The 46,003-nt window shown below is 37.2% G+C and carries 29 protein-coding genes and 1 pseudogene (1 of these 30 cut by a window edge); 15 read left to right on the forward strand and 15 right to left on the reverse strand.

Features of this window, described 5'->3' with window-relative positions:
- On the forward strand, window positions 1-349 hold the 3' portion of the coding sequence (locus tag VB711_RS00215; RefSeq protein ID WP_323283658.1) for an alpha-amylase family glycosyl hydrolase. 1,670 nt of this gene lie to the left of the window's left edge; only the last 349 of its 2,019 coding nucleotides appear in the window; its start codon lies beyond the left edge, outside the window; the stop codon is at window positions 347-349.
- Here VB711_RS00215 and VB711_RS00220 read toward each other — a convergent pair whose 3' ends face one another.
- On the reverse strand, window positions 350-1,678 hold the full coding sequence (locus VB711_RS00220) for an MFS transporter (RefSeq protein ID WP_323283659.1): 1,329 nt from the start codon (window positions 1,676-1,678) through the stop codon (window positions 350-352).
- Window positions 1,679-1,809: 131 nt separating this feature from the next.
- Between VB711_RS00220 and VB711_RS00225 the strand changes: the two genes are divergently transcribed.
- A complete protein-coding gene (locus VB711_RS00225) occupies window positions 1,810-3,480 on the forward strand; it encodes an ABC transporter ATP-binding protein/permease (protein ID WP_323283660.1) in 1,671 nt (556 codons plus the stop codon).
- Between the two features lie 15 nt (window positions 3,481-3,495).
- Here VB711_RS00225 and VB711_RS00230 read toward each other — a convergent pair whose 3' ends face one another.
- Entirely contained in the window at window positions 3,496-4,245 is a 750-nt protein-coding gene (locus tag VB711_RS00230) for a glycosyltransferase family 32 protein (RefSeq protein ID WP_323283661.1), read from the reverse strand.
- A 519-nt stretch (window positions 4,246-4,764) separates the two neighbouring features.
- Between VB711_RS00230 and VB711_RS00235 the strand changes: the two genes are divergently transcribed.
- Complete coding sequence (locus tag VB711_RS00235; protein WP_323283662.1) at window positions 4,765-11,193, forward strand: non-ribosomal peptide synthetase; 6,429 nt, start codon at window positions 4,765-4,767, stop codon at window positions 11,191-11,193.
- Here the strand turns inward: VB711_RS00235 and VB711_RS00240 are convergent.
- A complete protein-coding gene (locus VB711_RS00240) occupies window positions 11,190-11,411 on the reverse strand; it encodes an MbtH family protein (protein ID WP_323283663.1) in 222 nt (73 codons plus the stop codon). The two genes, VB711_RS00235 and VB711_RS00240, sit on opposite strands and share 4 nt — an antisense overlap.
- A gap of 200 nt (window positions 11,412-11,611) precedes the next feature.
- On the opposite strand from VB711_RS00240, the gene VB711_RS00245 reads away from it, so the two are divergent.
- Both VB711_RS00245 and psb32 read left to right on the forward strand, forming a co-directional pair.
- On the forward strand, window positions 11,612-20,140 hold the full coding sequence (locus VB711_RS00245) for a non-ribosomal peptide synthetase (protein ID WP_323283664.1): 8,529 nt from the start codon (window positions 11,612-11,614) through the stop codon (window positions 20,138-20,140).
- 327 nt (window positions 20,141-20,467) lie between these two features.
- Window positions 20,468-21,199: a photosystem II repair protein Psb32 gene (gene psb32, locus VB711_RS00250; RefSeq protein WP_323283665.1), complete on the forward strand. Its 732-nt coding sequence runs from the start codon at window positions 20,468-20,470 to the stop codon at window positions 21,197-21,199.
- A 41-nt stretch (window positions 21,200-21,240) separates the two neighbouring features.
- On the opposite strand, the gene VB711_RS00255 is transcribed toward psb32, so the two are convergent.
- The 3 genes from VB711_RS00255 to VB711_RS00265 all read right to left on the reverse strand — a co-directional run bounded on the left by VB711_RS00255 (window position 21,241) and on the right by VB711_RS00265 (window position 23,006).
- Window positions 21,241-21,624 (reverse strand): DUF4346 domain-containing protein, encoded by a 384-nt coding sequence (locus tag VB711_RS00255; protein WP_323283666.1) that lies wholly within the window; start codon window positions 21,622-21,624, stop codon window positions 21,241-21,243.
- A gap of 165 nt (window positions 21,625-21,789) precedes the next feature.
- Window positions 21,790-22,209 carry a DUF4332 domain-containing protein gene (locus tag VB711_RS00260; protein ID WP_323283667.1) on the reverse strand — a complete coding sequence of 140 codons (420 nt, stop codon included), beginning with the start codon at window positions 22,207-22,209 and terminating at the stop codon, window positions 21,790-21,792.
- On the reverse strand, window positions 22,206-23,006 hold the full coding sequence (locus VB711_RS00265) for a PhzF family phenazine biosynthesis protein (protein WP_323283668.1): 801 nt from the start codon (window positions 23,004-23,006) through the stop codon (window positions 22,206-22,208). Before VB711_RS00265 ends, VB711_RS00260 begins: the two co-directional genes overlap by 4 nt.
- Window positions 23,007-23,113: 107 nt before the next feature.
- Here VB711_RS00265 and VB711_RS00270 point away from each other — a divergent pair, with 107 nt between their 5' ends.
- The 3 genes from VB711_RS00270 to VB711_RS00280 all read left to right on the forward strand — a co-directional run bounded on the left by VB711_RS00270 (window position 23,114) and on the right by VB711_RS00280 (window position 26,864).
- Entirely contained in the window at window positions 23,114-23,554 is a 441-nt protein-coding gene (locus tag VB711_RS00270; RefSeq protein ID WP_323283669.1) for a hypothetical protein, read from the forward strand.
- Window positions 23,551-26,220 (forward strand): ParA family protein, encoded by a 2,670-nt coding sequence (locus tag VB711_RS00275; RefSeq protein ID WP_323283670.1) that lies wholly within the window; start codon window positions 23,551-23,553, stop codon window positions 26,218-26,220. The genes VB711_RS00270 and VB711_RS00275 overlap by 4 nt, the downstream gene beginning before the upstream one ends.
- A 125-nt stretch (window positions 26,221-26,345) precedes the next feature.
- Complete coding sequence (locus VB711_RS00280) at window positions 26,346-26,864, forward strand: DUF29 family protein (RefSeq protein ID WP_323283671.1); 519 nt, start codon at window positions 26,346-26,348, stop codon at window positions 26,862-26,864.
- A gap of 142 nt (window positions 26,865-27,006) precedes the next feature.
- On the opposite strand, the gene VB711_RS00285 is transcribed toward VB711_RS00280, so the two are convergent.
- A complete protein-coding gene (locus tag VB711_RS00285; protein ID WP_323283672.1) occupies window positions 27,007-27,714 on the reverse strand; it encodes a sterol desaturase family protein in 708 nt (235 codons plus the stop codon).
- A 443-nt stretch (window positions 27,715-28,157) separates the two neighbouring features.
- On the opposite strand from VB711_RS00285, the gene VB711_RS00290 reads away from it, so the two are divergent.
- The 3 genes from VB711_RS00290 to VB711_RS00300 are packed head-to-tail and all read left to right on the forward strand — an operon-like array spanning window position 28,158 to window position 32,256.
- Window positions 28,158-29,525 carry an aminopeptidase P family protein gene (locus VB711_RS00290; protein ID WP_323283764.1) on the forward strand — a complete coding sequence of 456 codons (1,368 nt, stop codon included), beginning with the start codon at window positions 28,158-28,160 and terminating at the stop codon, window positions 29,523-29,525.
- Window positions 29,526-29,564: 39 nt separating this feature from the next.
- Complete coding sequence (locus tag VB711_RS00295) at window positions 29,565-31,433, forward strand: tetratricopeptide repeat protein (RefSeq protein ID WP_323283673.1); 1,869 nt, start codon at window positions 29,565-29,567, stop codon at window positions 31,431-31,433.
- Between the two features lie 52 nt (window positions 31,434-31,485).
- Window positions 31,486-32,256 (forward strand): Uma2 family endonuclease, encoded by a 771-nt coding sequence (locus tag VB711_RS00300; RefSeq protein ID WP_323283674.1) that lies wholly within the window; start codon window positions 31,486-31,488, stop codon window positions 32,254-32,256.
- Between the two features lie 37 nt (window positions 32,257-32,293).
- Here VB711_RS00300 and VB711_RS00305 read toward each other — a convergent pair whose 3' ends face one another.
- Window positions 32,294-33,184: a CoA-binding protein gene (locus tag VB711_RS00305; RefSeq protein WP_323283675.1), complete on the reverse strand. Its 891-nt coding sequence runs from the start codon at window positions 33,182-33,184 to the stop codon at window positions 32,294-32,296.
- 48 nt (window positions 33,185-33,232) lie between these two features.
- Entirely contained in the window at window positions 33,233-34,438 is a 1,206-nt protein-coding gene (locus VB711_RS00310; RefSeq protein ID WP_323283676.1) for an ATP-grasp domain-containing protein, read from the reverse strand.
- An 819-nt stretch (window positions 34,439-35,257) separates the two neighbouring features.
- Here VB711_RS00310 and VB711_RS00315 point away from each other — a divergent pair.
- Window positions 35,258-37,066, forward strand: a complete 1,809-nt coding sequence (locus VB711_RS00315; protein WP_323283677.1) for a hypothetical protein — start codon at window positions 35,258-35,260, stop codon at window positions 37,064-37,066.
- Between the two features lie 223 nt (window positions 37,067-37,289).
- On the forward strand, window positions 37,290-37,979 hold the full coding sequence (locus tag VB711_RS00320; RefSeq protein ID WP_323283678.1) for a Uma2 family endonuclease: 690 nt from the start codon (window positions 37,290-37,292) through the stop codon (window positions 37,977-37,979).
- A gap of 156 nt (window positions 37,980-38,135) precedes the next feature.
- Here VB711_RS00320 and VB711_RS00325 read toward each other — a convergent pair whose 3' ends face one another.
- Both VB711_RS00325 and VB711_RS00330 read right to left on the reverse strand, forming a co-directional pair.
- Window positions 38,136-38,741, reverse strand: coding sequence for a hypothetical protein (locus tag VB711_RS00325; protein WP_323283679.1), 606 nt, complete (start codon window positions 38,739-38,741; stop codon window positions 38,136-38,138).
- 120 nt (window positions 38,742-38,861) lie between these two features.
- Entirely contained in the window at window positions 38,862-39,737 is an 876-nt protein-coding gene (locus tag VB711_RS00330; protein ID WP_323283765.1) for a shikimate dehydrogenase, read from the reverse strand.
- Between the two features lie 48 nt (window positions 39,738-39,785).
- On the opposite strand from VB711_RS00330, the gene VB711_RS00335 reads away from it, so the two are divergent.
- The gene (locus VB711_RS00335) at window positions 39,786-40,721 is read left to right on the forward strand and encodes an alpha/beta fold hydrolase (protein ID WP_416233541.1); all 936 of its coding nucleotides are present in this window, start codon (window positions 39,786-39,788) and stop codon (window positions 40,719-40,721) included.
- Here the strand turns inward: VB711_RS00335 and purN are convergent.
- The 4 genes and pseudogenes from purN to VB711_RS00355 all read right to left on the reverse strand — a co-directional run bounded on the left by purN (window position 40,711) and on the right by VB711_RS00355 (window position 44,525).
- Window positions 40,711-41,394 (reverse strand): phosphoribosylglycinamide formyltransferase, encoded by a 684-nt coding sequence (gene purN / locus VB711_RS00340; protein ID WP_323283680.1) that lies wholly within the window; start codon window positions 41,392-41,394, stop codon window positions 40,711-40,713. The genes VB711_RS00335 and purN overlap by 11 nt on opposite strands.
- 182 nt (window positions 41,395-41,576) lie before the next feature.
- Window positions 41,577-42,677 (reverse strand): GTP-binding protein, encoded by a 1,101-nt coding sequence (locus VB711_RS00345; protein ID WP_323283681.1) that lies wholly within the window; start codon window positions 42,675-42,677, stop codon window positions 41,577-41,579.
- Between the two features lie 530 nt (window positions 42,678-43,207).
- Window positions 43,208-43,381: pseudogene (locus tag VB711_RS00350) on the reverse strand (DUF29 domain-containing protein); the annotation flags it as partial.
- Between the two features lie 199 nt (window positions 43,382-43,580).
- Window positions 43,581-44,525, reverse strand: coding sequence for a glycosyltransferase family 2 protein (locus tag VB711_RS00355; RefSeq protein ID WP_323283682.1), 945 nt, complete (start codon window positions 44,523-44,525; stop codon window positions 43,581-43,583).
- Between the two features lie 243 nt (window positions 44,526-44,768).
- Here VB711_RS00355 and VB711_RS00360 point away from each other — a divergent pair, with 243 nt between their 5' ends.
- Entirely contained in the window at window positions 44,769-45,971 is a 1,203-nt protein-coding gene (locus VB711_RS00360; RefSeq protein ID WP_323283683.1) for an argininosuccinate synthase, read from the forward strand.
- Window positions 45,972-46,003 lie beyond the last annotated feature (32 nt).

Consider the following 46,003-nt stretch of genomic DNA (forward strand, 5'->3'; position numbering starts at 1 on the left):
ACCCTATAACAAAAACCATCCAACTTTTGTACTAATTCAACAACTTGCCCAAATTCGTTGGCAATACAAATCTCTCCACAATGGCACACGCACCTTGCTATGTTCTCATGTTCATGGTATCTGGTCTATATTGATTCATGATGCGGCTGATGAACAGCCGCTTTTAGTAGCAATGAACTTGGGAGCTAAACCTGTATTTGATTATTCTTTAAAAATTCCTCACAGCTATGGCGAGTTTCACCAAGTAGAGATGCTAATTGCCACCTCTGGTGGATCAATTCAAATAGTAGGTGAGGAAATTCAAATTCAATTACCACCATTCACATTTGTTTTAGTTAAACTATCTTAGCTAAACTACGGTCATCTGCTCTGGGGAAGGTACTGGATGTTCAGGCGAATTAACTTCTAATTTGCGGATTGCAGGATGTTGAGATGCAATGATAGCAGCTATGAAAATAGAACAACCAACAATCACAAATAAAAGTCCAGTACCACGACCAGGACCAGTACCTATTAACTGGCCTATTGGTGCTTTAGACCAAGGCCCATCAAATGCCATCAATGGTTCAAATACATAGTCAGCAAGTGGACCGGCAAAAACAGCGGCTAAGGGTACTGCTGCCCCTGAAATTGCACCAGTTAAGGCAAACACTCTTCCTTGCACATTTTCGGCGACTTTTATTTGAAAAATCATTTGGACTAAGCCATTAACAACTGGAGCAGTCATGAAGAAAAATAGCGTAGCAATGCCTATTTGAATTAATGAAGGTCTAGAACCAGCAACAGCTATCCATAGTCCATTCAATGACATACCTATTAGAACTGGGCTAATTAAATTCTGCCAATTAAGTTTCCAACTGCTCATAACTATTGACCCCAATATCATACCAAGACCACTGATAAAGGCGATTTTTCCTAAGTTGTCTGGGGTAGTTACACGCAGAATTAAAGGATAAACTAAGACACTAACAAAACCAACTAAAAATTGATAAAAAGTGAAGATAATGACAAAGGTTGGTAGTCCAGTCAGTTGAGTCAGATAAGTCCAACCATAGATGATTTCTCGCCACAGCGAGGACGTTTTATTTGGTTGGTCATTTTCATCGCTAGGTTGGTTAATTTGATTGCTAAATTTCACTAAAATGAGGGTAGTCAAGGCAGTTAATAATCCGAAAAAATCAATGATCAAAATACCTTGTAGATGAATGCTATCCAATAGCGCACCTGCAATTAAAGGTGAGATTATTTGCTGAATACCGATCGCTAGTTGCACCATGCCACTAGCTCTTGATAAATCTTTTTGCGGAACCAAGGAAGTAATAGCAGCTTTATAAGCAGGTGTGTTAAATGCACCAATAATAGATGTACAAATGTTGCGTAAATAAATGTGCCAAATTGCCAGTTGGCCAATGCTGACTAGAAATAACAAAACTAGGGTAAATAATCCTGTGCAGATGTGACTAATAATCATGGTCGAGCGACGATCCCAGCGATCTACCAAAGTCCCAGCCAATGGGGAAATGATGATGGGTGGAATGGTGCAAGTAAGTATGAGTAAAGCAAATTGAGTAGCGGAGCCTGTCTGCTTAAATACTGAGATATCTAGAGCAAAACCAGTCATCCAGATGCCAATGAGATAAACCAGTTGTCCCAGCCAAATTAATGTGAAAATACGCATTGTTTGGGTTAAGTTGATAAATTTGTGTCAATCTGTATTAGATTAATACTTGGTCATGGACAAATGATATAAGTCGTAAATTTCATTAATCCAAATAACTAAACTCAGTATAACTCAGTAACTGGACAGGGATGAATAGATTTAAACCAAAAGCTGTTTCACAATTTTGGGCGATCGCCAAACTCTATTGGTTGGGAGATGAAAAACGGGGGGCGATCGCTCTCCTCTTACTTCTGGGAGTATTATTGTTTGCTAATACCCAGGTTAAGGTCTTCTTAAATGGCATCCAAGGAGACTTAATTTCTGCTCTTTCTGCTCGCGATAGTAGTAGATTTTGGCAAGGTGTACTCGTTGCCTTTGCTGGTATCATTATCTTTGGCTTTTTAAACTCTGGTTATGGCTATTTAAGAGAAACTATTGGTATATATTGGCGTAAGTGGTTAACCCATCATTTCCTCAATCAATATTTTCAAAATCGTGCTTTTTATGAATTAAGTAATTTTGATAAACAAATTGATAACCCAGATCAACGTATTTCTGAAGATGTAGCTAACTTCTGCCAACAATCTGTACAGTTTTTAGTTAATTGTTTAGAATCAATTTTTATAGTCATTGCCTTTAGTATTATCCTCTGGTCTATTTCTCCTAATTTAGTTTTTGTTTTAATTATTTATTCAATATTAGCTTATGTAATTACTATTGCTTTTTATGGAAAAAAATTAACACAACTCAACATTGAACAACTGAAAAAAGAAGCAAACTTTCGGTTTAGTTTAGTTCGCATTCGTGAAAATTCTGAATCTATCGCCTTCTATAATGGCATTTTTCAAGAGTCTAACAAAGTTAAAGCCATATTTAATCAAGTATTTAGGAATTTCCAAAAATTAATTCTCTGGTCAGAAGTATACTTAAATATTTTCAAATATCAATTTGGTTATCTTCCTTGGATTATTCCAGCATTAATTTTAGGCAACCAAGTCCTCTCAAATGATATTGAAGTAGGCAAAATTACAGAAGCCGGAGGAGCTTTTGGACAAGTTGCTTTTTCCGTCAATTTAATTATGTATCAATTTGAAAAATTTACAAAATTTGCAGCAGCAATTAATCGCCTATATGTCTTTCATAAATATCTCCAACAAGCGCAAAAATCAAATCCTGATCATAGTAATATTAAAATTATTAAAGATCACCGTTTAGCATTTGTTAACCTGACTGTTCAAACTCCTAATTATGAAAAAACCCTATTTAAAAACTTTTCTCTAGAACTACAACCAGGTCAAAGTTTACTTGTCATGGGAGATAGTGGTTGTGGAAAAAGTTCTCTTTTGCGGGCTTTAGCAGGATTATGGATCTCAGGAACAGGTGTAATTGTTCGTCCAGAATTAGCAGAAATGCTATTTTTACCTCAGCGTCCTTACATGATTTTAGGAACTCTGAGAGAACAGTTAATTTATCCCCATAGTAATGCTAGTGTTAGTGATGAAGAACTTTACGAAATGATTGAAAAAGTAAATTTATCAGATTTAGCAGCAAGATTTGGAGGTTTAGATACAGAGGCAGATTGGAGTGAAATTCTGTCTTTAGGAGAACAACAAAGATTAGCTTTTGCACGGCTGTTAGTTACTAAACCCAAATATGCCATTTTAGATGAAGCTACCAGTGCTTTAGATATAAACAATGAAGAGAAACTATATAATTTATTGATGGAAATAGATACAACCTTTATTAGTATTGGACATCGACCTACTCTCAAAAAGTTTCATCAGATTATTGTTAATCTTTCAGCAGCATCTATATCTTAGCAGATGTTTTAAAAGTTAATTTTTTGTGTCTCCTTGACCTTTTACTAAAGAGCGAAAAAACCAGTATGGTTCTAAAACCAGACCAAATAAAATTCTCGCTATCTTATCTTTCTTAGGCAACCAGGAAGTAGTCATGTGGTGTATAGTATATGTCTCTAAATTTCGTTTACTTTTAAAGATTTTACCATTAAGTTCCATCGGCGCGCCTGGTTCAAAAACGTATCCTGGACACACAAGCACTGTAGGCTGTTCATGGAATTTACCTGCAACTACGCAATCATTTAACATCATGGGTCCCGTACTGTAGCCAACATAAAAGGGCATGGTTTTATTATCTAAATTATGTTGACGATTTTTTAATTCCTCAAATACTTGAAACCATAGGGGATGTTTGGGAATACTACCCATAATTGCGTTACTGAAACCCACCAATTTTGATAACACAAGCTCAAATTCTGCTAACAAATCATCAAGTGGTTTGAGACTTTCAACATCCATATCTAGATAAAATCCGCCATAGTGATAGAGAATAAAATAACGTATTGCATCACGACGCTGAATATCATGGGGATAAGCATCAAATATCGGTAAAAACCAGGAATAATTTTCTTTCATAAATTCCCTGGCTTTGGCTTCATTCCAAAATTGGTATTCCCAATCAGGATGATTTTGTAAAACTGTTTGCTGATACTGACGATATTTTTCCGGTACTGCTGCTTCCCCTAGAAAAAAAATTTGATGGATGATTTTGGGAATTTTACTCATATTTTTAAAGCAGGAATAAATGATTGTATCCAACTCAAGTGAAAACCGCTATAATTCTCACTTTCACCATAGACAATTAGCTTCACATCAGTTTGGATTGGTATAAATTCTTGAGCCTTAACTAAATTTTAACAAAAGTTTAACTTTATCTATAATTAGCCATAACTAAAAAGACCCTATTTACCAATTTCAGATATTTTTGAAGATATTTTTTATTATGGTGTTGACATTATCATATATTTCATATAATCATCTTCTTGTCAACCATTTTTTTTAATCATTGATAAGTTTTGATTATACTTTTGGCAAAAAAACTTTGAATATCAAAACATTATCTAATTATGAAAATTAACTGGTATAAATCTAACAAGCTTCTATTTTACCCATCTTTCAGGATACACCTTTAATTAATAAAATTTATTGGATCTATATATCTAATAAATTCTTGCTTGGTCTGAAAGTTAATTATTACCAAAATTGAGACATTCTAATACAGTTAATTTATTGAAGGAATTAATCATGAATCAGATACTACCATTATCAATCAATCAAAGAGAAATTTATATTGACCAAATGATGTGGTCTGGAGGTTCTCATTTAAATATTGGTGCAACTGTTATAGTTCATGGTGCTTTTAATCAAGAGATTTTCAATTATGCCATGAATAAGATCATCAGTTGTTATCCTGGACTGCGGACACGAATTTATGAAATTGATGGTAAACCTTTACAGACAATAGCAAATCACGAAAATGTTAGAATCCCTTTGGTAGATTTTTCCAATTATGAAAATAATAGAGAACAGGCTGAAAACTATATAAATCAGGAATTTATAAAACCTTTTTTGCTTGGCGAAAATTTCTCATTGGTTGATTTTCAATTAATTCGGGTAAAAGAGGAACATCATATTATTTTCGCTAAATATCATCATGCTATAACTGATGGTTGGGGAACTGCGATTTTTTTCCGGGAAGTAATTAAAACCTATAATCAAATTATTAATGATGGTAAGGATAATCAAATAGCCAGAGATTGGGTAATTAGTGAATATATAGAGGAAGAATTAAAGTATTTAGAATCAGAGAACTTTCAACGCGATCGCTATTATTGGCAGCAACGTTTAAATGGTGTATCACCTAAGATATTCAACCAAATAAATCCACAAAATCTGCATGGACAAAGGCAGTCTATTTATATTTCCCGTGAACGATATAACAGAGTTGATCAAGTTTGTAAAAATATCCAATCAAATGCCTTTCATTTTATCTTCAGTTTAATTTCTATCTATTTAACTAAACGCTACCACAAGCAAGATGTAGTTGTGGGATTATCCTTATTAAACCGCAGCAAAAAAAGTTTTAAAGATGCCATTGGTTTGTTTGTCAGTACCATTCCTTTCCGGTTAGAAATTAATGGACAGGAAACAATACATCAACTATTAGATAAAATTCGTTCTTTACTACGTCAAGATTATCGCCATCAACGTTTTCCCCTGGGAGAAATGAAGCGCCTTTCGGGTTTACAAACCAGTACCAAAGAACATTTATTCGAGGTTTTTCTTTCCTACGAAAGACATGATTATAATGAAGATTTCGCTGATACTCAAACAACCTGTATTCCCCTTTATAGTCAGCAGCAAAAAGTACCGTTAATTATTTATGTACGAGAATACGCAGAAAATAGCGATATCAAAATAGATTTTGATTATAACCTTTCCTATTTAGATGCAGAAACAGTTAACCAGATAGTTACAAACTTCCAAAATCTATTTAATCAAGCAGCAAATAATCTAGAAAATGCCATTGCTGATGTTAGAATTTCTTTACCAGAACCTAAAAATATTACCCTTTTTCAACCAGAAATATCAATCAATTATAGCACAGAGACACTAATTTCCGCCTTTGAAAAAATCGCTACCCAATTTCCAGAAAATCCAGCAGTTCAACTTAATAAAAAGATTCTTAACTATACAGAATTAAATCATCAAGCTAATCGTTTGGCGCACTATTTACTCAGTCAAGGAATCAACCCAGGATCACGAGTAGGAATATGTTTAGAACGTTCCGAACAGATGATTATTGCTATTTTAGCAATTCTCAAAACCGGATCAGCTTATGTGCCTCTTGATCCTCATTCTCCTGCTGTACGTCGTCAATTAATTCTCCAAGATAGTGGCATTTTAGCATTAATTACAGAAGAATCATTACTCTCAGAATTAAATAACAAAGACATCACCACTTTTACACTGCAATCTATCGAAGTTGAACTTACCAAACAACCAAATACACCACCACAAATTACCATCAAACCAGATTTTCCTGCCTATATTATTTACACTAGCGGTTCTACAGGAACACCTAAAGGTTGTATTGTCACCCACAGTAACGCTATCCGGTTAATGCGTTCTACAGAACCCTGGTTTGGGTTTAATGAAAATGATATTTGGACAATATTTCATTCCTTCGCTTTTGACTTTTCTGTGTGGGAATTATGGGGGGCTTTATTATATGGTGGTAAGGTAATTATTGTTCCTTTTTGGTTAAGCCGAACACCAGAAACATTCCGAGAATTTCTCACCACAGAAAAAGTAACAGTTCTCAATCAAACTCCTTCAGCATTTTATCAATTAATTCGTGCTGATGAAGCTAGTGTGGGAGATTTAGCATTGCGCTATGTGATATTTGGTGGTGAAGCTTTAGACTTAAAAAGTTTGCAACCTTGGTTAGAAAGATATGGAGATAAAAAACCTTGTTTAGTGAATATGTACGGAATTACAGAAACTACCGTTCATGTTACTTATCGTCCTATTTTTCGTCAAGATTTAAAAGCAAAAGCGAGTGTAATTGGTAGAGAAATTCCTGATCTTTCTATATATATTCTAGATGAGAAATTATCACCTCTTGCTGATGATATTCCTGGAGAAATTTATGTAGCTGGTGCAGGGGTGACAAGTGGTTATTTAAATCGTCCTGCATTAACAGCAGAAAGGTTTTTACCTAATCCCTTTGGTAGTGGAAGAATGTACCGCAGTGGTGATTTAGCGAAAAGATTACCTAACGGAGATTTAGAATATTTAGGTAGAATTGATCAACAAGTGAAAATTCGCGGTTTCCGCATAGAATTAGGAGAAATTCAAGCAGCTTTAACATCCCATTTTCAAGTGCGGGAAGCGGTAGTTATCACTGATGAATGGGAAGAAGAAAAGCGTCTAGTTGCGTATTTTGTTCCTGGAGAATCTTCACCCACTGCAAATGAATTGCGTCAATTTTTGAAAAATAAGTTGCCAGATTATATGATTCCCGCAGCTTATGTCAGTGTGGATGCTTTTCCTTTGAATGTAAACGGGAAAATTGATGTTAATGTTTTACCTAAACCAGATTGGAATGTGTTAAGAGTAGAAGAAGATTATATCGCTCCCCGCAATGTAGATGAAGAAACTTTATGTGATATTGTGGCGGAAATTCTGGGTTTAGAAAAAGTCGGTATTGATGATAATTTCTTTGAAATTGGTGGAGATTCAATTTTAGCTTTACAGGTAATTGCGAAAGCTAAAAAAGCGGGTTTTGCAGTTTCAGCACGAGAACTTTATGAATTTGCTACTGTGCGTCATTTAGCTACGAAAAAAGCTACAGTGACAATTTCATATGATATTAAGAAACCTCCTGTAATTAATTTAATTTTAGATACAGATCAACTACTTTTACCAAAAGATGCTGAAGATGCTTATCCTCTTTCTAGTTTACAGGGAGGAATGCTTTATTACAGTGAATTACACCCTGATTCGGCAATTTTTCACCAAATTTTTACCTTTGATTTACACCTGAGTTTTTCAGAATTAGCCTGGAGAAAAGCCATTACTGATATTTGTTCAGCACATCCAGTATTAAGAACTTCCTTTCATTGGACAGGATATAGTAACCCGATCCAAATTGTCCATCAAAAAGTTGAGTTACCTTTAAATATAGTTGATTTACGGAATTTGGGAAATGCAACTCAACAAGTTAAAGAATGGATTGAGTTAGAAAAAAATCAGAATTTTGATATTACCAAATCACCGCTTTTTCGCTTCCAAATTCACAGAATATCAGAGGAACAACTCAGTTTTAGTTTTAGTTTTCATCATGTGATTCTTGATGGTTGGAGTGTGGCCACTTTACTAACCCAATTATTACAGCGTTATGTGCAGTATTTAGAAGTGGAAAATTTGCCACCTTTAGCTATACCAGAAATTACTTATAAGGATTTTATTATTCAAGAGCAAAATGCGATCGCTAACCAACAACTCCGGCAATTTTGGCTACAACATCTCAGCAATTTACAAGTAACTACTCTCCCCCGTTTAAATATAAGTAACCAAGCAACTGACTCTCAAAAACGCCAGTTAAAACGCCTAACCGTGACTATCAATGAGGAATTAGCTAATAAGCTGCGTAAAATTAGCAAAAATATCGGCGTTCCTTTAAAAACTGCCCTTTTAGCTTTACATCTGCGGGTTCTCTCTTTTATCACTGGACAAAAAGAAGTAGTAACAGGTAATGTTATTAATGCCAGACCAGAAACTACGGATAGTGAAAATTTACTCGGTTTGTTTGTAAATACATTACCCCTGCGCTTGGAGTTGACTGGCAGCAGTTGGATAGAATTAATACAAGCCGTTTTCCGTGCTGAAACAGAAATTCTTCCCTATCGTGATTTTCCCCTCGCAGAAATTCAACGCCTCCTTGACAAACGCCCCCTGTTTGATGTGGGATTTAACTATGTGCATTTTCACGTTTATGAAGGGTTGCTAAATTTACCGCAAATTCAAGTTGATAACGTTGACATTTTTGAAGAAACAGATTTTCCCTTTTTAGCAGAATTTTGTTTAATACCGGGAAGTGCAGCGTTACAGCTAAATTTAATCTATGACATTCAACAGTTTGCAGATGCACAAGTTGAGCAATATGGCAAGTATTACCAAAATGCTTTGCTAGAGATGGTTACTACTCCGCAAACAGCATATCACAAGCGATCGCTCATCTCCACAACAGAACGGCAACAATTACTACAAGCAGCAAATAGCAACCCCAAAAACTTCCTTTCTCCTGACACCTTAGTTTCTGCCTTTAATCAAGCAGTCATAGAATATACAAACAAAACAGCCCTAGTTTACCAACAAACTACCCTCAGTTTTGCAGAATTAGAAACCCGTGCCAATCGTCTTGCTAATTATCTAAAAAACCAAGGAGTTAAACCAGAAACCTTGGTAGGTGTGTGTTTAGAACGTTCTGAACAATTAGTAATTACCATCTTAGCGATTTTAAAAGCTGGTGGTGCCTATGTTCCTATTGATCCCAGTTACCCAAGCGATCGCCTAGAATTTCTTTTCCAAGATAGCGGCATCGTTCTTTTAATCACAGAAAAATCAGTAATTTCCCATCTACCTGAATTTGCCAGTGAAATTGTCATTCTCGAAGACATCACCACCCAACTAGAACAGGAAAATTCTCAACCCCCCACAGTCCAAATATTCCCAGAAAATCCAGCCTATGTAATTTACACCAGTGGTTCTACAGGTAAACCCAAAGGTTGTATCGTCACCCATGCCAATGTGATCCGCCTCCTTAACGCCACCGCATCATGGTATAATTTCAATAGCGAAGATGTCTGGACTTTATTTCACTCCTACGCCTTCGACTTCTCCGTGTGGGAACTGTGGGGAGCTTTATTATATGGTGGTCAAGTAGTATTAGTTCCTTATTGGACAAGTCGTTCACCAACAGACTTTTTCCAACTCCTGCAAACCCACAAAGTCACAGTATTAAATCAAACCCCCTCAGCCTTTAAGCAATTAATCCCCATCGCCCAACAACAGCCAGAAAAATTACCTTTACGCTACGTGATATTTGGGGGAGAAGCCTTAGAAATACCAACTTTGCAACCTTGGTTTAATTTATATGGTGATGCCCAACCAAAATTAATTAATATGTACGGTATCACCGAAACCACCATTCACGTCACCTATAGACCAATTACCCAAGCAGATATCATCAATAAACGTGGTAGTGTCATCGGTCAACCTATCCCCGATTTACAACTTTATATTTTAGATGAAAATTTAGAACCCGCACCAATAGGAGTTCCCGGAGAAATTTATATTGGTGGTGCAGGAATAACCAGAGGATATCTGCATCAGCCGCGTTTAAGTGCAGAAAGATTTATTCCCAACCCCCACAGTCAAACCCCAGGTAGTCGTTTATATCGTAGCGGTGACTTAGCTAGACATTTACCAGATGGAGAAATAGAATATCTCGGACGTGCTGACCAGCAAATTAAAATACGTGGTTTCCGTATTGAACTAGGGGAAATTACCGCAGTTATCAATACTCATCCCCAAGTCAAACAAGCATTAGTCATAGTGCAGAAAGCAGCAACCGGGGAAAATCGTATAATTGCCTATTTTACATCTGATAACGCAGCAGACCTAAAAATAAAATTACCAGAGTTTACTAAGGGCAAATTACCTGATTATATGATTCCAGCGACATTTGTGCCAATAGAAACCATCCCCCTAACAGTTAACGGTAAAATTGACTATAAAGCCCTACCCGCACCTGATTGGAGTCAGACAAGTAAACCTTATATTGCGCCAAGAAATGACCAAGAAGCAACAATTTGTTCTATGATGGCATCGTTGTTAAAACTAGAACGGGTAGGAGTGCAAGATGATTTCTTTGAAATTGGTGGAGATTCCCTATTGGTAACACAGTTAGCTATTCGTTTGCGGCAAACCTATAACACTGAATTTCCCTTACCGCAGTTATTTACCCATCGTACCCCAGAAAGTATAGCACTTTTACTAGGAGATGTGCAAAATATGACAACAAATAATCAAGATACCGAAATCCCCAAAGCCGGACGGAAACGCCGTTCTGTGAACTTAAGTGATGACGGTATCTTAACTACTTAAACTTGAGCTTCTTCCATTGCTTTTCGTAAACTTAAAGGACGCATATCAGTCCAAACTTCTTCGATATAAGCTAAACATTCGGCCTTAGTTCCTTCTTTACCCACAGTATTCCATCCCAAGGGCAATTCTTGTTTCCATTTAGGCCAAATAGAATACTGTTCTTCATGGTTGACAACCACAAGATAGATTGTCTGATCGTTTTGTTCGTTGCTATACATGGTTTTTCTATACCCCATACCAATTTTCTCTGATTATGCCCAGAATTATAAAATATTGTCAAATCCCACTTCCATTTTTCAACTAAAAATGTTTAAGTCCCCCTATGTAATAAAATGTAAAATCAAAAAATATATGAAAAATAAATCATTTACTGTTTTTTACCAGGACTGACGCAAAACATCACAAAAATAGAGGTAATATGATGAATTATTCACAAACAGACGATATCGATCTTTTAGAATTGCTGTTAGAAGAAGAAGGAATCGAATTAGGAACAGATGATGCACTAATTTCACGTCGCGGTCTTACCCAAGCACCTGCTTCTTTTCAACAGAGACGGTTATGGTTTCTTTATGAATTAGAACCCACATCCTCTGCTTATAATATTTGTTCTGTTTTCAGTGTCCAAGGATTTTTAAATGTCCCAGCTTTACAGCAAGCTTTTCAACAATTACAACGAAAACATGAAAGCTTACGCAGTACATTTGTAGATATAGATGGAGAACCTTGGCAAAAAATTCATCCCGATGCTTTAACGGAACTGGTATTAGAAGATTGGAGTGGAAATACAAATACAGTAGATACAATAGCACGTTCTGAAGGTGAGCATACCTTTAATTTACAAACTGGTCCATTAATCCGCGCTCGATTGTTTAGATTTGCAGCAGAACAACACATTCTCACCCTGACTTTACATCATATTATCGCTGATGCTTGGTCTATGGGCGTGATTTTACAAGAAATTGCGATTTTTTATAAATTAGCTATTACAGAAGAAAAAATCGTACTACCAGAATTAACATTTCAATACTCTGATTATGCCCTATGGCAACAAGAAAAATTTAGCAATTCCCATTTAGGAAATAGCCTGAATTATTGGGAGAAAAAACTAGCAGAATTACCAACTTTACAATTTCCCCTTGATTTTTCTAGACCCAAATTACAAACCTTTCGAGGAGATTTAGTTAAATTTGAACTCTCAAAAAATTTGACCACAGCCATTCGCACCTTGAGTCAAAAACAGGGTGCAACTTTGTTTATGACCTTGATGGCTGCTTTCCAAGCACTTTTAGCACGGTACACTGGACAAGAAGACATACCTGTAGGAACTTCCATTGCTAACCGTCCAGGAATGGATGCGGAACAACTGATTGGTTTTTTCGTGAATATGTTAGTAATTCGTACTAATTTAGCTGATGAACCTAGTTTTATCACACTTTTAGATAGAGTAAAAACAACAGTTCTAGATGCTTTTGAACATACAGAAGTTCCCTTTGAAACTTTAGTAGAAAAGTTGAATTTAGAACGTGATACCAGTCGTAATCCTTTATTTCAAATTGCCTTTACTTTATTAAATGCACCCAAACCAGAATTTAGTACCGGTGATTTAGAAGTTTCGATCTTAGCAACTCAGGAAGCAGCACGTTTTGATTTAGAATTGTTTATTACTGAAAGTGAAGATCATTTAAATGGGGTTTTCTCCTATAATGTCGATTTATTGAAAAGAGAAACTGTAGAAAGATTTGCCCGTCATTTTTGCCAACTGCTAGAAAATTTAATTACCCAACCAGATATACCAGTTAGCCGCGTACCTTTTTTATTAACAGAAGAATTAGCTATTTTAGCACCAAGTCAACCTGCACAAAGTTTTTCTGTACAGTTTTGTTTGCATGAAATATTTACTCAACAAGCAAAATTGCGTCCTCAACAAACAGCATTAATATTTGCACAAGAAAGACTCAGTTATTCAGAAGTAAATTATCGCGCTAACCAACTAGCACATTATTTAATTAATGCAGGGGTGAACCCAGAAACAAGAGTGGGATTATGGTTATCTCGTTCTTTAGATTTGGTAATAGCTATTTTAGGGATTTTAAAAGCCGGGGGTGTTTACGTGCCTTTTGATACTAACTATCCAAGCGATCGCATAGCTTATATGTTAGAAGATAGTCAAGTTACAGTTTTACTCACACATACCCAATTTCAAACACAAATCCCACCCCATACAGCTAAAACCATATTTATTGATCATTGCCAAACTGAAATCACCCAAGCACCAACAACAGAACCAGAAATATTAGTCCTCCCAGATAACGCCGCTTACATTATTTATACCTCCGGTTCTACAGGAAAACCCAAGGGAGTTGTAGTCACCCACCGTCATGTTACGCGATTAATGTTGGCCACTGAAAAATGGTTCAAATTTAACCCCAAAGATGTTTGGACACTCTTTCATTCCTGCGCTTTTGATTTCTCAGTTTGGGAAATTTGGGGGGCGCTTTTCTATGGCGGTCGTCTAGTCATTGTCCCTTATTTAGTCAGTCGTTCACCGGAGGAATTTTATAATTTATTATGTGAAGAAAAAATCACAGTTTTAAATCAAACACCTTCAGCTTTTCGGCAATTAATTCAAGCAGAATCAATACTTTGTCGAGAAGGAGAACTAGAATTACGCTATGTAATTTTTGGTGGTGAAGCCCTAGATTTAGCCAGCTTAGAACCTTGGTTTGAACGTCATGATGATCAGTTTCCGTTACTTGTAAATATGTATGGAATTACAGAAACTACAGTTCATGTAACTTACCGTCCCCTATCTTTAAAAGATGTCAAAAAAAGACTAGGAAGTTTAATTGGTAAACCCATTCCTGACCTTTCTTTATATATTTTAGATCGTCATTGTCAACCAGTTCCTATTGGTGTCGTAGGAGAAATGTATGTTGGTGGTGCAGGTGTGACTCGCGGTTATTTTCACCGTCCCCAACTCACAGCAGAAAGGATGATTCCCAATCCATTTAATACTTCAAAACCAGAACGCCTCTACAAAACAGGTGATTTAGCCCGCTTTCTTGATAACGGAGAGATTGAATATATAGGACGTAATGATCATCAAGTAAAAGTTCGTGGTTTCCGTATTGAATTAGGAGAAATTGAAGCAGTTATTAAACGTCATCCAGGAGTAACAGATGCTTTAGTTCTTGTTAGGGAAGAAAGCAAGGAAGATATAAGAATAGAAGCTTATATTGTACCAAAAAATCAAATTCTTGACTCGGAAATTTTAATAAAAGAACAAACCCAAGAATGGCAATATACCTTTAACGACACCTATAATCTTACTGAATCCGAAACAAATGAAGACTTTAATATTACCGGTTGGAATAGCAGTTATGATAATCAACCCATTCCTGCTGAAGAAATGCGTCAATGGTTAAATAATACCCTAAGCCGAGTTCAAGCACTCAAACCCCAAAGAGTTTTAGAAATTGGTTGCGGTACGGGGATGATTTTATTAAATATCGCTCCTCAAATAGAATCTTATTGGGGAACAGATTTTTCCCAAGCTGCAATTACTCGTTTAACAAATATTATCCAAAATCGCTCTTTAAATAATGTCAATTTATTAACTAGAGAAGCAATTGATTTTTCAGAAATTCCTGAAAATTATTTTGATACCATTGTTATTAATTCCGTTGCTCAATATTTCCCCTCTATTGAATATTTACAGCAGGTAATTACAGGTGCTTTACAAATTTTAGCACCAGGAGGCAGTCTATTCCTTGGTGATAATCGCAATTTATCGCTTTTAAATTATTTTCATGCCAGTGTTGCCTATTTTCAAGCTGATGAAAGCACGGATAAAGAAACATTTAAAAACCAAGTTCAACGCATAGCTAAAACAGAAAACGAATTAGTAATTGATCCGCAATTCTTTATTAGTCTAATAGCAAAAATACCCGATTTAACAGCAGTAGAAGTTCATCTTAAAGCCGAAAATAGCGATAATGAACTTACTAAATATCGTTATGATGCAATCTTACACAAATTAGGTCAATCAGAAAATCAGCCAATAGAAATTAACTGGCAAGATTGGGAAACCGCAAATTTACAACTAACAGACTTAAAACAGCAAATTGTCAAAACAGGTACAATTGGTTGGTGTAATATCGCCAATGCAAGGTTAATTAAAGATACCACTATTTGGCAGTGGATGTCAGAAAGTAATAGTAAAAATACTACTGAAGAATTAAGTAAAGTTATTAATAAAATAAAGTTTGAAAAAGCAATTAATCCAGCAGATTTATATGCTATTGCTCAAGAAATTGGTTGTCAAGTCACTATTAGTTATTCACCAGAAAATCCTGATTATTTTGATGTCTGTTTCTATCCCTCAACAGCAGAAAAACCTCTATCGCCATTAATGCCAATAAGTAGTAAAATACCCACTGAAAATAATAACTCTTATTGGCTTGATCCACTAAAAAGCAGATTTACAAAATCCTTAATTTCCCAATTAAAAGAACAGGTGCGGGAAAAATTACCAGAATATATGTGTCCATCTGGTTTTGTAATGTTAGAAAAGTTTCCTATGACTCCCAGTGGTAAACTAGATAGACGCGCTTTACCCATACCAGAAAGAGAGATAACGATTAGTAAACAAGCCTTTGTTCAAGCTACAACCCCCACAGAAAAGAAACTTTCTCAACTTTGGACTAATGTTTTAGGAATTGATAAAATCGGTGTGACAGACGATTTCTTTCATTTAGGAGGACATTCACTTTTAGCCACTAAATTAGTTTCTCGAATTAGAGAAGAATTTAATATAGCCTTACCTTTACGTGCAGTTTTTGAATATTCAACCATTTCAGGTTTAGGAACAGAAATTGATCGTTTAGCTGGGGTGAATAATTCTCAAAATACACAACAAGATATTATTACTGCAATTCCTAACCGCGAAAATTTACCCCTTTCTTTCTCTCAATCTCGACTATGGTTTTTAGATTTATTAGAACCAAACAATGCTGCTTATAATATATCAGTGGCTTTTCGTTTAGATGGCAATTTAAATCTAGAAGGATTACACCAAAGTCTGCAAACTATTATTCAACGTCATGAAGTATTGCGTACAACTTTTGAAAATATAGACGGTGTGCCAATTCAGGTAATTCATGAATTTTTAGAAGTACCTTTAACGGTAATAAATCTCAGTCATTTAGACTCCCAAACCCAACAAGAAACCCTGAGAACAACCGTTCAAGAAGCAATTATTACTCCATTCAATCTGCGTCAATTGCCTTTATTGCGTGTTCATCTCTATCAATTATCTGAAGAAGTTAATGTTTTGGTATTGGTCATACACCATATCATTTCTGATGGTTGGTCTTTAGGGTTAATGATTCAGGAATTATCCTTATATTATACAGCAATTTGTGAAGATAAAATTAGATCTTTACCTACTTTATCTATACAATATGCCGATTTTGCTAATTGGCAACGGACAGTTTTTGCACAAACACAACTACCAGCACAATTAGCGTACTGGAGACAAAAATTAGCAGGTGCGAATGAAATTTTACAATTACCAACAGATTATCCCCGTCCCGCAGTCGCTAGTTATCAAGGTAGTGCTATATCTTTTACAATTAATAAACAAATTGGTAGTGAATTTCAAAAATTATGTGAATCCCAAGGTGCTACCCTATTCATGGGATTATTAGGGGTATTTAGCATCTTATTAATGCGTTATTCAAGTCAAGAAGATTTCTTAATTGGTACACCGATTGCTAACCGTAATCGGAAACAAATTGAAGACTTAATTGGCTTTTTTGTCAATACCTTAGTAATTAGAAATAATTTAACTGGTAATCCTACTTTCATCACTTTACTATCTAGAATTAAAGAAGAAACATTACAAGCTTATGCTCATCAAGATGTACCTTTTGAAAGAATTGTAGAAGAAATACATCCTGAAAGAAATCTGAGTAATCATCCATTATTTCAGGTGATGTTTGTTTTACAAAATAACCCAATGGGTAAATTAGAATTACCCGATTTACAACTTACTCCCTGGGAAGTAGAACAAGCATTAGCCAAATTTGATTTAACTTTATTGATGACAGAAACTGAAAAAGGAATTGAGGGAATATGGGAATATAGAACCGATTTATTTACAGTAGAAACAATTAAGAGGATGATCGGGCATTTCCAAACCTTACTAGATAATATTATTGCCCAACCTCAACAACCAATTCACGAATTATCTATACTAACGGCATCTGAACAAGATCAATTATTAGTACAATGGAATCATACTCAAATTAAGTATTCCCAAAATAAACAAAATAAATCTATTCATCAATTATTTGAATTACAAGTTGAAAAAACACCTGATGCAGTTGCAGTAGTATTTCAAAATGAAAATTTGACTTATCAAGAGTTGAATCAACGGGCAAATCAATTAGCTCATTACTTGCAATCTTTAGGGGTAAAACCGGATGTATTAGTAGGAATTTGTATTGAACGTTCTTTAGAAATGGTAGTTGGTTTATTGGGTATTCTCAAAGCTGGTGGTGCCTATGTTCCCCTGGATCCCAATTATCCACAAGAACGTCTAACTTTTATGTTAGAAGATGCCCAAATTTCAATATTATTAACACAGAAGCAACTGCGAGAAAGTTTAGATATTCCATCTGTAAGCAAAATTGTTTGTTTAGATAGCGACTGGGAAATTATTGCTCAAAAAAATACAGAAAACTCCTTTAGCAATGTAGTCGGTAACAACCTCGCTTATCTAATTTACACTTCTGGTTCAACAGGTAAACCAAAAGGAGTGATGATACCACACCATGCTATCTGTAATCATATGTTATGGATGCAAGAGACTTTTGCCCTCCAGGAAACCGACAAAGTATTACAAAAAACTTCCTTTAGTTTCGATGCTTCCGTTTGGGAATTTTACGCACCGTTATTAACAGGAGGACAGTTAATAGTTGCAGAAAAAGGCAGACATCAAGACAGTCCTTACCTCTTAAAACTAATTTCTGAACAACAAGTAACTGTTTTACAACTTGTTCCCTCTTTGCTGCAAATGTTATTAGAACAAGGGGGAATAGAAAATTGTAAATCTTTAAAACATATTTTCTGTGGAGGTGAGGCTTTATCAGTGGAACTGGAACAGAGTTTGTTAAGCAAATTAAACGTAAACTTGCACAACCTCTATGGACCTACTGAAGCTTGTATTGATACTACATTCTGGACTTGCAGAAATGAAAATAACCAACAAAGTAAACAAAAAATAGTTCCTATTGGCCATCCTATTGCTAACACCCAAACTTATATCCTTGATTCACTTTTACAACCAGTTCCTATTGGTATTCCTGGGGAATTATATATTGGGGGTATGGGACTAGCGTGGGGTTATTTACAACGTCCAGAATTAACTGCGGAAAAATTTATTCCTCATCTTTTTAGTAATCAACCTGGTGCGCGTCTCTATAAAACAGGTGACTTAGTTCGTTATCTAGCTGACGGTAATATTGAGTTTTTAGGACGTATAGACCATCAAGTAAAAATACGCGGTTTCCGCATCGAACTAGGGGAAGTTGAAGCCGCATTATATCAACATCCTCATGTACTGAATGCTGTTGTCATTACTTCTATAGATTCATCTGGTGGTAACAGCTTAATTGCCTATATTGTTACCCAGGAAAAACCATTAATTTCTTCAGGTATATTGCGTGATTTCTTAAAAGCTAAATTACCTGATTACATGATACCCAGCGCTTTTGTAATTTTGGATCATCTACCTTTAACACCTAATGGTAAAGTTGATAGAAAAGCCCTATCCGTGCTAAATATAAACAGAAATATTGATGTAGAACGACATATTTTACCCCGCACTCCTTTAGAATATCAGTTAGTAGAAATCTGGGAAGAAATACTCAAAGTAAGCCCCATAGGTGTAACTGAGAACTTCTTTGATTTAGGAGGTCACTCTCTCTTAGGTATCAGATTAATAGCTGCCATTGAACAAAAATTAAAATGTAATTTACCCGTTGTTGCTTTATTCCGAGAAGGGACAATTGAAAAAATTGCTGCCTTGCTAGACCAAGCAAAACCAAGCAGTAATTTAGATATTCTTATTCCTCTGCAACCTCAAGGTAATTTACCTCCCTTATTTCTCATTCACCAAGCAGGAGGTTATGGTTTGTCCTATTCAGTCTTAGCTGAAGAATTAGCTAAACAACTGGATAAACAGCGTCCTATTTACGCTATTCAAGCGCAAGGTTTAGATGGTAAACAACGGCCTTTAGAAACTATCGAAGCGATGGCAAATAGTTATATTAACGCCATTCAAGAAATACAGCCTTGTGGACCTTATTTATTAGGTGGACATTCTTTAGGAGGATTAATTGCTTTTGCAATGACTAACCAATTAGAAGCTATAGGAGAAAAAGTTGAACATCTATTAATTATAGATACCCATCCACCTTTAGCACTTGATGAAATTACAGCTTCTCTAGAAGATAATGCTGGGATTCTTTGCTTCATTGTTGAGCAAATAGGATTGCATTTTAATAAAACTGTATCTATTACTTATCAGGAACTAGCAAGTTTGGATCAAAAATCTCAATTTGATTATGTTTTACAAATTTTACAGCATCATGAAGTTATCCCACCGGACTCTGGACGGGATTTAATTGCTGGTTTAATTAGCGTTTATAAAGCTAATATCCAAGCTAGTTTAGTCTATCAACCACAACCTATTAAATCTCCTATTACACTCTTTAAAACAGCATCCTTGGCAGCACAATTTCCCGATGATCCTACCCTTGGCTGGGGACACCTAAGCAGTGAAAAAGTGCGGGTTTGTTGCGTAACAGGTGAACATCAAACGATGTTAAAAGAACCTCATATAAAAAGTTTAGTAATGGAAATTATAGAACAGATATAAGTATAATAAATAGGGTTTGCTGAAAAATCACAGGCTTTTGAAATTACATATTTAGTGCGGTGCGTCAGGTAGAGAAAATCCGTTAGATGCTCAATTATCGGGTCTGACGTGGTTGGTGAGCTTGCCGAACCACACCCTACAAGCAGACTTAATAGTGTTTTTCTGTTCTTCTAATTCTTCCTCCTGACTCCTGACTCCTGACTCCTACCCAAAAAACTTTTTCCTCAAGTCCTATTAATATGCTTAGACGCTTCAAGTTCCTTAATTTCTTCTCCCCTTACCTGCTATATGGTATTTTGAATTTAAGACTGTCTTAGGATTCATCCGATGCAACAGCTATTCAAGCAATTATTCAGTATTAAAAAATACTTTAATCGCCTAATTTTACCATTGATGGTAATGATTTTGGCGACTTCTCTGTTTACTACACCCGCTTTTGCTACAGGTGTTTATCAAATACCCGATTTGACAGCAGACACCTGGATTGTAGACGAAGGTGATGTAATTAGCCGTTTTAATGAAGGTCAAATTAGTGGTGCATTTAAGGACTTAGCGGAAAAAACTGGTAATGAAGTCAGAATTGTGACTATTCACCGACTTGATTATGGAGAAACACCGGAAAGTTTTGCTAAAGCATTATTTACAAAATGGTTTCCCACAGCAGCAGATCAAGCCAATCAAACTTTGTTGGTAATGGATACAGTTACCAATGGGACAGCGATCGCCACTGGGGATCAGGTAAAATCTTTATTAACCGACAATATCGCCAATAGTGTAGCTGGGGAAACAGTGGGTGTACCACTACGGAATGGCAACAAATATAACCAAGCATTTTTAGATGCGAGCGATCGCTTAACGGCTGTTCTCTCCGGTCAACCAGATCCCGGACCACCGGAAGTTGTAGAAACCATCAAAGTGGAAGGAACATTCAAAAAAATCGAAGGGGCGGAGAAAGACAACGCTACAGCTTGGATTGTAGGTTTGTTAATTGCTGCCACTGTCATCCCCATGGCAACTTACTATATTTACCTAGCAGTTCAACCATCGAATGAAGGATAGGAGGGATAGGGTAGGGTGTGAAATTACCCTTACCCCCTGCCTTAATCTTGTATGTACTCTTGCCCTGTAACTAAAGCCACTTGAGCGCGGGCAAATTCCCTACCTAAATAGGCTGCATGATCTAAAGTAGTCACCGGAGAAGGTTGGGTTTGTTCAAAAATTTTCACACACAACTCCTTGGCTGTCCTGGCACTAAATACAGTTGTGTGTGTTCTTTCTACCTTTTCCGTCGCTGGAATTACCATACCCGTTTCTGGGTCAACCGCTAAACCGCGATCGTTAATTACATTTGTAAAATGCTTGGCATAAATTAATCTTGCATTCCGATCCAGGTAAATAATAAAATATCCACCGGGGTCAAGGTCAATATGACGCTGAGAAAGTTTATCATCAATCGCCGTCAAATAATCAACTAGCAAATCCATAAGCACTCTTAAAAGATAAATTCTTTGATCAAGATTTTTAAATTACGTTTCTAAACTTAATTCTAACGGGGTTTGTGACACTGCGTGAGACAAAAAAGATATCCCTCAAAACCTCATTTCTCTGTGAACTCTGTGCCTCTGTGGTTCGTTACTTATGGATAAATCCTACAAATTAGCGATCGCTCGCGCTTGCTGACTCCATTGTTGGACTAACTCTATAGGTGGACACAAATCTCGACGCTGCATTGTTGCTACTTGCAAACGCATAACTTGTTGATGTAATCTATGAGTAGGAATTTGCGCCAACTGTGCCACAGAAATTATACCTGAATGAAGTAATAACCCACAATATTGAGAGCCAACACTGGGAACGCGGGCTAAATCTGCCAAAGCTACCCATTTATTGATAGATTGAACATTAATCTGCAACTTATTTGCTAATATTAACCTTGCTTGTGGAGTTTTCCCTTGTTTAACAAGTTTGCTGATCGTGGTAATACCAGATTCTTGCAGTTGAGATTGTTCTGCATCACTTAACCCTGGTAATTGTTCAATTGGCAAATCACTGATATTTTTAATGTTCATGGTGTGATTAACTTCCCCTGCATCACTGTTACCGCTTGTCCACCGAGAAAAACGCGATCGCTCCCTGAATAATACACCTTAACCACACCACCACGACTAGAAGCTTGATAAGCTAAGAACTGCTCTTTACCTAATTTACCGTGCCAAAATGGTGCTAAACAACAATGAGCCGCACCTGTCACCGGGTCTTCATCAATGCCTAAACCCGGTGCAAAAAAGCGAGAGATAAAATCGTACTCCGAGCCAGAATTAGCCATACTCGTAACAATTACATCAGGAATCTGTAAGGTTTTCATCTGCTGGAAATTAGGCTGAATTTCCCGTACTAATTCCTCAGACTCCAACTCCACCAAATAACCTAGAGAATTTTGGTAAACAGACTTATACGTTATCCCCAAAACTGCACTTAACTCTGGTGGTGCGACTATTGGTTGGGAATGATTCACAGGAAAATCTAACTCAATCCAATCACCCTCTAATTTAGCAGTCAACAACCCACTTTTAGTATAAAACCGCGCTATTTCAGATAATAACAAATATCCCTCAGACCATAGTACATGAGCGCTCGCCAACGTTGCGTGTCCACAAAGCGGCACTTCTACCAAAGGTGTAAACCAACGCAAATTAAAACCATCATCCTGCTTAATCAAAAAAGCCGTTTCTGATAAATTCATCTCCTGGGCTACATTTTGCATCCATTCATCAGTTTGGGGAGTATTTAAAACACACACAGCCGCAGGATTCCCCTTAAATGGTGTATTTGTGAAAGCATCGACTTGAGTAATAATTTGTGTCATGCAATTCAAGTGTGATAAATTAATATAACTCTATTCACCCAAGTTGCTAGTTAACTAGACAGGTAACAGGAGTCGTTTATCATTTTATATACCAAACACGCTCTTTGATGGATACTTATAATAAAAGTTGTCAACTAGCTGCTTCTCGCCGCCATCTTAAAGATGCTGAAGTTCTCTATGACCAAAAACGCTGGCTTGGGTCTGTTTATCTCGGTGGATATGCGATTGAATGCTCACTCAAAGCTTTTATTTGCTATGAACAACACCAAGAGAATTTTAAAAAGACCACTGTATATAGAAAAGGACAGAGAGGTTCAGAATTACATAGTCTGACAAAGTTATTAAATAGTTCGTCTCTAAAAAGAATAATACAATTAGATAAGACCCACAGTTATCAAAAAGCATGGGATAAAGTTTCTACTTTATGGCGTAATGCTGATTTACGTTATTCAGAGGCATCAGGGAATGAAGAAGACAGCAGAAGATTTATTGATGCAGCAAAAAAATTACACAACTTTTTTTTACAACAACAAGGCGTGAAACCGTGAATGATATAAATTTACTCTCACAAACAATTAAAACCTGCTTACTTGAGCAACTACAAATCGAAGATCCAGAGGCAGAAGTAATAGTAAAGCAAACATCAATAGGATGGCTGGAACTCAGAATTATTACAAATTACTTTGAAAATAAGTCTTTAACTGAACGTGAAGAAGATATTGACAATTTTTTAGCAGTTATAGATTTCCATCTTGGACAAAATCCTATAATTGATTATGAATTACTAACTCCCATAGAAGCAAAAGAGCAACCTGCCCAATATATTGAATTTCCTCTTTGGTCAGATATTTTAATGGCTCCAGAGCCAGATGAACCTGCTAAAATAGATGAAGATATTCCAGCTAAAAAGCCTTTAATTGTCACTTTTTATTCTTTTAAAGGAGGTGTCGGTCGTTCCACCGCTTTAGGATTAGTATCAGGTATATTAGCAACCCGTAATCGTCGCGTTGTTATGGTAGATTTTGACTTAGAAGCTCCTGGAATTTCAATAATGTTTGAGGAGGATATTGAAAATATCAATCCAGCACAAATGGGAGTATTAGATTATCTATATCAAAGAACTTTAACACCTGAAGAAAATATTCCTAATATTGTTGATTGTATCCAAAGAATACACTTGCAAACTCGTGGTGAAATCTTTTTAGTTCCCGCAGGAGAGTATAATGAATATTATATTCATCGTTTAGCAAACTTAGATGTGCATTATTTTTATCGGTCTGATCATAATGCAGTTAAACAATTAATAGCTGATATTCAAGAACAACTAGATCCAGATATTATATTAATTGATGCGCGTCCTGGATTTAACGATATGGGAGCGATCGCACTTTTTGATTTAGCGGATACTGCTATCATCTGTTTTTCACCTACTCGTCAAAATTTTAAAGGACTGGAATGGGTTGTAACAGCTGCTCGTAAACAACAAGAATATCAAGGTAAGCCAGATGTACGATTTCTATTAACACCTGTACCAGTGGTTGCTAAAGAACAGCATAACACTTGGATTAATGAAGTTGAAAATTGGATTGAAGACAATTGGGGTTTACCAAATGAAACCACTATTGGACAAATATATTCTCAAATTTTATATGATCCAGCTATTACAACCTTAAAAAGTTTAGTTAATAGTGTAGATAAAAGTTTATTGGATAAATATTTAAATCTTGCTGATACTCTTGATGCTAGTTTACCAGATATTCAGCCTAATTCTATTATAAAAAGTGTTGATAATCGCCGAACAATTCTACATGAATTAGAATTTCAAGCGTCAACAGCACAGGAATTAGAACCAAATGATATTCCCAATATATTTCAAAAAACAGAAGATTTTCATCAATTTCTCAGTAACAGAACTTGGTTAATTCTTGGAGCGAAAGGAACTGGCAAAAGTCTTTTATTCCGACTTTTCGTAGAACAACCGGAAGCAGCTAAAGGATTAGCTCAATCAGATATTAATGTGAATAATGTTAATTTTATTCCTGGTCATGGTCAACCTAGAGTTTCACAAACTATTCTTGAAAGTTCTGATTTAGAAAGTTATGAGCAGCAAGTAGGAAAAGATGCTTGGCAATTATTTTGGAAAAATTATGGACTTTTACAACTGTGTCGTTGTCAGTCAGAACTAAGATTGATTTCTGGATTAGAACAAGAATTAATTAGATTGAGCAGTCAAGATAACCCTTCTCATTTGGAAATAGTTTCTTGGTTAGTACAACGAGCAAAGTCTCCAGATAAAAGACTACAAGCTACGGATGAATTAAGAATAATTGATCGATGGTTACAGGATAATAATAAAGTTATTTGGCTACTTTATGATGAACTAGATGCTGGTTTTGGTTCTACACCAACAGATTATCAACGCCGCCAAAAATCACTAGAAGCTTTACTAGGATGGTGGTTAGAAATTGGAACAAATTTAAAACATATTGTCCCTAAAATATTTTTACGTGAAGATATATGGAAACAACTCAATTTTACAAATACAGGTCATTACATGGGACGTTCACTTGAGTTACGCTGGGATGAAGCCGATCTATGGCGGTTGGTACTTCGACAAGCACTCAAAAACTCTCGGTCTTTAAGCTCATCCTTAGAACAACAGTTCGGAGTGAATGCTGAACGCCTGAATATAATCGGTTTGGAGCAATTGCGTAAAAGTTTATACCCTTTATGGGGTGAACGAATGGGTAGAGGTAATAAAGCCTATACTTATAACTGGATTCGGACTCGTATTGCAGATGGTAAAAAGAATTGTTTTCCACGCAGTTTAATATTGCTATTACAAGAAGCAGTTAAAAAAGAAAAAGAATTTTCTACAGAATATAGTTCAGATATAACTTTACGTCCAAAGTCTTTGATTGATGCTTTTCCCTATGTATCGCAACAGCGAGTAGCTGAAATTAAAAATGAATATTCTGAACTAATAGAATATGTCGATAAACTTCCACAAGGTGAACGTTCTCCCATTACTCAAGATAGATTAGCTGAGATATGGGGCATCAAGGATAGTGAATTAACTGCTCCTATTAAATCTATGGTTGATGCGGGTATTTTCATAGAACGCACTCGCCCTAAAGATCCACCTCCTCGTGTCTATGCAGTAGCCGAATTATATTTATATGGATTAGGGATGGTTCGCAAAGGACAACGATAAAAAATGGTGAATATAAATCAGATATTCTCAAATTTTACTCTCTGCGACTCTGCGCCTCTGCGTGCAAATAATTCATAATTGATGTTATTATGTCAATAATAATTACTGTAAAAGTTAATAATACAATGACGCAGGAATTAATAGACCTCAGAAATAGTATTTTAGGACAGCGTTATGATGAGGCTTTAGCTATTGTAGATGAGTTAGAGGGGATGGGTAGACAAGCAATTTTAAGAAATATTCAATCTTTCTTAATCAGGTTGATGATTCATTTAATTAAAAATCAAGTAGAAAAACGATTAACTAATTCTTGGGCAAATTCAATTCGTAGTTCAATCAGAGAAATAAAAAAACTAAATTTACAAGATAATAAAATTTCATACTACATTAAAATAGACGAGTGGCAATCAATGTTAGAAGATGAATTTGAAGAAGCTATTCGTGAAGCCAGTGATGAAGTTATGAACAGTATTTATAGTCCATTTCAATTAACCGAAATAGTAGAGAAACTGGAGATAATCAATCAATGTCAAACCTTGTTAGAATTAACATATAATTATTCAATTAAAGAATTACCAGCAGTGATTGATGATTATTTAACTCAGTTACCTGGTGGTGAAGATTGGAAGTTAGGAAAAAGATGATTAAGATAGCAGGAGTCAGGAGTCAGAATTAAAACTCTGTTACGAAACGAGTTTGATCAATGGCTTAGGTCAATCTTTTACTCATACATATCCGTAGGGTGGGCAATGCCCACCTAATTAAAACCTATGCTTTTTACAAAGATTAGAATACCGGGTTCTTAATTTTCATAAATAGGGTTTTGATCATAACATCAGTCTTCATCAACTTGTCCCAAAACCGAAAATAAAGACCATAATTGCAATTTAATTTGTGATGATGAAGTGTGTGGTGCGTTGGTGTGATCCAATGTTCATTCCAAAAACCAAGCATCCATGAACGCGGATAAACTTCATAACCTGTGTGATTCACAACTCCAAAGATCGTCATTAATGTTAGTAAGACTCCGACTAGACTAATGTGAATCGGAATAATAAACACCAAAATAGGAATGATAATTGCCTCAATAATACTCTCCACTGGATGAAATGAAAAGGAAGTCCAAGGTGTAGGATTGAGCGATTCGTGATGCACTTTATGAAAGCGACGATATACACTGGGGATATGTAACCAACGATGAGTCCAATAAAAGTAAGTATCGTGTAGAAACAAATATATAAGCAGACTGAGAACCAAATACATCCAGCCATATTCCAAGGGGTCTAGGTAAATTTTGGTGTTTCCCAGCTTGGCCATCTCAACTATAAAAGCGCTAGGTAGTGCAAAGATTAAACAAGACCATATAGACCATTTGATTTCATTCTTGATTTTACTCTTCATTTTGCTCTTATATCGATCCAAATCTTGAAGACGACGATTTTCCCAAGACTCTGGACGACGAATCCAAAGTAACCAATAGAGAAGAGAGGACACAATCAGGTATCTTGTCGAAAGAATGAAAAACATCAACAAGCTTGAAATACTAAATTCGGTCAAACTAGGGAACATAGAGGTACACCTATTGTTTTTGGCATCTGTGTCATAGTTAATATTCCTAACGAGTAGTCTTAAAATTAATCCAGTATACCATAATGGGGTATTGGAAAAGTTTCAAAAAGTCAAAATCGCAGCAAGTCACCTAAGCATAATTGGGAATTGGGAACAGGACTTACCCAAAATATCTCTCAAAACCTCATTTCTCTGTGAACTCTGTGCCTCTGTGGTTAGTTTTTCAGTGACTTTTCTGGTTATTTAAAAAATGTGTAATTAATTTTGCTCAGGTACACAAAATAGGTTGATATTGGCACAATCATCACAAGAAAACGATAATGTCAAAAGAGCGATCGCATCCAACAGGTAAAATCATTGTTGATAATATGACAGCAAATTCTCTCCCAGAAACCCTCCGTCACCGTCGCCAAAAATTAGCCCAATTGATTGACTTTCCCGCAATTCTCTGGTCTGGTGCAAACAGTCCCCGCAATTTCCCCGCCAATACCTTTCCCTACCGCGCCAATAGCCATTTCCTTTATTTTGCCGGAATACCCCTACAAAACGCCGCCATTCGCCTCGAAGCGGGCAACCTGCAACTATTTATAGATGACCCTGACCCCAGCAGCGCCCTTTGGCATGGTGAAACCCCGACTCGTGAAGAAATTGCGGAAAAAATCGGGGCAAATGATACTAGACCAATGGCAGAATTAGCAGCATATTTAGAAAATGCGGCTACCGTTCCCGTCCAAGACGCGGGTACTTGGACACAGCAAACACAATTATTAGAAAGATGGATTTTACCGAAAAATCAACTGGAGGGAATTGATTTAGATTTAGCTAAAGCTATTGTTTCCCTGCGTCTTACCCATGATCAAACGGCTTTAGTTGAGTTACGCAAAGCTGCCGATGTCAGTGTTCAAGCGCACAAAGCAGGAATGGCTGCAACATCCAAATCTAACGTAGAAGCACAAGTCCGGGCAGCAATGGAAGCGGTGATCATGGGTCATAATATGACTACGGCTTACACCAGTATTGTCACTGTCCACGGAGAAGTTTTACATAACGGTCATTATCACCACCCCATAGAACCAGGAGATTTACTTTTAGTTGATGTGGGTGCGGAGACCCAGACTGGTTGGGCTGCTGATATTACTCGAACATGGCCTGTTTCCGGTAAATTTTCATCTACCCAAAGAGATATTTATGATATTGTTTTAGCAGCCCATGATGCTTGTATCGAGAATATCGCCCCTGGTGTAGAATATGGGGAAATTCATCTGTTAGCAGCTACGGTGATTACTGAAGGTTTGGTAAATTTGGGGATTTTGCGAGGAAATCCTGAAGATTTAGTGAAAACTGATGCTCACGCTTTGTTTTTTCCCCACGGAATTGGGCATTTACTCGGTTTAGATGTGCATGATATGGAGGATTTGGGGGATTTGGCAGGGTATGATGAGGGCAGGAAAAGAAGTGACAGATTTGGGTTAAGTTACCTGCGTTTAAATCGTCCCTTGCGTCCAGGAATGCTTGTCACCATTGAACCTGGGTTTTATCAAGTACCAGCAATTTTAAATGATCCGAAAGTCAAATCCCAATATCAAAGCCGAGTCAATTGGCAACGTTTAGAACAATTTGCTGACGTGCGCGGTATCCGTATTGAAGACGATGTTTTGGTTACAGAATCAGGTAGGGAAGTTTTAACTGCCGCCTTACCCAACAGTGCCAATGCCATAGAAGAATTGTTAACCTAAGATAATATAGAATTATCGTGATGTTTTGTAATAGCTAACGTGTCAGATACTCTGCCATTGGGTGATAGCGCCAGCACTGACTTATCAGTTCGCTATCTGGCTTTAATTGATGAAATTGTCGAAACCACTCTCAAGGGCAAGATTAGCTCTGTTGAGCAAGTATATCAAATGTTACTCAAAGGGATTACTTCTGGAACAGGGGAAGTATTTGAGTTAGCATTGAGCGATCGCACTAACGCAGCCCAAGCCCAAGTAGATCAAGAACAGGATGAACTGAAAAAAGCCAAAGCCACTCGCAGTTTACGTGCCATCAAAACTATACAAAGTCAATGGCAACGGTGGCAAGAGCAAAATAAAATCACTGAAGTAATCGTTTCGGCTGTGCGAGAAATTACTACGGCTACCGCAGAAAATCGTTTGGCGGTCTTTTTGCGAGTCAGTGATCCTAACCTCAAACATCCTTTAAATTTATCTCAATTACAGCAATTAGGTAAATCTTTACTGCAATTTGCTCAAGCCGATTCTGATTTACAGCAAATTTCCCAGGGAATTACCCGTGGTATAATCGCTTGGCAACGAATCCAAGAAAACTTACTCAGTTGGATGTATGAACAACGGGGTTCTCTCGGATTTGGTGGTGTACCAGGTGAAAGGGGACCTTGGGCAAGTTGGGCTAAATTAGTTAAAAGTGAATTACCCCAAGGGTTTTTTCATACCCTCGCATTAGAAAAATCTGCCATTGAATTTATCCAACAACATCAGCAAATCAGCCTCAGTGATTGGGTAGAATTGGCAATAATTTTACAATATTTACAACGGGGCTTGGTCAACTGGTTTGATCAACAAGCTTATGATATTCAAGCAGGCCCGAAATTATCTATTTCTACCTTTTTGACTTTTGCGGTGATTTGGAGTCAGTTAGCCAGTGGTTTTCAAAATCAGTCGCAGATTTATACTAATGGCTGTTCACAAATCATGCTGCAAATTTTGCGAACCTTTACCCAACGGGCTTATTTTCCCCTTTATGGCGGGATTTTCGCTTCATTTTCTGGTACTTATTTACGGGATGCGTTGGATTATTTAGATGAACCCTTGCGATCTGTGGAGGGAACTCAAGAAAAGGCGCGAATTTTGACCCTTTTGGGCTATTCTCAACGGGCATTAGGTAAGTATGCGCGATCGCTCAAATTCCATCACCAAGCCTTGGAAATTGCTAGAAAAGCCAGCGATCGCCCCTGTGAAATCGCCAATTTTAACCACCTCAGCCGTACCTACGTCCAAGAAAAAAATTATGCTGACGCAATTAATAATAGTCAACGGGCATTAATTTTAAGCAGACAAGTGGGAGACAGAATTGGTGAAGCCAATGCACTGGTTAATTTAGGCTATAGTGAAGTGATGCAAGCCCAGGAAGTGAAAAATAGAGAACCAGAAGTTTATGAATTAGCAATTAATTATCTAGAACAAGGTTTAAAATTAGCAGAAAAATTAAATGACCTCCAAAGTCAAGCTTTATGTTTTAGTAGTTTAGGTATTGCCTATTTAGTTATTGGACAACATGAAACTGCTATTAAATATTTAGAAAATGGGTTTAAAACGGCACAAATTTCTGGAGATTATTATCTGCAAGGACGGAATTTAGCTTATTTAGCCGAGGCTCATTATCATCTACAAAATGCTGAAAAAGCCGTTTATACAGGTAATTTAGGAATGTATATTCTAGAACAAATTGCCTCCGATGAATGGCGACAAGCTGCGGGTTTAATGACTATTTTACAAGGACAAATTGGGGCTGAACGATTCCAAATTTTACTACAGCAGCAACGCTCAAAAATGATTGCTTTTATCGGTGTTGATGGATTTGATTATCTACCTAAATTGTTAGCAAAATACAAAGAAGATATGTAAGAGGGAATAGGGATATGATAAAATCAGAATAAATCAACCAAAGGTAGCGTTTATGGCAACCCTACTCAGTGAAAGCAAATCAGCCACAGAACTGGTAATCTCTTGGGAAGCCTTACCGGATGATTTTCAGTTAGAGGATGAACCGGTGGAAAATACAGGACAGCCATTATTAGCAGGGGCTTTGCGAGAAAGTTTAGAAATCAGTGATTTCATCCAACCACAGATGTTAATTGCTGCCAATTTCGGAATCTGTGCCACATTAAATGAACAATTTGTCGCTAAAGCACCAGATTGGTTATATATTCCTTCAGTCAAGGAAATTTTACCAGAACGGAAAAGCTATACACCCAATTTAGAAGGGGATGTACCGGCTGTAGTGATGGAGTTTTTATCAGATCAAGAAGGTGGAGAATATTCTGTTAAACGGACTTACCCACCGGGAAAATGGTTTTTTTACGAGCAAATTTTACAAGTTCCCGTTTATATCATTTTTGATCCAGATGGAGGTTTATTAGAATATTATCAACTAGAAAATGGGCGTTATGAATTAAAGCAACCAGATGAGAATGGTCGTCATTGGATTGATACGATGGGACTATTTTTAGGAACTTGGCGGGGAGCAAAGGAAGGACGGACTGGGTATTGGTTACGATGGTGGGATGAGGATAGTAATTTGTTGCCTTGGGCGGTGGAAAGGATTGAACAGGAACGCCAACGGGCTGAACAGGAACGCCAAAGGGCTGAACAGGAACGTGAGCAAAAAGAAAAGCTGATGGCTTACTTGCAATCCCAGGGAATTGATCCCAATAATTTACCTATTTAAATCAGTAGGGGCGTATTACAATACTCCCCTAACCCGTTTATTCGTTAGCTTTCATCACCTTTTTCAATAATTCGGGAATTTGTCTAGGACTTTCTGCTACGGGAATTTGCGCGGTTTCAAAAGCTGTTAATTTACTTTGGGTTGTGCCAAAATTACTATTGCGCCCAGCAACTATGGCTAAATTGCCTGACTGATGCCAATGCTTTGTGGGGGGTGCGTGTCTACCTGCAATATAGGCAATGACTGGTTTATCAATAGTTTCTGTAATGTAGCGTGCCGCTACTTCTTCACTTTCGCCACCTAATTGACCAATTAAGACGATCGCTTCTGTAGTATCATCCTCGTCGAGAATTTGTAACCATTGCAAAAACGATGAACCGACTATTGCATCGCTACCAATGCTGACACTAATCGACTGTCCCAAACCGGCTTTAGTTAATTCCCAAGCTACCTCATGGGTGAGAGTGCTGCTACGACTGACAATCCCTACAGAACCGGGTGTATAAAATTCGCTTGGTTGTATCCCTAAAAGAATCTTTCCAGGTACGATAATTCCTGGACTGTTGGGACCGATGACTAAGGTTTCTCCAGTTTCAGTTTTGCGAAGCAATTTCACCATATCCAAAGGTGGGACACCGGCAGAGATAATAATAATTTGACGGATATTAGCAGCGATCGCTTCTAATGCGGCATCTAAAACTTGATAAGGATGTACGCAAATAATTGTGGTGTCAATGTGTCCAAATTGTGATACTACCTCCTCTACTAAATCAAACACGGGGAGATCGTATTTTTGCTGTCCACCAAATCCAGGATTGACACCTGCTACCAAATTTGTGCCATAGGCTTTCATTTGGGCAATATTACTTTCTGATATAAATTCACAAAAACCTTGAATTAAAACTTTACTCTCTGATGTTAGATTCATAAGGGGAATGGGGGAAAAATCAAAAATCAAAAATCAAAATGCAGGATATTAGTCTATATTTGCCAGACGGACTGCTTCTGATATTGCCTCATCTAAATTTTCTACTACTATCAATGTTTTATTTTGGTGTTTGAGTGTATTTAGATATTTTTTCGCACTATTAAATTCATCACCTGCAAGCCGGAATACAAAATGCGGTAGGTGTTTTCTATGCTTGCTTTTACTTCCATTACTACCATTAGAGAGAAATGTATGATCTGGTTGGATCAATTTAGCGATCGCGTCTGGGAATTTAGATATCTGAGGAATCGTACCCAGAAAGTTAATCAGAATTACTTCAGTGCTTTTCTCAGCCACCAAAATTTTTAACCCTGCTTCTAAGCGATCGCTAAAATTATTCGGTGAGGGATGGGTCAAAAAAGAATGTCGCAAATTCAAGCAAATACCAGGTTTTCCCCCAGCATCAACCACCGCATCTAAGGTTGTCAACACTGAACCTCTGCCATTCCCTAAAATACCGATTTTACCGTTCATTTTTGGCTGATCCCAGTCATTTAAAATATTTTTGATCTGATGATTGCCATGACGATTAACTACTTGTGCAGCTATTTGAGCTATTTCTGGATGACGGTTAATTGCCCGTTCATTGACTTTAACTTTACCATTTAAAGCCATTATTTGCCCAGAAGGACTAACTGCTAGAGGGTTAATTTCTACTAAATCCAGGTCTTTTTGTTCAAACAACTGGTACATTTTCTCTACCACATCGCTGATTGACTGGATTAACGCACCTTGAAAACCCATTTTTAAGGCCAGTCTGCGGGCATAAAATGGCGAAAATTCCTCCTCTACTACCACATACTGCATTTTTTCTCCTGCGGACTCCCCATCGCTATCCAATTCCTTACAACCTAAAAGGACTGGACGACAGAGGTTAGTATCTAAAACCACAGCAAAATAAAATTCTTCCTGGGCATCATATTTACATTCTGCCAGTAATACTTCCGGTAACTCTCCCCAAATTGGTAAACTAAAGATATTTTGAGCAGCAGCGATCGCATCAATTGTGGTTTCGACAATTCTCACTCCACCGGCTTTTGCTCTTTCATCTGCGTGTACCTGGGATTTCAGCACAATCGGGTAACAAATTTTTAATCTTTTTAAATCTGTCGGATGGTCGATTCGTTGGGAGGGTAAAACGGGAATACCCATCATCCTAAACCATTCTTTTACTTGGTACTCTAATAAATCCATTGATACGCACCTTGTATTGATACTTCCAAAGTACCTTTCTCTGTCTGATAGTTTTTACAGTACCTTGATTTTGGAATCAAGCTTGGGGTAACTTAAAAAATTTATTTTGCTAGATCACACGGTTTAATTTTAGCTAATCCCATCAGATCAACAAATTATTTTCTTTCTGCCCAAACTTCCTTAACAGACTGATCAAGTATAATTTATTTTCTGTAAATATACTATTCTTTTTAAAGATAATTCTATGATATAGCATAAAAACTACTTGGCGATCGCATTTCGTTTTTAGCGTGAGGACAAACAGATATCGTTCTTGACTTACTTGTTAATTACTGTAATAACTGAAACTATATCGTGTATTTGTTATTTTATATCAATTAGGTAGGACTTATGCAAGATTAAGGTATTTATTTCCTTCATCCCTGTAAGTTACTCCTGTCAATGGTAAACTCTACCATGCTAACTAAAGCAGGGACATTACTAAACAGGGAAAAAAATTTTATTGTCGCTATCTGTAATTTGTCATTTATACTGCATTTTTATTGTCTAATATATTATCTAGCAGTATGGGAAACTTGCAGAGAGTCGAAATAATACAGGGCTTACTTACAGGATAGGAAACATCAGGGTTTGAGATTGTGATGGAAGCCTCGCAATTAGGACTTACAACCACAGAGGCACAGAGTTCACAGAGAAACGACGTTTTGAGAGAAATTTTCGTCCGCGAAAGACTGGCTACTCAAGGAATTTCCTCTAAATTTTTAGTTATCAAAGACTTTCTGTTGTGCATCTATGTAATAACACTACTTTTAAAAACCTATGAAAGTATCAGTTTCCCAGGAAGATATACAGCTTCTAGCTGATAAGCTAAAAGAACAATTACGGACAGAAGTTCCATCTGGCAATCTTTTTCAGGTTAAATGCGCTATTAAAAATAACGAATTGATGGTTTTAATTCAACATCCAGAAAGTCTAATTTTTGACAATGTAAGAGTTTTTGTATTGTTGAAAGATATACTCAGACGACAATCTAATTACCAAACTCCCAAGGTACAGTTTTTTATCAGAGTTAGTGGAGAAAAACTACCTTATGCCAAAGATTCCTTAGACTTGAGAGTGGAGGAGTCAGAGGAAGAGAAGGAAATCAGGTTGGGAATACAAACCTATAGTAACAATACAAAAAGCCCTGAGTTAATTTTTCCACCTGTAGATTTGCTTAATTCACCATCTCCAACTACAGATACACCAATTGAAAATACTCAATTTTCTTTCAATTTATCATCTTTGGAAAGTGAAAATGAGCCAGAAATATCTGATCCTGCGGTAGATTTAGATATAGATGTTAATAAGCCAACATTGCCAGCAACACCAATCCTTGCAGGTGCAGTTTTAATGGTAGCTGTTTTCTTCGGGTTTGGTGGTTACTTTCTTACCAACTCCTGTGTAATTGGTGTCTGTCAAGAAGTAGAAACAGCCGAACAATTTAAACGCCAATCCCCGCAGTTAATTCGTCAAAGCAAATCACCACAACAGTTGTTAGCTGTACAACAGCAACTAGAAGGGGTAATTTCAGGACTAGAAAAAATTCCTCAATGGTCTCCTCGTCACCAAGAAGCGCGGGAATTAAATTCTAGTTTTTCTGACCAATTAGCAAAAATTCAGCAGGTAACAAAAGCTTTAGAATCAGCATCTTTAGCAGCAGAAAAAACCAAAATTCCTGCCTCCAGTTTAGAGGAATTAAAAGCTGGACAGAGTTTATGGCGAGTAGCGATCGCTCAATTAGAATCTATCAAACCTAACAGCGAACTCTATGGACTGGTAAAAGAAAATTTACCAAGTTATCGACTCAGTTTAACAGCCGTAAATCAGCAATTAGAGAAAGAAGAAAAATTTCTGAAGAAGTTAGTTGCTGTCAAAGCCGTAGCTGATGCAGCTTACAAACGCGAAGCAAATGTTAAATCCAGTAGTGATTGGCAGAGAGTAGAGTCAACTTGGTTAGTGGTAATCAATGCCTTAAAGAGTATATCCCCAGATAGTGCTGCTCACCAAGAAGCGCAAACCCTGTTAGAAAAGTATCAACCGAAACTCATAGCCGCACGCGATCGCGCTAACAAGGAGTTATTAGCCTCTCAAGTCTACCAACAAGCCATAACCGCAGCCAACCAAGCTAAAATACACTCAAACCAAAATCAATGGCAATTAGCAGTGGCATCTTGGCAAGAAGCATTAGAGGCTATGAAACAAATTTCCCCAGAAAGCTTGTATCATCCTCAAGCTCAATCTTTTATTCAACCCTATTCAGTCGCACTCACTCAAGCACAAGAAAAACTACAACTCTACGGTGATTTAACCCAAACCCGTGCTGATTTGACTAGCACCTGTGCCAATACAGTCAAGTTTTGTACTTTTACCATCGACAACAAAGGCATTATTGTTCGGTTAACTCCAGAATACAATCAAGCATTACAGAGTAGTTCTTCTAATCCAGATGAAGGTACTGCGACTAATATGCAAAATCATTACCAAAGTCTACAAAATGCCCTAAAAGTCATCAGTGAAAATGCTAATTTACCTCTATTTATCTACAGTTCCCAAGGACAGATGATGTACACAAGGATGCCGCAGTGATTGGTGATTGGTGATTGGTGATTGGTGATTGGTGATTGGATAATCTTCAAATCCGTGTCATCTGTGTAATCCGTTAAATCCGTGTTCGTAATTGGTGATTAAGTATTATTTCGATAAAATTATAATACATACACCAAAATTCCTAATATGACATCCTGTAAATCCTTAAATCCTGGATATCCTGATTCAGACAACTTCATGTTCTTCAATATTTGAGAAAATTATGATATCTACTAACGCAATTTCTCCTATCTTAACTATTCCACCCTTAGAAAACGGCGACAAACTTACCCGTCATGAATTTGAACGGCGTTATCATGCTATGCCGAATTTGAAAAAAGCCGAATTAATTGAAGGAGTAGTTTACGTGGCATCACCCGTTAGAGCAAAACAACATGGTAAACCCCATGCTCGCATTATGACTTGGTTAGGTACTTATGAAGCAGCTACACCAGGAGTAGAAGCACTGGATAATACTACTGTTCTTCTGGATATAGATAACGAACCACAACCAGATGCTTTATTAAGAATTGAAACAGGAGGACAATCAAAAATCAATAAAGATGATTATGTAGAAGGTGGGCCAGAATTAATTGTAGAAATTGCCGCTTCTAGTGCTTCCTATGATTTGCATGAAAAACTCAAAGTTTATCGTCGTAATCAAGTACAAGAATATTTAATCTGGCGAGTTTATGACCATCAATTTGATTGGTTTAGGTTACAAGAAGGTCAGTATATTCAACTTCAACCCAATGCAGATAATATAATTTACTCCCAGGTTTTTCCAGGTTTATGGTTAGATAAAACAGCATTGTTGGCAGGAGATGTATGTAAAGTATTAGCCGTTGTTCAACAGGGTTTAGCAAGTCAAGAACATGAGGATTTTATTGGTAGATTATCTATTTTTGTCTGAATCAGGATGTCCAGGATTAAAGGATTAACAGGATAATTACAGGTATTTTATCGTCTATTACCAATTACGTTCTTGAACAAATTCCCTACACAAAAATTAGTTATGAAACCCCTAGATAAATCAAATCGGAGGCTATAGATAGCTAATAAATTGAAGTTAATTAGCAGAAGTTACCATCCAAACTAAAATGGCTAATATGACATCAACAGGAGGAAGGGGATAATCTGTAAAATCAATTGTTACAGTTTGTTCTGTTAATTGTAGAAATCGCCAAGCAGTACCATTAGTTACGCTACCATAAATTGTAGAAATAGGTTGATTATTAATTTCATTAAATTTTTGAGCAGCAATCATTTCTGCAATACACTGACCAATACCGGGATTTAAGTCTGCTTTTTTGGCTTCCACAATCATAACCGCCGGTGCTTCAACTTCTAACTGTTCCGGTGAACGGCTGAGAACAAAATCACAAACTCCATTTAATCCTAAAGCCGAATCTACAGTAAAATCTGCACCAGAAAATAGACTAATTTTTCTTTGTAAAATCTTGCGGACTTCTAGTAAAACCGGACTAATAATTAACTCAGAACGTGCTTTTTCACTTCCTGTCGCTATAGCTAATGGTAAACTTTCTGCTAAAAAATCAGTAAGGGTTATACTAGCAGCAATTGGTTGGATTTCTGGCAGAAATTTTTTATCTTCAATGGTGTTTATACCAAAGGTTTGCTTAACTTTTCTAAGAGTAAAATCGCTGTATGACATTTCTCTGTTCCCTCTCTGAACGAATGAATTTAATTTTGTCTGACTACTTAGCAGGCAAGATGCCTGCACCACAAGAAATTTTGGGATATTTTTTTATTTGGAAGTCTCTTAATTAATAGATCACGGCTTCTTGGCTGCAAAATGATTTTGTAATGCTTGACGCATCTCGACTACAGGAACAGTTTCTTGCTGCAACCAAATTTTTAAAGCTGCTGCACCTTGTTGGACTAGCATTTCTAAACCATCAATCACAATAGTTTTTTGTTTTGCTGCTAATTGCAAAAATTTCGTCGGTTTAGGGATATAAATTAAATCATAAGCGATCGCTCTAGATGGTAAATCCCCTAACTCATCCATACTCAACGGTGACTCATCTACACGGGGATACATTCCCACCGGAGTAGTATTTACCAGTAAATCGGCTTGGGGAATTAGCTTTGGTAGTTCTTCCCATTCATGTACCTGAAATTTACCAGCTAAGGGTGAATTTTCCCAACTCCGACTAAATTCGCTCAATTTGTGCGAATTACGCCCCACGACGTGAATTTCTGCCAAACCTAACTGTACACAACCAGCAACAACCGCCCTAGCTGCACCACCGTTTCCTAAAATTACTGCCGTTTTTTGGTGCCAATTTTGATCATCAATGGTTTGTAAAGGAGCAATAAATCCTTCTACATCAGTATTTGTTCCCACCCATTTGTCACCTTGACGAGTAACAGTATTGACTGCACCGATAGCTTGAGCAATAGGTGAAACCTCTGATAAAAAAGACAAAATCGCCTGTTTATGGGGAATTGTCACACTAAAACCGATAATACCAAGAGATGCTAAACCAGCGATCGCTATTTCTAAATTTTCCGGTGCAATGGGAAAAGGCAGATATACATAATCTAACCCCAACTTAGCAATAGCTACATTGTGCATCACCGGCGAAAGGGAATGTTCCACAGGGTATCCAATCACCCCTAAAAGTTTAGTTTTACCCGTAATCATTTTTTCTTCACTCATTTTCAACTTTCTCTTACCAGTTAATCTAAAATAATGAATAACAACTTAACATTTCTTTGCAATATGCAAACTACTACAACCCCACTTACAGGTCAGTATTGGCAGTGGCGTGGACATAACATATACTACGTCCAAGCTGGAGAAAAACAAACCCAAAGGCCACCATTACTATTAGTGCATGGATTTGGCGCTTCCACAGACCACTGGCGTAAAAATATTACAGGACTGTGCGAGGATTTTCAAGTATATGCGATCGATTTACTAGGATTTGGACGTTCAGCAAAACCTAAATTACAGTACAGTGGCGATTTATGGCGCGACCAACTAGATGATTTTATCAGTGAAGTGATAGGACAAAAAACCGTATTAGCCGGTAATTCCCTTGGGGGTTATGCTTGTTTATGTGTTGCGGCTCAACGTCCTGACAGTGTAGCAGGTTTAGTATTACTCAATAGTGCTGGGCCATTTAGTCAACCAGAACCCTTAGAAAGCCAAATTCAGCCCCCAAAAAATCCTCTACAACAAATATCAGGTAAAGCCACAAAATGGCTGTTTCAACAACGATTACTCCAGTCTTTATTATTTCAATATGTGCGTCAGCGTTGGGTAATTCGGCGCACCTTAGAAAAAGTTTATCTTGATAAAAGTGCAATTACCGATCAATTAGTAGAAGAAATTTATCGGCCAGCTTATGATTCAGGGGCTTTGGATGTATTCGTTTCTGTTTTTAGTAGTCCCCAAGGAGAAAAAGTTGATATATTGCTTAAACAATTAAATTGTGCTTTATTGCTGTTATGGGGAGAAGCAGATCCTTGGATGAAAGCGCGAGAACGTTCTCAAAAGTTCCGTGAATATTATCCCCAATTAACAGAACATTTTCTCACAGCAGGTCATTGTCCCCATGATGAAGTTCCTGAACAAGTCAATTCATATTTACGAGATTGGGTTTTATCTGCTATTAATGTCTGAAATCGCTAACGCCTCCCGTATAACTTCCGCTTTGCCCTAGTAGAGCGATCGCTAATGGTAAAATTCGGTGTTCTTGTAATTGAATCCTAGCATGGAGTGTCTCTGCCGTATCATCAGCAAGTACAGGTACAGCCGCTTGCATCAAAATCGGACCACTATCCATTTCTAAACACAAAAGATGCACCGTACAACCAGTTATCTTCACCCCTGCGGCTAAAGCCTGTTCCACAGCCCGGACTCCCTTAAAACTAGGTAATAAGCTAGGATGAATATTGATAATTCTCTCAGGAAAAGCATCAATTAATACTTCCGTCACCAAACGCATCCAACCCGCCATAATTACCCATTCGACCTCATACCGTCCCAATGTCTGGACAATTTGCCGGTCAAATTCTTCCCGACTGTTGTAATCACGGTGATTTAACAAAACAGTTTCCACACCCCGATTTTCTGCCCTAACTGCCGCTTTCGCTGTGGGGTTATTGTAAATTAAAACCTGGATTTGGGCGTTTAGCTGTCCCGCTTCAATAGCTTGGGCAACAACTTCAAAATTACTACCATTTCCAGAAGCCATCACTCCTAATTTTAAAGGATTTCTTAATGTTGATTTTTGCTCAGAAATATTAGGAGAAATTAAACTGGCAGTACCATCAATTGCGGGATTTTGACTCATTGGGCTAGGGGAAGATAGACTAAAATTGTGAGAGGATGTTTGAAAAGTATCAGAATTAATTGAGATCCCCCACTAAATTCCTCAAAGTCCCCCTTTTTAAGGGGGATTTAGGGGGATCTGAGGGTGTCATATCTCACAGGAAAAAGTTTTAAAACAACCTCTAAATAAATTAACAGAATTGATTATTTACCAAATCCCTTACCTTTACTGCTAGAAGGCAAACACACACAGTTTTCTAGCTGCTGAAGTAACGTTTCAGTATCTAGATTTTGACCAATTAATACTAACTGATTTTTGGGTTGACCTTTCCAGTCATCATCATCTATAGTAAACCGCTTACCACACAAATGGAAAATATGACGATGGGGACTTTCATTAAACCACATAATTCCCTTAGCTCGGAAGATATTTGTGGATAATTGGTTATCTAAGAAATATTGAAACTTCTTAATAGAAAGGGGTTGATCACTTTGGAAAGATACAGAGGTAAAACCATCATTTTCTAAATGATCTGAATGATGGTGATGATGTTCATGATTATGATCTTCATGTCCACAATTGGCATGATCATGATCGTGGTGATGGTGATGATGTTCGTGGTCGTGATGTTGATCTTTTTCTGATTCAAAATATTTATCAGATTCAAACAGACCAACGCTGAGAATTAGAGGTAGTGGGACTTGGGAGCGATTAGTGCGGATAATTCTTGCACCTTCTTTTACCTCATTAATTTTTCTTTCAAGTTCCGTTAAAGTTGCTTCATCTACCAAATCTGTTTTATTGAGAATAATTACATCACCATAGTTAATTTGACTAAATGCTGCTTGAGAATTAAATAAATCCAAGCTATAATTAGCTGCATCAACTACGGTAATAATTGAATCCAACCGAGTTAGATCTCGCAACTCTGAGCCGAGAAATGTCATAGCAACTGGTAAAGGATCAGCTAGTCCTGTTGTTTCTACAACTAAATAATCTAGTTTTTCTTCCCGTTCTAGAACTTGGTAAACTGCATCAACCAGATCATTATTAATAGTGCAACAGATACAACCGTTGCTCAGTTCCACCATATTATCGTCAGTGGAAACAATTAACTCGTTGTCAATGCCAATTTCACCAAATTCATTTACCAATACAGCAGTTTTTAACCCTTGCTGATTAGTCAAAATATGATTAAGTAAAGTTGTCTTACCACTACCTAAAAAACCAGTAATAATTGTTACTGGCAATCCTTTCTTGGGAGTATCCATTGTTTGAGATTCGGGAGTAACTACTGTTTGCATAGTTAGAAAGTAGGCTGTTTGTCTATTTTGAATGGTATCCTGATTTTTAGGACATTAGACATCTGGTGAGAATTCAGGAGTCAGCACTTTGGTTCGGCTTACTATGGCTAACGCCACGCTCCGCGGTAAGCGTCAGCTATGCCGTTAGGCTTTACGACTTCGCTCAGTACAAGTCGCTCGGCACAAGTCAGTACAAGACGCTCACCGACCGGGAACAGGCTTGCCCTGAGCGCAGTCGAAGGGGAACAGAAAAACCAGTTGTGTAATTAATTCTGTCTCATTACTTGTCTCAGTTTTAGCTTAGGAACTTGAGTTTGGACTAATTGGCAATTTAATCCACGATCCTAACCACCGTTTTGGCAGTGCCATTACTGTTGGCAATGTTGCATTTATCCAACACCTTCAAATTTCGGCAAGCTTATGCTTTAAATTTTAAATTGCGGCAAAATCATAGTTGAAAGAGTGATTTTTGGTGTAGACACGCTCACGATGGAATTAACATTCTAGCTTAGTCTACGGCAAGATTATGGTTGATATTCCCACTTTAGTAAATGACCAAGCAAAATACTAAGACGATTTTTCAATTCTTGACGTTCCCTTCTCTCTAAAGATGAAATCTCCTCAATTAAATTGATAACATCAAGCTGATTCCATTGTTGACTATCTAAGAGATTAATCTGTTGCTGAGTCCAAGCATAAAAATCACATTTCTAGAGATTTTCACTTTGCGGTGTTGGCATAATTAAAACCTGTTAATTTGGATTTTCTTACCTTTGCAACTTTGCAGGAGATATCATCATTAAGAGACTTCCAATTAAAAAAATACCCCAAAATTTCTTGTGGTGCGGGCATCTTGCCCACTAATAATACAAGGAGATTGGATCATCTTTTTTGTGGAATTCTCTAATGGATTTCTGTATAGGCCTGATAAACTGCTTTGACATTATACCAATTCAGAAAAATCCTGGCAATTTCCAAAGCTAACTGCGGTTTACCTAAATTAATCAACCATTGCAAAAAGGGAGACATGGTTCTTTCATTCAATAACCCATTTAATGTCAAAATCCCCCACAATAAACGATGAAATACAGTCATTTGAATCATCATTTTTACTTCCCAAGTTGGATGCTTTTGATAAAATAAAATCCCCATGCGTCCCCGTTGAATTTCTTTATCAATCAATGTGGGAATTTCTGCTAAACTAAATGGTGGATGCCAATGATAACCCACAGCTTCAGGACATTTAATTAATTTTAAACCTAGATTTTTTAATCTTACTCCTAATTCTAAATCTTCCCAACCATAGAGTTGAAACCCAATATCAAATAATCCCGCTTGTTCTAACCAATGTTTAGAAATGGCAACATTACCTGTAGCAAAGAAAGCGGCAGAAAAATCTGTGATTTTATAGGGTTCAGAGGTGGGATTGTTAAAATTGGAGGTGTTAATTACTGCACCATAGGTAAAACATTTGTCGTTCCCTAACTTCTCTCTACCCTGCACTAAAGCTACTGCATGAGCTTCTAAGAAATTAGGTAAAACTACCAAATCACTATCAATGAAAATAATTGTATCTCCAACTGCCTTATTTACCCCTAAATTTCTTGCTGCTGCTGGTCCTGCATGATCCTGTTCAAAACAGCGTAGATGGGGAAACTCTTCCTTGTGTGCTGCTAACCAATCCAATGTGTCATCAGTAGAACCATCATCTACTAAAACCACTTCATAACCAGTTATAAGACTTGATTTACTTAGCTTTTGGCTTTCTAAAGCCCGGAGACACTTTTCTAAAATCGGTAAACGATTGTAAGTTGGGATGACAACACTAAAAAACACAGTTTTACTCATAAAAATATTAATTACTCATCTTCCAAATAGGATTAACACAAAGGTGTCACAGTTCCCTGAACAATTAAATACCCCATAGAGGAAATTTAACACACCATATCCCTACAGTCAGCCAGCTAGAAAATAGATCAAAAGCTGCGAGGACAGGATTTTTAATTAGATCGCTGTTGCATCTAAAAAATATACAGGGTTTAGTCATATATAATAATGACTCATTCTTTGTTTTTCTAAGTGGAGTAACCAATGGGTCGAGCCAAAAAGGTTGTGCTGGCATATTCTGGTGGAGTAGATACATCCGTGTGTATTCCTTATCTGATGCAGGAATGGGGTGTAGAAGAAGTTATCACTCTAGCAGCAGATTTAGGCCAGGGAGATGAATTAGAGCCAGTTCGAGAAAAAGCTCTGAAATCGGGTGCAAGTGAATCTCTGGTGGCTGATGTCAAAGATAGCTTTATTAAAGATTACGCTTTTCCGGCGATTCAAGCCAATGCTTTGTATGAAAATCGCTATCCTTTGGGAACTGCCTTAGCTCGGCCACTGATTGCTAAGGTGTTAGTAGAAACAGCCGAAAAATATGGCGCGGATGCGATCGCTCACGGTTGTACAGGTAAAGGTAACGATCAGGTACGCTTTGATGTTTCCTGTACCGCCCTCAATCCTCACCTCAAAATCCTCGCACCGGCGAGAGAATGGGGCATGAGTAGGGAAGAAACCATCGCTTATGGTGAAAAATTTGGGATTCCTACACCAGTTAAAAAATCCTCTCCCTATAGTATCGACAAAAATTTACTCGGTCGCAGTATTGAAGCTGGTTTGTTAGAAGATCCCGCATCTGAACCACCAGAAGAAATCTATGAAATGACAAAAGCGATCGCTCAAACCCCCGATGAACCAGAATATCTAGAAATTACCTTCCAAAAAGGTATCCCCACCGCTATCAACGGTACAACTAAAAATCCAGTTGAATTAATTCAAGAACTTAACCAAACAGTAGGTAATCATGGTATCGGGCGGATCGACATGATTGAAAACCGCTTAGTAGGCATTAAATCGCGGGAAATTTATGAATCACCCGCCATGATTGTCTTGATTAATGCCCATCGTGATTTAGAAAGCCTCACCCTCACCGCAGATGTCAGCCAATACAAACGCGGCATCGAAGAAACCTACACCAAACTGGTATACAACGGACTCTGGTACAGCCCCCTCAAAGGCGCGTTGGATGCCTTTATTCAACAGACACAAGAACGAGTTTCCGGTGTTGTGCGGTTAAAACTTTTTAAAGGTAACGCCATAATAGTTGGACGTTGGAGCGATAACTCCCTCTACACCCCCGATTTGGCAACTTACGGTGCAGAAGATCAATTTGATCACAAAGCAGCAGAAGGCTTTATCTACGTCTGGGGCTTACCCACTCGCATTTGGGCTAAACAAACTAATGGGTAATGGGTAATGGGTAATGGGTAATGGGTAATGGG

It is taken from the genome of Cronbergia sp. UHCC 0137 (assembly GCF_034932285.1).
In the GTDB taxonomy this organism is placed as follows: Bacteria; Cyanobacteriota; Cyanobacteriia; order Cyanobacteriales; family Nostocaceae; genus Cronbergia.

Bases quoted from the DNA above. Each gene is read 5' to 3' on its own strand.
- purN (WP_323283680.1), bottom strand. From the start codon at position 41,394: ATGAGTCAAAATCCCGCAATTGATGGTACTGCCAGTTTAATTTCTCCT.
- VB711_RS00325 (WP_323283679.1), bottom strand. From the start codon at position 38,741: ATGTCATACAGCGATTTTACTCTTAGAAAAGTTAAGCAAACCTTTGGT.
- VB711_RS00260 (WP_323283667.1), bottom strand. From the start codon at position 22,209: ATGAACATTAAAAATATCAGTGATTTGCCAATTGAACAATTACCAGGG.
- VB711_RS00220 (WP_323283659.1), bottom strand. From the start codon at position 1,678: ATGCGTATTTTCACATTAATTTGGCTGGGACAACTGGTTTATCTCATT.
- VB711_RS00320 (WP_323283678.1), top strand. From the start codon at position 37,290: ATGATATCTACTAACGCAATTTCTCCTATCTTAACTATTCCACCCTTA.
- VB711_RS00235 (WP_323283662.1), top strand. From the start codon at position 4,765: ATGAATCAGATACTACCATTATCAATCAATCAAAGAGAAATTTATATT.
- VB711_RS00270 (WP_323283669.1), top strand. From the start codon at position 23,114: ATGGATACTTATAATAAAAGTTGTCAACTAGCTGCTTCTCGCCGCCAT.
- VB711_RS00255 (WP_323283666.1), bottom strand. From the start codon at position 21,624: ATGGATTTGCTAGTTGATTATTTGACGGCGATTGATGATAAACTTTCT.
- VB711_RS00355 (WP_323283682.1), bottom strand. From the start codon at position 44,525: ATGAGTAAAACTGTGTTTTTTAGTGTTGTCATCCCAACTTACAATCGT.
- VB711_RS00360 (WP_323283683.1), top strand. From the start codon at position 44,769: ATGGGTCGAGCCAAAAAGGTTGTGCTGGCATATTCTGGTGGAGTAGAT.
- VB711_RS00300 (WP_323283674.1), top strand. From the start codon at position 31,486: ATGGCAACCCTACTCAGTGAAAGCAAATCAGCCACAGAACTGGTAATC.
- psb32 (WP_323283665.1), top strand. From the start codon at position 20,468: ATGCAACAGCTATTCAAGCAATTATTCAGTATTAAAAAATACTTTAAT.
- VB711_RS00230 (WP_323283661.1), bottom strand. From the start codon at position 4,245: ATGAGTAAAATTCCCAAAATCATCCATCAAATTTTTTTTCTAGGGGAA.
- VB711_RS00265 (WP_323283668.1), bottom strand. From the start codon at position 23,006: ATGACACAAATTATTACTCAAGTCGATGCTTTCACAAATACACCATTT.
- VB711_RS00225 (WP_323283660.1), top strand. From the start codon at position 1,810: ATGAATAGATTTAAACCAAAAGCTGTTTCACAATTTTGGGCGATCGCC.
- VB711_RS00315 (WP_323283677.1), top strand. From the start codon at position 35,258: ATGAAAGTATCAGTTTCCCAGGAAGATATACAGCTTCTAGCTGATAAG.
- VB711_RS00310 (WP_323283676.1), bottom strand. From the start codon at position 34,438: ATGGATTTATTAGAGTACCAAGTAAAAGAATGGTTTAGGATGATGGGT.
- VB711_RS00345 (WP_323283681.1), bottom strand. From the start codon at position 42,677: ATGCAAACAGTAGTTACTCCCGAATCTCAAACAATGGATACTCCCAAG.
- VB711_RS00290 (WP_323283764.1), top strand. From the start codon at position 28,158: ATGACAGCAAATTCTCTCCCAGAAACCCTCCGTCACCGTCGCCAAAAA.
- VB711_RS00240 (WP_323283663.1), bottom strand. From the start codon at position 11,411: ATGTATAGCAACGAACAAAACGATCAGACAATCTATCTTGTGGTTGTC.
- VB711_RS00305 (WP_323283675.1), bottom strand. From the start codon at position 33,184: ATGAATCTAACATCAGAGAGTAAAGTTTTAATTCAAGGTTTTTGTGAA.
- VB711_RS00335 (WP_416233541.1), top strand. From the start codon at position 39,786: ATGAATAACAACTTAACATTTCTTTGCAATATGCAAACTACTACAACC.
- VB711_RS00330 (WP_323283765.1), bottom strand. From the start codon at position 39,737: ATGATTACGGGTAAAACTAAACTTTTAGGGGTGATTGGATACCCTGTG.
- VB711_RS00245 (WP_323283664.1), top strand. From the start codon at position 11,612: ATGATGAATTATTCACAAACAGACGATATCGATCTTTTAGAATTGCTG.
- VB711_RS00280 (WP_323283671.1), top strand. From the start codon at position 26,346: ATGACGCAGGAATTAATAGACCTCAGAAATAGTATTTTAGGACAGCGT.